Genomic DNA, 50,471 nt, shown 5'->3' on the forward strand with positions numbered 1-50,471 from the left:
GTTGTTATCAATATTTATGATACTTATTTTATTATTTCATATAAACATCTGGCAATACTTTTGTCTGTTGTTTATGGATTCCTAGCATTGTTATATTTTGGACTTTCGAAATTGAATTTTAAGTTATTCAACTGGATAACCATTTTTCATATCTCAGTAAGCATAATTGGTTTATTTGCGATTTTCATTTTGTCTAAATTAGTACGGGAAAATGTGCCAGGCGACATGACTACATTTTGGAATAATATAAATTTCAACGAAAAAATAGAATATGGAATAGGGCTTTCTATTATTTTAATAATAGGGGCTCAGATTTTATTTTTAATTAATGTAACTTATGCTTTGGTTAAGAAGATTATTTAAACCTGATTCATTTTTATTTAATTGAAATATTCACAAATATTTAGGACAAATTCAGAAACTTTGTACAGAGAAATTACGTAACTTTAAGTATATAATTAATTGGTTATGGAATATTTCACGGAGTACTGCCATTCTATTTTTAAGCCTTTATCTTAAGTTCTGATTTTTCTCTTCTTAAAATAAAAAAATCGAATGACATAATTGTTTAACTGTTAACGATTATGAAAAGAACTACTTTATTAATTTTACTTTTTACCACATTTTCAATACTTGCTCAAAATAAATTCAGAACCAATTCTGCGGTTGTAAATTTTGAGGCCTCAGTACCTTTTTTTGAAGAAGTAAAAGCGGTAAATAAGCTGGGAACTATTGTTCTTGAACCTTCAACAAGTACTTTGATTTGTACTGTTATTATCAAAGATTTTCGGTTTAAAATGGATTTAATGCAAGAACATTTTAATGATAATTATATCGAAAGTCATCGTTATCCAAAAGCGGTTTTTAAAGGTAAAATCGAAAAATTTGATTTAAAAAATATCGATGAAACTGAAAAAGAATTCGATATAAAGGGAAAACTATATCTACATGGAAAATCAAAGATTATCGAAGTAAAAGCATTAATAAAAAAAGTGCCCGAAGGAATTCAGATTGTGTCTACTTTTCCACTTTCCGTATCCGACTTTAATATTGAAATTCCATATGTTGTTGCCAATAAAATTTCAAAAACAGTGCAGACTGATTTGACAGGAATAATGAAATGAACTGCCAAAAACATAAACTACAAATTCTAAAGATTTTTTGGGAGATTTAAAAACTGGATAGCAACATTATAAACTCTTTTAAAATCTGGAGAATTTGTTGTTTTATGTTTAGTTCAAACAGCTTACAAGTGTGCGTTCTAAATCTGTAAACTGAAATTCGAAACCTTCTTTTTGTATTTTTTCAGATGAAACTCTTTGCCCTTTTAAGACGGCAACACTCATTTCACCCAAAATAATTTTTAATACAAATGCCGGAACTTTAGGCATCCAAATGGTATAGCCATATAAATGCGCCAGTGTTTTAGAAAATTTAGCATTCGTTATGTTATCTGTTACTGCTGCATTATAAGGCCCATGCATTTTCTTGTCTGAAACTGCTTTACAATAAATCTGGCATAAATCTTCAATATGAATCCAGGGTAGATATTGTTTTCCTGTTCCTAAAACAGCACCAAATCCGGCCTTAAAATTTGGAGCCACTTTTTTCATAAAACCTTGATCTTTACCCAAAACAATTCCGGTTCTTATTTTTACCGTACGAATTCCTAGTTGTTCTATTTTTTCTACTTCATTTTCCCAAACCTGACACGTTCTTCCTAAAAAATCGTTTACAGGAGGCGTTTCTTCGGTACATATTTTATGGCTCGTAATTGCGCCATAAATACCAACTGCCGATGCCGAAATAAAAGCATTAAGTTTTTTATTGTGTTTTTCTAAAACAGAAAATATTAAATCGATGGGTTTTGTGCGACTTTCAAGAATGGCTCTTTTTCGTCTGTTTGTCCATCTTTTTTCAACAATTCCTTCGCCGGCAAGATGAATAATATAATCGGCATTTAAAACCGCATTTTCATCTATAAAGCCTTTTTTTAAATCCCATTTGTAGTACGTAATGGTTGGTGTGTTTTCTTGTACAGACCGACTTAAAACAGACACAGAATACCCAGCTTCAATTAGAACATTTGTCAGGTGTTTTCCAATGAATCCATTTCCGCCCGTTAAAAGAACATTTTGAGTCATAATAGTTTATAATATATTTAACAGCCGATCTTGTTTAAGGATAAGTAAAGGTACTTAAACATTGCTTACCTTTAGGGCAAATTCTAAATTTAATAAAATGGCAACTAAAAAAAAGACTATAACCAGAGATGATATTGTTTCTAAATATATGAATGACGTTTTAGAAAAAGGCCAAAAACCAAAATCGGTTTATCATTTCGCTAAAGAAAATGATTTTGAAGAAACCGAATTTTATACTTTTTTTGGAACACTGGAAGGTTTAGAAAAAGAGATATTCAGATTGTTTTTTGCTAATACAATTGATCTTTTACATAAAAATGAAGAATATCTGCAATATGATATGAAGAATAAAATGCTGAGTTTTTATTTTACTTTCTTCGAAATTCTAACAGCAAACAGAAGTTACGTTTTACAATCTTTAAAACTCGACAGAAATCCCCTTAAAAATTTAGTACAACTGACTTCGCTTCGTGAGGTATTTAAAGAATATGTTGCTGAAATTCTTACGGACGATTACAGACTTGAGCAGGAAAAATTTCAAAAATTTCAGGAAAAAGCCCTTCAGGAAAGTGCTTGGCTTCAATTAATGATGACGATAAAATTCTGGATGGACGATGAATCTGCTGCTTTTGAGAAAACAGATATTTTTATCGAAAAATCGGTTAATGCTTCATTCGAATTAATGAATGTGGCACCAATGAATCATTTAATAGACTTTGGAAAATTTCTGTTTAAAGAAAAAATATACGCTAGACAATGAAAACGATCGATTATATACCAACTTCAAAAATAGAAAGAGCCGGTAAATTGGTTCAGACCGGAGCAAAAATTGGAGTTAACTATGTTAAACATTACGCCGAAAAAATTGTCAATCCGGATTTGACAAGGGATAAATTAAACGAGAACAATGCCGAGGATATTTATGACGGACTAAAAAGTTTAAAAGGAAGCGCCCTAAAAGTGGCTCAAATGCTAAGCATGGATAAGAACTTTCTTCCTCAGGCTTATGTAGAGAAATTTTCATTGTCGCAATTTTCAGTTCCGCCGCTTTCAGCTCCTTTGGTTCTAAAAACGTTCAAAAACAATTTTGGTAAAACGCCTTACGAGATTTTCGACGAATTCAATGCCAACTCGGTAAATGCTGCAAGTATTGGTCAGGTACATTTGGCAAAGAAAAATGACAAGAAACTAGCCGTAAAAATTCAGTATCCGGGTGTTGCTAATAGCATTTCATCAGATTTGGCTTTGGTAAAACCAATTGCAATCAGAATGTTTAATTTGCAGGGAAAAGACTCTGATAAATATTTTAAGGAAATTGAAGATAAGCTGATAGAAGAAACTAACTATTTGTTAGAATTAAAACAAAGTCAGGAAGTTGTAGAAGCTTGCAGTAAAATCGAAAACATTGCTTTCCCGAATTATTATCCGGAGTTTTCATCTGAGAAAATCATTACGATGGATTGGATGACAGGAATTCACCTTTCTGAGTTTACAGCAATAAATACAGATCAGGAAGTTGGTGATAAAATTGGTCAGGCGCTTTGGGATTTTTATATGTATCAGATTCATGTTTTAAGAAAAGTACACGCAGATCCGCATCCCGGAAACTTTTTAGTTGATGAGCACAATCAATTAATTGCTTTGGATTTTGGCTGTATGAAACAAATTCCCGACGACTTTTATACACCCTATTTCGAACTGATCAATAAAAATGTAATTACAGATAAGCAGCTTTTTAATCAAAAACTTTTTGAATTAGAAATACTTCGTGAAGACGATACGCCTGCTGAGATTGAATATTTCACCGAAATGTTTCATGATTTGTTGTCTCTGTTTACAAAACCGTTCCAAAATGAAACTTTTGATTTTGCCGATGAAAAATTCTTCAACGCAATAGCCGAATTAGGGAAACGTTTCTCAGAAGACACAAACCTGAAAAAAATGAACGGAAACAGAGGTTCTAAACACTTTATTTACATGAACCGTACTTTCTTTGGTTTGTACAATTTAATGTTTGATTTAAAAGCTAAAATTGTCGTTGATAATTATTTGAAATACTAGACTGGAAATTTCAAATTAAAAATTCCAAATTCCAATTTTAAAGCATCAACCTTTGTCAAAGTTTAAAACTTTGACAAAGGTTTTTTTGTCTAGTTTGCCGTTCCTCGGAATAACAATATTGTGTTTAATTGGAATTTGGAATTTCTAATTTGGAATTTTATTTAACAATTCCCGCCTTATAAGTCGCAATAGCACGATCTCTGGCAAAAGCATGATCGACCATTGGTTCATTGTAACCCAGATCAAATTCTGGAATCCATTTGCGGATGTATTCTCCCTTTTCGTCAAATTTCTTTTGTTGAATTTCCGGATTAAAAACCCTGAAGTAAGGTGCAGCATCGCAGCCTGTTCCTGCTGCCCATTGCCAGTTTCCAACGTTTGAAGCAAGTTCAAAATCCAGTAATTTTTCGGCAAAATATGCTTCGCCCCATTGCCAGTTGATTAATAAATGTTTGCATAAAAAACTGGCTACAACCATACGAACACGATTGTGCATATATCCGGTTTCATTAAGTTGGCGCATTCCGGCATCGACCATTGGATATCCGGTTGTTCCGGAACACCAGCGTTTAAAATCTTCTTCGTTATTACGCCACTGAATTCCGTCATAAGCCGATTTGAAATTGTGATTGACGCAATTCGGGAAACTAAACAGAATCTGAATAAAGAATTCTCTCCAGATTAATTCGCTCAGGAAAGTCTGATTTTTGCGATTTGCCCAGTTTACCAGTTTGCGAATACTTACAGTTCCAAAACGCAAATGAGGAGAAAGATAAGAGGTGCTGTCCAGAGCAGGAAAATCTCTTGTTTCTTTATAATGACCAATTTGTGTTAAGTTATGTGGCTGTACTTTAATTGTACTTTTTTCAAAACCAATTTGAGCTAAGTCCGGAAACTTAAACTGTTTTTTTGCAAAATTCGATTGTAATGAAACTGAATCATATTCGGGAGCTGCGCCTGAAATGTGATATTTCTCTAACCACTTATTTTTGTACGGCGTGTAAACCGTATACGGAAGTCCGTCGGCTTTTGTGATTTCTTTTTCTTCAAAGACTACGTGATCTTTAAAAGAGAAAGATTCGATATTATTTTCTTTTAATAAACCAGAAATTAAAAGATCACGTTTGATTGCGAAAGGTTCGTAATCTTTATTGAAGAAAACGTTTTGAATGTCAAATTCTTCAATTAGTGATTTCCAGACTTCTTTTGTTTTTCCCTTTTTGATTAAAACAGAAGATCCTAAAGCATTTAATTGAGTGTTTATTTTGTCAAGAGAATTATAGATAAAAGTGACACGCGCATCATTTTTGGGAAGATTATCCAGAATATCTTCATCAAAAATAAATAGCGGAATTACAGGAAAATCAGATTGCAAGGCATGAAATAATCCGGTATTATCTTCTAACCGTAAATCGCGTCTGAACCAGAAAAGGGTAACTTTTTGTCTTGTCATTATTGTATATGATTTTTTAAACACATAGAAACATAGATTTTATTTTCCTAAAAAGTGTTTGGAAAGAAACTAGTTTCTAACACATAGCTATGTGCATTGATGTAAGTGAAACGCTTTTTTTTCTCAATCTGAATTCTATGATTCTATGTGTTTAATTTTTTTGCCACAGATTAAAGGATTTGAAATGATTTTTTTTAAATCTTTGTTAATCTGTGAAGTTTGTGTTTACTTTTTAGAATTAAATAATTCTTCAATTTTACTGTATCGGTAATCGAAAATGCTTTTCAGTTTGTTTTTTACGATTAATCGGTTCATTATTTGGCCTAAAATTCCTAATGGCAAGGCATAATGAACGATGTCTGTCATCTTTGTTTTTCCATCTTCTGTCGGTTCAAAAAAATGCTTATGATGCCATAATTTGTAAGGACCAAATTGCTGAATGTCTACAAAATACTCATTTTCTTTACAAACTGTAATTTCTGTAACCCATGAAGTTTTGATTCCCAGAAGCGGTTTTAAAGTATAAGTTATAAGCTGACCCTGGTACATACGTTTATGATCAAAATCCTGAATTTCAAAACTCATATTATCAGGCGTTATGGTTTGAAGATTCTTTGGACTGGAGAAAAAATCCCAGCAATCTTCAACGCTTGAGTTTATATATTGTACGGTTTCTATTTTGTATAATTTCATTTTCTTGCTAATTCAATTGTTACAAATGCTTCTTGAAAACGTGAGCGTTAGGGATTGAAGTGGAGCTCTTTTTATGACTGGTTTTTTTGCCAGTTATAAAAAAGCGGGAACGAAAAGCCCGGTCCGCCGCTGCGGAAACGCCCAATATATTTTAAATTTTATAGTACTTAAATGGTACAAACAACATTCCGAAACATTCTCCTTTTTCTTTATTGAGGTGTTTGTGGTGAATTTTATGTGCTTTTCTGAGTCCGATGAGGTATTTGTTTTTAGTGTTTTTAAACCATTTAAAACGCTGATGAATTAAAACATCGTGAACTAAAAAGTAGCAAGCACCATACAAGGTAACTCCGCATGCAATAAAAAATAAATAGTTAAAGCCGCCTTCAACACCAAAATAAAATAAGAGAATGCTGGGAATCGCAAAAATGACAAAGAAAATGTCGTTGCGCTCAAATGGATGTTCATATTTTGGCTGATGATGATCTGAATGAAAGTACCACATAAAACCGTGCATGACATATTTATGTGTAAGCCAGGTTACACATTCCATGAACAGAAAAACGCTTAAAAAGATTAAAAAAGAAATCATTTTTATGAATTATTAAAAGTATTGTTTTAATTGTTTTGAGTTCTCCATCTTGTCATTTCGACGAAGGAGAAATCTTCGTTGCTATATCGTCAAAGATTGTCCCTTATGATTGCGGAGTTACTCGTGAAGATTTCTCCTTCGTCGAAATGACAAACTGTTGGCATAAAAGAATAACAGTGATTATACTAATTTTAGTTTATAAGTCACAAAAGATTGCGCTAAAAGACCTGCTTTTGTATAATTGGAAACCCTGATTCTGGAATTTCCAATTTCGTGATACGGAGTGTTTTTTAGTTTTTGAAGCAATTTTTTATAATAAACGTAGGCAGTGTAAACTCCAAATTTGGCTTCAATTGGTAATTTTACAATTCCCTGATAGGCGACTCTGAAATCTTCTTCAATTTCTTCGATTATTTGTGTTTTTGAATCTTCGGTAAAATTGTTGAGGTTAATACCTGGAAAATAAGTTCGGTTTAATATTAGATTATCGTCTTTTAAATCCCTTAGGAAATTTACTTTCTGAAAAGCAGATCCCAAACGCATAGCCTCATATTTGAGTTGTTCGTATTTATGTTCTTTTCCGGTCACAAAAACTTTAAGGCACATTAATCCCACAACATCTGCAGAACCATAAATATACTCTTCGTATTCTGTTTGTGTATTATAAGTTGATTTTATTAGATCGAGTTTCATGCTTTTTAAAAATGCCTGAATCAGATCATCAGTAATATTATACTTTTTGACCGTATGCTGAAAAGAATTTAAAATAGGATTTAAGCTAATTCCTAGTTCCATTGCTTTGTAATATTCTTTTTCGAAATCGGTGATGAGATATTCTCTTTCATAATCATGAAATGAATCTACAATTTCATCGGCAAAGCGCACAAAACCGTAAATACTATAAATAGCATCGCGAATACTTGGTGACAGCATTTTGACTGCCAGTGAGAATGAAGTACTGTACTTTTGAGTAACCAGTTTACTGCATTTGAAAGAGACGGTATCAAATAGTGATTTCATTTTTTAAGATCTAAAAGATTTTTGAATTAATTCAGCTACTAGTTTTCCCGAGATTAAAGCAGGCGGAACACCTGGACCAGGAACCGTTAATTGTCCTGTAAAATATAAGTTACGTACTTTTTTACTTTTTAGTTTTGGTCGTAAAAAGGCAGTTTGCAATAAAGTATTTGCCATTCCATAGGCATTTCCTTTGTAGGCATTATAATCTGCTACAAAGTCGTTTTTGCAGAATGACTTTTTAAATATAATGTTATTTTTAATTTTTTGCTGTGTAAGTTCTTCAAAGCGAGTAATTATCTTTTCGAAGTATTCTTCCCGTAATTCTTCATTATCTTTAATTCCTGGCGCAAGCGGAATAAGAAAGAAACCACTTTCCATTCCGTCCGGTGCTGCTGTCAAATCTGTTTTAGACGGAAAATTGGCATAGAATAATGGAGCATCAGGCCATTTTGGATTGTCATAAATATCTCTGGCATGTTGATTGAAATCGGTATCAAAAAATAGAGCGTGATGCGAAATGTTTTCAATTTTCTTGTTGAAGCCAATAAAAAACAGGAGGGAGGAAGGTGCGAAAACGCGACTTTCCCAGTATTTTTCAGAATATTGACGATGTTCTTTTTCCAGTAAAGTTTCAGAATGATGATAATCGGCACTGCTTAAAACGATATCGGATTTTACAATTTCTCCGTTTACCATAATTCCGGTTGCGGTTTTGTTTTCGACTATAATTTTATCAACGGAAGAATTGGTTTTAATAGTTACGCCAAGTTCTTTAGCTAAATTTTCAATTCCGAGAATCACATCAAACATACCTGTTTTTGGATGCCAGGTTCCTAAACCGAAATCGGCGTAATTCATAAAATTGTAAAATGAAGGTGTTTTAGATGGTTTTGCACCCAGAAACAAAACGGGAAATTCTAAGATTTGAACCAGTCTTTCGTTTTTAAATTTTAATCGAATATCGTTGCTTACATTACCCAAAAACTGATTTAGTTTTAATGCCGTTTTTGGTGTAATAAGCTCCAGAGGAGAAACTCCGGGACGATAGACTAAATCTTTAATTGCAATATCATAATTGCTTTTTGCCTGATTAATGAATTTTTGAAGTTCTTTTCCGCTTCCTTTTTCAATAGTTTCGAAAGTAGCTTTTATATCTTCTAAATTATCATAAATACTAATGAAATCATTAATACCAAAATAAACCCGATAAGCAGGATTTAGTTTTATTAGTTCATAATAATCAGAAGATTTTTTACTAAAATCATGAAAGAAACGCTCAAAAACGTCGGGCATCCAGTACCAGCTAGGCCCCATGTCAAAGGTAAAGCCGCTTTCTTTAAATTGTCGGGCACGCCCACCAATGGTTTTGTTTTTTTCATAAAGAGTTACGGTGTTTCCTTGTTTGGCAAGATAACACGCAGCGGCTAATGCAGAAAAGCCTGATCCTATTATGCTAATCGTTTTTCTCATTTGTTTAACAAATGTACAAAAACTTTAAACAAAATATTAAATATGATCGATAGTTTCGTCCATAGAATTGAAAATATGAATTCTATCTGGCAGGTTAGTCTGGTCAATATGTTCTACCATATTACCCATAAGCCATATTTCATTGTTTTTTTGTAACAATTTCTGTCCCATTGATTTAATATACTGATTAATCACATTTCTGTCCGGTTGAACTGTCATGAATGAAACGAAAGTGATATTCTCAAAATGGCGTGTAAGATCCTGCAAGTTTTCAATTGGCATGCTTTCGCCTAAATAAATGGTTTTGTAACCTTGAGATAAAATTTCATATTGCAAATAGAGAAGACCTATTTGATGAATTTCATTTAAAGGCAATGAAAGTACAAAAATTTTATCGGTTTTTATCGGTTTTAAGATTTGAAGGCTCTCCGTATAAATCAGAATCTTTTGTTTGATCAAATGACTCATGAAATGCTCATTTGCGGGAGTAATGGTTTCAGATTGCCATAACACTCCAAGTTCCTTCAATAACGGAAGAAAGTTATCTCTGAAAACTTCTTTGAAATTTTTTTCAGAAATAAGCCAGTCAAAAGTATTGAAGAATAATTCCTGATCAAAATTCATCATAGCCATTTTAAATGAAGTAATGGCGTAGTTTTGCGAATTTTTCTTAGAAGTAATTTCACGCACCAGTTGCGGAATCTTTTCCTCAGGATAGGTGGCTATTTTAGAGATCTTATAACCATATTCATGAAGTAATGTAATATTAAGAAGCTTCTGCAAATTTTGCAAATTATAAAGCCTGATATTAGTATCAGTTCGCATTGGTTCAAGAATATTGTATCTCTTTTCCCAAATTCTTATTGTATGTGCTTTTATTCCAGATAAGTTTTCAAGATCTTTAATGCTGAAAACAGTTTTAATATTGTTCATCATTTTTCATAAATTGGCAAACAAAAATAGAACAAAATCTGAGAAAACAGGTATAACTTGATCAAAATGATCGATTTTTGAAGCATTATAGTATCAAAATAGTATATTATTCGAACATGATAGTATCATAATGGTCTAGTTTGTCTAAATGCAAGATTGTTTTTGAGCCATCTTTACTGCGATTATACATGGTTTGAAATTTGGCACCGTAAATAATTTCATTAAATGTATAGGAAGTTCTGGCCGCAACCGTGTTACTAAACATATCATCAAATGTGGTGATGAAGACTAAAATTTCGCCATGTATTTTTTTGAAATCCTCTTCTGTAAAATTATATAAGGGACTGCTTTTGGTGATAGGGTGAACTAATGTCCAGCTTAACGAAAGTGCATTTATGCGATCTAACTCGAGTTCCAGACTGTAGAATTTGTTGGTTCGTTCTCCGTTTTCTTCAACACTCATTCCTAAAGTGATCTTTGCAGTTGCATCTGTAAAATTGGTGTTTTTAAAAGGAACAAGTCTAATCATCAGTCCTTTGTTTTCTCCGTAAGGAGAAATCAGGGCGTGATGTGAGAATTTTAAAAAGGCAGTTGGCTTACTGAATCTTCCAAAGAAAAGTCCGGTTGCAATAGCAAAGCTTAGTAAACCAATCAAAGCTTCGGCGGCAGACAAAGCACTCGTTAAAAAACCTGTTGGACTTATATGGCCGTATCCAACGGTTGTAAAGGTTTGAGCACTGAAAAAATAAGCTTGCCCAAATTGAGTGAGAACACTTTGCGATTGTGCAATTCCGTCGAGATGCTGAATTCCGATTGCGTAATAAGCAACAGCAAAAATAAAGTTGATTGCAATATAAAAAGTAAACAATATGAGCATGAATTTCCAATTGGGCATATCGATCATGGTATGATACCAGCTTATTCTGCGAAGTAAATTCATTCCTCGTTTTTCGATATTTGGAGTTCCGTTTTTATTTACAAATCTTCCACCGTAGCTATTGGCGTTAGATCCAAAACCGGAGTTTTTATCGGTTTCTGCAAAGTGGTTTAGTTTTTTTAAGAGCGCCATATTGGTTAATTTTCAAGCAAATGTATGAATATCTTTTATAGGATTACAACTTGTCTTTTAACAGAAAAAGCCATTTGTAAAATCAATTTACAAATGGCTTTTTTATGTTTTTTAACTGCACTTATTTACAAAAAGTTGCTTTGTTTTTAATAGCACTTTGGCTGCCAAGTTCAACTGCTTTAGAGAAGTCTTTGCAGGCGTTTTTTTTGTCTCCATTCTTATTGTAAGCTAAACCTCTCAGATTGTAAGCGATATAATCTTTTGGATTTAAACCAAGAGAGGAAGTACAGTCTTCTATAGTTTCTTTAAAATTCATTAATTTGTAATTGACATTTGCTCTTCCGGTAAAGGCATCGGCATTCATGCTGTCTAATTCGATAGTTTTGCTAAAATCTGCCAAAGCTCCTTTTAAATCGTTAAGCTTTAGTTTGGCTACGCCACGGTTTTGGTAAGCTTCAACAAATTTAGAATTCATGCTGATTGCTTTTGTATAATCGGCGATAGCGCCTTTGGTATTGCCTGCTTCGGCTTTTTTCATGGCTTTGTCAAAATAGGCCGTTGCAGATTGTGCCCATGTAGAGCAAGTAATCATAATAAATGATACTAATAGTAGGTTTTTCATAAACTAATTTGGGATTAGTGATTAATTATTTCCAAACGAATTTAGTAAAGTTTTGCTTTGTAGGAGAAGTTCTGTTGTAAAATTATTGTCATTATGGCCTAAATATTTTTAATGGAAAAATCACAAGAGAAAAAACAAATTGATATTGAGTGTTTTATACAAATATGTTGATTTTATAAATTTTAAACGCTTAAAGAACCTCGAAACCCTCTTGCTGCATAATAAGATTCTGCGCCATTATGATAAACAAATACCCTACCGTAACGATAATCGCAGAATACCGCTCCGCCAAGTTTTCTAACCTCTGCCGGAGTTGCAATCCAACTTGAGGTTTTAGTATCAAAATTACCAAGTTCCTGTAGCTTTTGATATTGCTCTTCTGTCAGGATTTCAATTCCCATTTCTTCCGCCATATCAACAGCGCTATTTTTAGGTTTGTGTTCTTTTCTTGCATCAAGCGCCTGGCGATCGTAACAAAGGCTTCTTCGTGATTTTGGGCTTTCTGCTACACAATCATAAAAAATATATTCATCTGTATTTTTGTCATAATCTACAACATTCGGTTCGCCTTCGGTTTTTTCCATTTGAAGAAGTGACCATAGTTTTTCCGGATTTGCATTCAATTTTGTTTCTACTTTTGACCATTCAATAGTTGCATGGCGATTCCTGTTTTTTTCAAAACGAGTTTTTAAAATACTAATGATTTGATCTTGTTCTTCTTGCGAAAGTTTATTGCTGTTTTTCATTTGATGATTTTTTTAGGTTTTATTCTTGTCTGCGAACCATTTCATTAATCCAGATTGGGGCAAAAGGAGAGGTGCAGCCTTTTGAAGTTGGGTAATCTCTGTAAATTCCAAGTTTTTCTCCTATAGATAAAGCTCTGTCTCTAAATTCAGGAAATTTAATTCCAATTTGTGCCAAAGTGCTATTCATTGTCCATTGTACTTCTGGTGCAGCGTTTGGCATTTCAGTTTCAATACGGTCTAGTAATGCGGGTAAATCTAAAACTTCCGGATTTCGGGCGACACATCCGCTGGTTAGACTCCACGCTGCGCGTCCGTGCATAATATCATTAGAATGCATCCATTCCTGTCGTAAACTTTCTTTAGCTGAATAATCCTTTATTACATAAGAATAAAACCAATCTGCAATGTTGACAAATTTTTCGGATGAAACCATTTTGGCAATCTGATCTTTTGAAAGTTTCTCGGGTTCTATAATTAATATAGCTAAAAAGCGAGCATCTACATTTTCAGTATCCCAAAGTTCTAAAGCTAATTCGTGGTTAGTTTTTATCTTTTTAGCCAATGTTCGAATATCGCCCATTTTAACCCCAAATTGATTGTCACTCGCACCGCGTTTTTTGTTTTGTGCGTGAACCTTTTCATTTCCAAGAGCTTCAAGTTGTTGTAATATGTCTTTTGCTTTAAGCATAATTTGAGTATTAATGTAATTTAGAATTAACCCGTTGGGTGAAATTGAACAAAATTTAATTTTAACACATAGTGACATAGTTTTTCTTGTGCATAAAAGGCGTTTCACTTTTTTAAATAAACATAGCTATGTGTGAAAACTGGTTTTTTCTTTTGCCTTTTTTTATTTGAAATTAAAATCTATTGTTTCTATGTGTTAAAAAATAATTTCACCCAACGGGTTTAGAATTAATCATTAAGGCCTTTTCCTTCAAGAATGAGCGGAACAAGTTTCTCAACTCTGGCTTCGCGTGTTTTTGCTTGTTTAGGTTGGGAAAAATGTAATAAATAAGCTCTTTGGCGACCAGGTGTTAAGGCCTTGAAAGCTTTTTCGACATGAGGATTTTCATTTAATTTCTTCTGAAATTCCTCAGAAACCGGAAAATCTGAAGTTTTTTTCAGGATCACTTTCAATCCGGCTTTTTCAATTTCAATCGCCTGATAAATGTATGTTTTTAAAATGGCGCTTAAATCAATAATCTCTTTAAGGTTTGTAAATCGAATTTGACGCGCTGCTTGTACATTATCACTTTGTTGAATTAAAATTCCGTCTGTGTCTTTAAGTAATGCGCCTTTAAAAAACAAAAAAGCGCAATAATCCTTAAAGGCATGAATTAAAACAATGTTGTTGCCTTGGTAGGTATAGCAGGGTGAACCCCATTTTAATTCCTCCGTTAGCTGGCAATCCAAAGCGATAGTTCGCAGTTGTTCCAGTTCTTTCTGCCATTTTTGGCTTTCATCAAAGAAAAAATCGACTTTTGGATTCATTGTTATAATATTTAAAGTTTAAACAGTGATAGCTTTTCTTTCAGCCGGTCTGAAATACCACGAAATTACAGTCAGAATTATTAAAAGCGCTGGTCCAAAATAATCTTTTGCTCCGTCTCCACTTATAAAATGTGAAAATACCGCCCCTGACATTGCAAAGAAAAATCCGGCATAAGCCCATTCTTTTAAAACAGGAAACTTAGGAATAAGAACGGCAATAACGCCTAATAATTTCCAAACGCCTAATAAAGTTAGCAAATAAATCGGATAACCCAAATGTGATATTCGGTCTGTTTCGTCTTTGGTTTGCATTAACTGAACAATTCCAGTTGCTACCATTCCTAATGAAAGCCATAGTGTAGCAACCCAATAAATAATTTTGTTTCTCTTTGTCATGATGGTTTATTTTAGATTAGTAAATATTTCCTGTAAGCGATTGTGCGCCATATTTAATCCTTGTTTAAACGGAAGCTGAAGCATCTGATCTCTAAGGGCGGTTGATTTGTATACAATATGCATTGTCAATTTGCTTGTTGTGTCACTTTGTTTTTCAAATTCCAGAAATTCTAACTGTACAGTAAAAGGAGAATTCTCCATTTCGAATGTTCTTGTGATTTTTTGGTTTGGAATAAATTCATGAATTACACCATTTGCCTGAAAAACCACATTTCCTTTTGTGTCACTGGTTTCAAATTGATAACCTCCATATTTTTTATTTTCAAGTTTTAAAACCTTTGTTCCCATCCATTGTTCAACGAGTTCCGGTTCTATATACGCTTTAAAAAGTAATTCTACAGGTAAATCAAAATCTCTGGTAATTACAAGTTCTTGTTTGCCGTCCTGAGCATTTATTTTTGTTTTCAGTTCCATGTTGGTTTAGTTTTCTGGTTTATAGTTTTTCATTATAGCTTCAAGTTTATTAAATCTGTCGTCCCACATTTGACGGAACGGTTCGATAAAATCGGCTACTTCCCGCATTCGTTCTGCATTGATTGTGTAGTGAACTTCACGACCATTTTGGGTTTGCTGGAGTAGTTCGCATTCTGTTAGTATCTTTAAATGTTTGGAAACTGTAGGACGCGCAGTGTCAAAATTGGACGCTATCGCTCCCGCTGTCATGGAGTGCGAAGTCACCAATAGTAATATAGCTCTTCTTGTTGGATCGGCTATTGCCTGAAATACATCTCTTCTTAAATTCATTGTGAAGTTATTTGACTACAAATATATATGTAGTTATTTAACTACGCAAATATTTTAACGCTTTTTTATTTCTGATTATGAAAAGGTTAGGTGTTGAAAGGGTTTAAAATTGATTTGGATTTTTTTTTGAGCTAGTGCTTAGTAATGCTTTTAGGCTGAAAATAAAGACTTCTTTTTGTAATAGAGTAGTTCTTTTTATCGCACTGTTGATGCTGTGAACAAAGTTCTTCAATACGCTTTAATTCTTTATTGCATTGTGAAGTATTGAAAGATTTACAATAGTTTTCTCCTGATTTTACTTAAAAATTCATGAGATATGCCAAGATAGGCTGCTATTTGATGTTGTGGGATTCTTTGTTCGAGTGTAGGGTATTTTGCTTTAAATTCCAGATAGCGCTTGTCTGCGGTTTTATTTAACATGCTTATCATGCATAATTGAATTGACTCCAAAGCTTTTTGATTCATTAAACGAAAAAGTCTTTCGGTTTTGGGTATTTCAGCGTACAGTTTTTCTTTCTGCTCTTTGGTTATTGTAATGATTTTTGAATCTTCTAAAGCTTGAATATTTAATTTTGAAGGGTTTCCGGATACAAAACTTCCAATGTCCAGGACCCACCAATCTTCAATGGCAAAGTATAAAATATGATCTTTTACATTGTCTTCTTTATAGAAAATTTTAAAACAGCCTTCTAAAATGTATCCTTCGAAATCGCAAATTTCACCTTCAGAAAGTAGCATTTGATTTTTTTGTATTTCTTCAACATGGTAAAACGAGCTAAGTTTTGCAAACTCACTTTCAGAAAGGTCGATATGTTTCTTTATGTTTTCGTAAAATCGGTTCTCTTTCATGATTTACTGTTTTAATTGTTGTTTAAAGTCTTCTTGATTCTTTCTGGTTTATTTCTTTTTGGTATTTGGTGAACTAGTTCAACGTGGGTTTTTTATGTGCCACTATACCTTTGTCAAAAAAAAATAAAAGATGCAATACGAAACAAAAAAGAATGAAGATTTAATTGTACAAATATTTAAAATTAACTCTTTTATGTTAAGTAATCATCACAAATTAATTTAAAAACTTATAAAATACGATTAAAATGAAAAAGACAGTTTCGTTATTATTACTAATTACCACTATGATAGCTTGTAATAAAAAGAATGACTCGCAGAAAGAAAATAATACTAAAAACACACAAGAAATGGAAAGTACTAAAACAGAAAAAACAGCATTAATTATCATTGATATTCAAAATGATTATTTCCCTGGTGGAGCTATGGAACTTGTAGAAGCAGAAAAAGCAGGGCAAAAGGCAAAAGAAGTATTGTCTTATTTTAGAGAAAATAAAATGGAGGTAATACATGTACAGCACATTGCGTTACAAGAAGGGGCTACATTTTTTCTCCCAAATACAAAAGGTGCCGAAATTAATAAGATTGTTGCTCCTCTTGCAAATGAAAAGATATTTACAAAAAATTATCCAAACAGTTTTAGAGATACAAAATTACTGGAGTATCTGAAGGAAAATAATATTACAAATCTGGTTTTTGCGGGTATGATGACAGATGTATGTGTAGATGCTACCGTTAGGGCTTCTATGGATAATGGTTTTAAAAATATTGTAATAAGCGATGCTGTAGCTACAAGAGACAGGGAATTAAATGGGGAAACAATTCCGGCGGCTCAGATTAATAAAGCTTTTCTGGCTGGATTGAATGCTTTGGGTGGTTTATATGCTAACGTATTGTCTAGCGATGAATTTCTGTCAAATAAAAAGTAAAGTATCGCAAAGTGATGCGGTAAGAATTATTTTTAAGTAATCACAGTATGATTTGAATCTGTTTAATTTTACAGGAAGTATATTTTTAAAATAACGATTTTGTTGTTTTAAATATGGTCTAAAACGAAAAAAGGTCGAGTAAATTAATACTTGACCTTTTTTGTGACCCGACTGGGGCTCGAACCCAGGACCCCATCATTAAAAGTGATGTGCTCTACCGACTGAGCTATCGAGTCATTGCTTCTCTGAATGAGGGTGCAAATATAAGTACTTTATTTAGTTTGTAAAGCCTTTTTTTAAAGGTTTTTTTGGAATAAATTTTAAATGTCTATTTTACAATAAAATAGGAGCTGTTTTTTTATTGATTATTATGAGGTTTGAACCGCATATTGGATGTTTTGAAGATTTGAAGTGAGAAATAATTGTTTTGTAGAAACTTTTATTCGCTGTATTTATTCTCTTGTCTAAATTTATCAGTCAGATTGTTTAAGGTTAAAAAATTATAGCCAATATCTATAATTTTATCTTTTAGCTTGTAATATCTACCGTCTGTATTGATTATTTCTTTTTTATTTTGATCATTCCAAAATTCAATTTGGTATTTGTTTTCAAAATTATAAGCTGTTTCTGTGCCTTTAAAAATTTCAGTTAAAAGATAAAAACTCTCAGATTTTGTCAGGTCGCAAATTTGATTTCCTTTAGTAAAACGTATTCCCCATATTGATAATAAAGGTTTGTCAGTTTTTAAGGGAGTCAGTTTTATTTGTTGATATAAAAATCTAACAGATGTATAGGCCCAAATTAATGCAATTGGAGATTCTCTTCCATAATCATGGATTGACTTTACGATTTTGTTGTTCTTGATAAATGTTACGGTGACGGTTTCATCATCGGACCGATCTGCTTCATATCTATCTTTAAGATTGGTTATGTTGGCTTTTTTAAAATTAGTTTGAATTTTTTGATATTGGTTTTGGGTAATCTTGGCTTTAAAAAATCCATTTTTAGTATTATAAGCCTGACCTTGATAAATGACATTGCCATTATTGTCAATACTTATATTTAATATGGGGCAATAGTCATCAGAGCTTGAAGAGGAAAAAATTATTTTGTCATAATTTTCATTTGGGTTGATCTTATATTTTGTTTTTGCATATTTTGCAAAGATACTATCACTTATTTTTGTTGTTAATGTGTCACCGGTGATCGAATGTATTTTCTGATTCTCCCAAGTTTTAGTTGTTAAATCTAATATTTGTAGGCTGTCGTTTAGAATCTTATACTTGGTTTTTGTTCCTAAGAAAAATGTTTTTCTATTTTTTCTTTCTTTTGCGTCAATACTGTTGAAGTAACCAGATTTGTTTTCGCATACATTATTTTCTAAAAATATATATCCGGGTATGTGATTGCCAAAAGGAGAAGGTGGTAGAAATTTGATGTTATCATTTTTATGTGGTTTTCTCTGGTCTTCTGTTTTGATATAAGTCCATTCGCCAATTATATCTTTACGTAATTTTGTGTCATTATTATTTTGACAAGAGTGTAAAATGAAAATAGTTAAAACGTATAATGAAATTTTTTGCTTCATAAATTTATTCTCTATTACAAATTGTATAATGTTTTTTAGATTACAGTTTTGTAAATATAAATTATTTTTAGGGCAATATCTGAAAATTAAAATGAGGTTGGTTTATTTTGAAATAAAAAAAGCGGAAACCTTATGAATAAAGATTTCCGCTTATTTGTGACCACGGTGGGATTTGAACCCACACGCCCTTACGAGCACCACCCCCTCAAGATGGCAAGTCTACCGTTTCTCCACGTGGCCTAAAATGAAAAAAGGTCGAGTAAAATAAATTACCCGACCTTTTGTGACCCGACTGGGGCTCGAACCCAGGACCCCATCATTAAAAGTGATGTGCTCTACCGACTGAGCTATCGAGTCATTGCTTTCAAGAAACTTATTTTGTTAATCACAAATTTTGTGACCCGACTGGGGCTCGAACCCAGGACCCCATCATTAAAAGTGATGTGCTCTACCGACTGAGCTATCGAGTCATATTCGTTTCTTGAATGCGGGTGCAAATATAAGGAGTTATTTTCGAAGTTTCCAAGCATTTTTATTATAAATTTGTCTTTTTTTACAAAAAAATCCCAACGTCTTAGTTTATAAGGTTTTATTATTATGAAAAAAATTGTGTTATTAGGTTATATGGGTTGCGGAAAGTCAACAATTGCCCAAAACTTGTCAAAAATTACAAATATTCCGTTTCTCGATCTGGATAGTTGCATCGAAAAAAGAGCAAATATGTCTATAAATGAAATTTTTTCTAAACATGGAGAGGTATATTTTCGAAAATTAGAGCATGAAATGTTTGTCGAATTACTTCATTCTCCAGAAAACAATATTATTGGTTTAGGAGGAGGAACACCATGTTATGCAAATAATCATTTGTTGCTCCAGAATGAAGATATTGTTTCTATATATCTAAAAGCATCCATTGATACTTTATATAGCAGATTAGTGCAAAACAAAAGCAAGCGCCCATTAATTGCAAATATGAATGAAGAGGAAATGAAAGAGTTTATTGCAAAGCATTTGTTCGACAGAAGCTTTTATTATAACCACGCACAATATAAATTGTCGGTTGATAATAAAGCTGTCGAAGAAACGGTTGAGGATATATTGGCGATCTTAGCTTAAAAAAGCGTAATCATCGCCGTTGTCATCAAAAACAACCTGAACATGCTCTAATAAAGATGTCGATAAAGAGATACCCTTAAAATCAGCTTTTACAGGGTATTTTTTATGATTTCTGTCTACGAGTACTGCTGTTTTGAATTTCTTTAGCGGAACATCGAGAAAATGACGAACAGCATAGATTAAAGTAGTGCCAGAGTTTAGTACGTCATCAACTAATACTAAACCTTTGTTTTGGTATTCTTCTTTAGTTAATGAAGTCTGGATTGCCAGCTGCGGATTTTGTTTGTCTACTTTAACATCGCAGGTAGTAACTTTTAGTGTTGAAATACTGCTTAAAGCTAAGGCAATTTTTTGAGCAAAAACAGAACCGTTTGAAGCGATTCCGGCAATCACAATTTCTTCTTCATCAACAAATGTTTCGTAGATTTGATAAGCGATACGTTTGATTTTGTGTTCGATTTCCTGATTGGTTAAGATGATATTCTTGCTCATGATTTTATTTTTTTTGCTAATGTACAAATTTATAAAATTTAAAATTCCAATCATTGAAATTCCAAATTCCAATTTTAGAAAATTAGCGTTTTGCTTTTTTTTGGAATTTGGACCCGAGCGATAGCGAACAGGCGAAGCAATTTTAAAAATTGGAATTTAGATATCATCGTCTTCGTCAAAAATTTCGTTTCCGTATTCATCAATATCTCTTCGGTCTTTTTTGGTAGGTCTTCCTGTACCGCTTTTACGATAATGTTCTTTAGAAAGTTTTAAAAGTTCTAAATGCGCATAAGCTTCAGGTGGAGTTTCATTTTTACGATATATATCAACAAGTTTTGCTCCCACACGATTCTCCGGAATATCTAGTACAGTAATGATTTGAGTAATCTGATCTTTTCTGAAGGTGATTTTGTCTGTAGGGAAAACTTCTTTTGAAGGTTTGGCAACCTGCCCATTTACTGTAATATGGTTTTTTTTGCATGCTTCAGTAACCATGTTTCTGGTTTTGTAATAACGCACGCACCATAAGTATTTATCTATTCTCATAATTTTTCTAAATTCGAAGTTAAATTCTTTACAAAAATAAATCAATATTGTATCTTGCGCACCTAAAAAATTAACAATAATGAATAAATTTAAATATTACTTTGTTTTATTACTGGCAGGTATTGCGATTGTTTCTTGCAACAAGAAAGATGATGATGAAGTAGTGGTAGTTCCTTTGCGTGATTATACAGAGCAATACAAGGCAGATAATGATTCTATTACTAAATATTTAAAGACTCACTATATAAAGGAAGTTACAGCCGATTTTGATATAACATTTGAAAAAATTCCTGCAGGTGGTGCTCAGGTTTCTGTTTGGGATCAACAAGATTATCCTTTGCAAAATAGAGATGTATATAATGATGATATTACTTATAAAGTATATTATTTAGTATTAAATGAAGGGGTGGGTCAAAACCCTATCAATACAGATCGAATTAATGCGTCTTATGTAGGAAGTCTTTTGAATGGAACTGTGTTTGATACTTCAAATGGAATTCCAATAACTTTCGATTTATTTGTTTATGATGAGAAATCTGTTATTGAAGGATGGGCAGAAATTTTTCCAAAGTTTAAAACTGGAAATTCTACGACCGATGCTTCAGGCGTGGTAACTTATAATAATTTTGGTGCAGGTGTTATGTTTCTACCTTCTGGATTGGGATATTATGCTTCAGGGCAAACGGATATTCCGGCATATTCTCCTTTAATGTTTAGTTTTAAATTAATGGGCTTAGCTCGTTGGGATCATGATAAAGATGGTGTTTTTGATTATAACGAAGATGTTAACGGTGACGGGTATACTTATAATTTAGCTGATAAAGTGAAGTATCCTAATCCTCCTGCTGCTTTAAAATTGGTTGATGATACAGATGGAGACGGAACGCCTGATTTCTTGGATATTGATGATGATGGTGATGGTTATACCACTTTGTTTGAAATTACAAAACCAACAGGAGCTCCTGTTACTGGTATTAGTAAATATTATCCATATGATCCAATTCCGGATAGTCCTGTAACGCCAAATGTTGATGAAACTGAGACTTGGGGAATTCCTGCAGTTTTACCTAATGGAACTATTGATTATACTACTCCTGGTCGAAATAGACTTCATGTTGACAAAGATCATCACGCGATAAAATAACTCATATCTTTATTTTGATATTTAAAGACCTGTTTGATTGTTTCAAACGGGTCTTTTTTTATGCGGTTTGCAGAATAGGCTTTTTTTTGCCTAGAGGTTATAATTCTGATGTATACGGGTAGTTTATTCTTACTGATAGTTTTATTCTCAGCTATAAGTTTTCTGTCGCAATATCATGATCTAAAAAAAAATATTATGAAAACAAAAAACCTCGAAATTCACATTTCGAGGTTTTTTTTATAAAGTAAGAAAGTAAAAAATTATTTTCTTTTGATTACTCTTTCTACAGCTTCAACAATCGCCTGATTGTTTAATTTGTATTTTTCCATTAATTGCTCTGGAGTTCCAGATTCGCCAAAACTATCGTTTACGGCTACAAATTCTTGTGGAGTCGGTTGATTTAATGCTAATACTCCGGAAATACTTTCACCAAGACCTCCAAGGTAGTTGTGTTCTTCTGCGGTAACGATGCACTTAGTTTTGCCAACTGATTTTAGAATTGCTTCTTCATCAAGAGGCTTAATAGTATGAATGTTGATTACTTCAGCAGAAATTCCTTTTGCTTCAAGAGCTTCAGCAGCAATAAGAGCTTCCCAAACTAAGTGACCTGTTGCTACAATTGTAACATCAGTTCCCTCGTTTAACATAATTGCTTTTCCAATTACGAAAGGTTCGTCAGCAGGAGTAAAGTTAGCTACAACCGGACGACCGAAACGTAAATAAGCAGGACCGTGGTGATCTGCTAATGCTAATGTAGCTGCTTTTGTTTGGTTGTAATCACAAGTGTTGATTACGGTCATTCCAGGCAACATTTTCATTAAACCAATATCTTCAAGGATTTGGTGGGTTGCTCCGTCTTCTCCTAAAGTTAAACCAGCGTGAGAAGCACAGATTTTTACGTTTTTATCAGAATAAGCAACAGATTGACGAATTTGGTCGTAAACTCTTCCTGTAGAGAAGTTAGCGAAAGTTCCTGTAAAAGGAATTTTTCCTCCAATAGTTAAACCAGCGGCAATTCCAATCATATTAGCTTCTGCAATACCAATTTGGAAAAAACGTTCCGGGTGATTTTTTTTGAAATCATCAAATTTTAATGATCCAATTAAATCAGCACATAATGCTACAACATTTTCATTTTTTTGACCTAGTTCAGTCATTCCTGCTCCAAAACCCGAACGAGTATCTTTGCTTCCTGTATTTATATATTTTTTCATTTTTATATGTATGCTTTATGCAATAGGCTACACGCAATAGGCTTAAAAGCTTACTGCTTATGGCTTAAAGCTTTTTTTAATAGTCTGCTAAAGTTGAAATGTTTTGAGCTAAAGCACTTGCCAATTGATCATTGTTTGGTGCTTTACCGTGCCAAGCATGTGTATGCATCATAAAATCAACACCGTTACCCATTTCAGTATGTAATAAAATACAAACTGGTTTTCCTTTTCCTGTTCTTGATTTAGCATCATTTAATCCGGCAAGAATAGCATCAATGCTGTTTCCTGCTTTGATTTCTAAAACATCCCAGTCAAAAGCTTCAAATTTAGCACGAATGCTTCCCATTGGTAAAACTTCGTCTGTTGTTCCGTCAATTTGTTTTCCGTTAAGGTCAATAGTAGCGATAATGTTGTCTACTTTTTTTGCAGAAGCATACATGATTGCTTCCCAGTTTTGACCTTCCTGTAACTCGCCATCTCCATGCAAAGAATAGATTAAATGATTGTCTCCATTTAATTTTTTTGCCTGAGCTGCACCAAGAGCAACAGATAAACCTTGTCCTAATGAACCAGAAGCAATACGAACTCCAGGCAAACCTTCGTGAGTTGTAGGGTGTCCTTGTAAACGAGAGTTTAATAATCTGAAAGTTGCTAGTTCTGAAACAGGAAAATAACCACTACGTGCTAAAACGCTATAAAAGACAGGAGAAATATGACCATTTGAAAGGAAAAATAAATCTTCTCCAATTCCATTCATATCAAAACCTTCTTTGCGCTCCATAATATTTTGGTATAAGGTTACCAAAAATTCAGTACAACCTAGAGAACCACCTGGGTGACCTGAGTTGACAGCATGTACCATTCGAAGAATATCTCTTCTAACTTGGATAGTTAAATCGCTTAATTGTTGTGTGTTAGGCTTCATTTTGTATGTAAAAGTTAAACTGGGGCAAAAGTAATCGTTATTTTGCGGGGAGACAAATGATTTTCTGCTTTAGTTTACTATAATTGTGAAATTTCGTATGTTTTCTGTTAATCGTATAAAAAGGGATTAAATGCACGAAATTTTTTAAGTATTATTCTTAATTGACCGTAGAAATTGGGATTTTAAAAAAGAATATGAAGGTTTGGATAGGCCGAGATATAATTTTGCCACAGATTATAATGAGTAAGTAAATTAAAAAATAAGCATTAGTTAATATAATCTGTGGCAAAATAGGATTAAAGCAAAATAAGTTTAGTTGGTGTCGCTTTCGCTGTAAAAATTGTTTTCTTCATCTTCAGATCCAATTTCTTCCTGTTCGTCATCAAGTTCTGAACCTGGAATATCTAAATCGTTTCCAAGTTTATCACTGTTTTGTTTCCATTGATGATCTTTGGGAATAATAGTTTCGTCGGTTGAAATTTCTTCCAGATCAATTTCATCAAGTTTGTCTTCCTGATTGTAAATATCTTCACTTGCCGGATAATCTAAATTTTCCAGATTTCTTTCGATTTCATTTTCGTTTGCTGCGTTTTTATCGTCTGAATTGATCATAATTTCTAATTTTTTAATGGATATTAAAGTTATGAAATTATTGGATTCAGAATGTTATATGTTTTAATTACAAAGTTTTAGTATTTACATTCTTTTAAAAAAAAGTGATTTTTTAAGTTTCAGTTTTCAGGTTTAGGAAATAATTATCTCATTTTCTAATTGGTATATTATCTAATTGAAGAAATCTCTTTCCATGTTACTAATTGAATATTGTTTTCCTGAAGTATTAATTTACATTCTTCACTTGTAAAGAAATCAAAATCGATCTGACGCCATTCGGAACCAAAATTTGGATGATCTACGGTAATTCCTTGCATTTCAAAATCATCAAAAGCAGGATGAAGCAAGAAGACATTGAATCCTGGTTTTGTGTTTTCTAAAGCTTTTGCATAAGAAGTTCTCAGTTCGCCTTTTGAGAAGTCACTGAAATGTCCAATTAAAAGATGGTCTGCTACAAGAGTATCCTCGAAATTATATTTTTCGTCAGATAAACGAATTGATTCTACAAATTGCTTGTTGATGAAAACAGGTAGATTGTAGATTCTTCCAAGTTCTTTGTAGATTTCTAAAATTTCGGGAGTAACGCCAATACTACACATGTGTGAGTCGAGATGTGTAGGTTTGATTCCGAATTTTAAAGCTTTTTCAATTTGTGCAGTAAGTTCCTTTTTAATTTCAGAAAGCTTTGCATTTTCTTTAAAATCTTTTCTGGTTTTATAAAAATAACCGTTTTGATCGGTTAAACTCGAAACTTCAGAAACAGGAAGAACCGGACCAAATTTATAATTTTCCCATTCACAAGTTAGGGTTAAGTGTATACCGCAATCGTAATTTGGGTTGTTTTTAGCAAAGACAGCCATTTCATAAAACCATGGACAAGGTACCATTATGCTATAGGAGTTTACAGATCCGTTTTGGAGTGCTTTTATGGTTGCTTGGTTTTCTGAATGTGATAATCCGGCATCATCGGCATGAATGATTAATAGTTTGGCGTTTTCAGGATATCCAAGTTTTTGAGATAAGTTCATTTTGTATGTGTTTTTTGCACGCAGATTTTCGCGAATTTAAACGGATTTTTTATTGTTATGTTTGTGCCTTGCGGGGCTTCGACTTCGCTAAGCTTGACAATGACTATTTATTCAAATTTAAAGATTTCTAATGGAACTGTCATTTTTTCTTGCGTTAGGGATAGAAACGGATAGCCCACAGCCTGACGAAGGAAGTGCGAGGACTTGCAGCGGATAGCCCGACCGGAGGGAACGCCCAGAATATTTAAATTCTAATTTTTGAAATTTCAAACTTCAAGTTTCAGGTTTTCTTTGTTTCATGTTTCAAGTTGATTATCTAATTTTCTAATTGCCAAATTATCTAATTTATTTTCTCTGAAATTAGCTTATCTTTGCGGACTGAAAAAAGAAACAGATGAAGTTTGATTTATTACAAAAAGATCCGCAATCGAAAGCGAGAGCAGGAAGTATAACTACAGATCACGGCGTAATTGAAACGCCTATTTTTATGCCTGTTGGAACGGTAGCTTCTGTAAAAGGAGTGCATCAGCGTGAATTAAAAGACGATATTAATCCGGATATTATCCTTGGAAATACCTATCATTTATATTTGCGTCCGCAGACAGAAATTCTTGAAAAAGCAGGAGGATTGCATAAATTCATGAACTGGGATCGTAATATTTTGACAGATTCTGGTGGATATCAGGTTTACTCTCTTTCTAATAATCGAAAAATTAAAGAAGAAGGAGTAAAGTTCAAATCGCATATTGATGGTTCTTATCACTTTTTTACTCCGGAAAATGTAATGGAAATTCAGCGTACCATTGGAGCCGATATTATTATGGCTTTTGATGAGTGTACACCATATCCTTGTGATTACAGATATGCGCAGCGTTCGATGCACATGACACACCGTTGGTTAGATCGTTGTATTAATCATTTAGATAAGGTTCCTTATAAATATGGTTACGAGCAAACGTTTTTCCCGATTGTTCAGGGAAGTACTTATAAAGATTTACGTCGTCAGTCTGCAGAATATATTGCAAATGCAGGTCAGCAAGGAAACGCTATTGGTGGATTATCAGTAGGAGAGCCAGCTGAAGAAATGTATGCTATGACCGAAGTAGTTTGTGAAATTCTTCCGGAAGATAAACCTCGTTATTTAATGGGTGTTGGAACACCAATTAATATTTTGGAAAATATTGCATTAGGAATTGATATGTTTGACTGTGTTATGCCAACGCGTAATGCAAGAAACGGTATGTTGTTTACGGCAAACGGAACAATCAACATCAAAAATAAAAAATGGGAAGCTGATTTTTCTCCAATTGACGAAATGGGACACACTTTTGTAGACACAGAATATACAAAAGCATATTTACGTCACTTATTTGCGGCCAACGAATATTTAGGAAAACAAATTGCAACGATTCATAATCTTGGTTTTTATATGTGGTTGGTTCGTGAAGCAAGAAAACATATCTTAGCCGGCGATTTTAGACCTTGGAAAGAGATGATGGTTAAAAATATGAGCCAAAGACTTTAAAATATAGTTTCAAGTTTGAGGTTTTAAGTTTCATGTTCTGCAGAGAACGTGAAACTTAAAACTTGAAACAAAAAAAACAAAAATTATATATGCTGACGATAATAGATAAGTATATTTTAAAAAGATATTTAGCCACTTTCTCGGTGATGATCTTATTATTTATTCCGATTGGAATTGTAATTGACGTTTCTGAAAAGGTGAATAAAATGCTGGAAAACAAGATTCCGTTTATGGATATTGCTTTCTATTATTACAATTTTACCGTTTACTTCGCAAATTCATTATTTCCAATATTTCTGTTTTTATCGGTAATTTGGTTTACATCAAAATTGGCAAATAATACAGAAATTATTGCGATTTTAAGTTCTGGAATCTCGTTTACACGTTTCTTAAGACCTTATATTATTGGAGCTTCAATCGTTTCGGTTTTTGTGCTTTTAATGGGGTTTTTTATTGTTCCAGCCGCGAGTGAGGGTTTTAATAATTTTAGATATACGTATTTAAAAGGAAATGGTAAAGAGCTTATGCGCGGTGAAAACACCAATGTTTACCGTCAGATTAATGATCACGATTTCATTTTTGTAAATAGTTTTAACGAAGAATCAAAAACGGCTTTTAATTTTACGTTAGAGCATTTTGATAAAGAGAAATTAACCTATAAAATCTCGGCTAGCCGTATTAAATGGGATCCAAAAAAGAAAACCTATATTTTATATGATTACACCAAGAGAACGCTTGGCGAATTGAATGATGTAATCGAAAAGGATCCTGAAAAAGAGGTTAAGTTTAAATTTGAATTGGCCGATTTAACGCCGGTTGTATATATAGCAGAGACACTTTCTTTAGGAAAACTGATAGACTTTATTGATAAGGAAAGAAAAAGAGGTTCCGGGAATATAAATACATATTTAGTAGTTCTGTATAAAAAATACAGCGTTCCGGTTTCTGCCTTTATTTTGACTATTATTGCCGTTGCAGTTTCGTCTATGAAACGTCGTGGTGGTATGGGAACCAATTTAGCTATCGGAATTGCAATTGCCTTTTCATTTGTGTTTTTTGATAAAATATTTGGTACTCTTGCCGAAAAATCTACATTCTCACCATTATTAGCTGTCTGGTTTCCGAATATTGTTTTCGGGATTTTAGCAGTTTACTTATTACGCAATGCGAAACGATAATTTAAAAAGTTATTTAAATCTTCACTTAATTGTTTTTATCTGGGGTTTTACAGCCATTTTAGGCGCCTTAATTACAATCGATGCCGAAAATTTAGTCTGGTTTAGAATGCTTCTTGCTATGATTTTTCTTGGAGGATTTATTATCTATAAAAAACAATCTTTTCAGGTACCAATAAAAGAACTTTTTAAGTTGATTTTTGTTGGTTTACTGATTGCTTTACACTGGATTTTCTTTTTTAAAGCAATTCATGTTTCAAACGTTTCAATTACACTATCCATATTTTCTTTGGGCGCATTTTTTGCCTCTTTATTAGAACCGCTTTTCTTCGGACGAAAAGTATTATGGTACGAGGTTTTCTTCGGATTGATTATTATAGCAGGTTTAGCCTTGATATTGCAGGTTGAGATTAAATATCTTACAGGTGTTTATTATGCGTTAGCCGCCATAATTCTTGGGGTTTTATTTACTTTGATGAATGGGAAATTAATATCAGATCATGAGCCATCTGTAATTACATTTTACGAGTTTGGTGCCGGCGTTTTCTTTATTACTATTTATTTTTTAGTACAAGGAAAATTCAATAGAGATTTCTTTACAATGTCATTAAACAATTGGGGCTTGCTCTTTATTTTGGCTTCAATATGTACTGCTTATGCCTTTACCGCATCGGTAAAAGTAATGCAACGATTAACGCCTTATACTGTAATGTTAACGACTAATTTAGAGCCTGTTTACGGAATTGTATTAGCGTATTTTATTCTGGGCGGAAAAGAAAAAATGAGTGTCGAATTTTACATAGGAGCAGTCATAATTATTATTACTGTGATTCTAAATGGGGTTTTCAAACATTACCAAAATAAGAAAGAAAACTTGTAATAGTTTCCTTATTTTTAAAATGCATTTTTATACTTTAAATAACAATTAACTTCGCCAATGATATAATATTTTTATATTTGCGGTTCGATTTAAAAACAAAATTCAAAACTCCATGGAATATTTAGATTTTGAGCTTCCAATAAAAGAACTTGAAGAACAATTAGAAAAGTGCGTTATAATTGGAAAAGAATCTGATGTTGATGTTACGCCAACGTGTAAAGAAATCAACAAGAAACTAGAACAGACTAAGAAAGAAATATATAAAAATCTTACTGCCTGGCAACGTGTACAATTGTCAAGACATCCAAACAGACCATATACTTTAGATTATATCAGAGCAATTTGCGGTGATACATTCTTAGAGCTTCATGGTGACCGTAACTTTAAAGATGATAAAGCGATGGTTGGTGGTCTTGGAAAAATAAACGGACAGTCGTTTATGATCGTAGGTCAGCAAAAAGGTTTTAATACAAAAACACGTCAGTACCGTAATTTTGGTATGGCAAACCCTGAAGGATACCGTAAAGCTTTGCGTTTGATGAAAATGGCAGAGAAATTCGGAATTCCGGTTCTTACTTTAGTAGATACTCCGGGTGCATACCCTGGGCTTGAAGCTGAAGAAAGAGGGCAAGGTGAAGCGATTGCAAGAAATATTTTTGAAATGGTTCGTTTGCAAGTGCCAATTATTACCATTATTGTTGGTGAAGGTGCTTCTGGTGGAGCATTAGGAATTGGTGTTGGAGATAAAGTTTATATGTTAGAGAATACTTGGTATTCTGTAATTTCTCCTGAATCATGTTCTTCAATTTTATGGAAAAGCTGGGAGTACAAAGAACGTGCTGCAGATGCTTTAAAATTGACTTCATCGGATATGAAAAAACAAAAATTAGTTGATGATGTTATTCCTGAGCCACTTGGCGGAGCGCACTATGATCGCGAAACTACTTTTAAAACAGTAGCAGAATATATCACCAAAGGATATAATGAATTGAAAGACTTATCAACAGCTGATTTAATTGCCCAAAGAATGGATAAATACAGCAATATGGGTGAGTACAAAGAATAAATTCATACAATATGATAAAAAATCCGAAGCCCTGCGGTTTCGGATTTTTTTTTGGTTATGAACACAAAAACTTATTTATAAACAATACAATAGTTATAACTCGCTAGCAATTTTTTTTTAAATTTTGTTACTTTCGCTATATGGAAAATTTCAAAAATGTAAACCCTGTAAAGGTAGATAAAACCACTATTATTAATCTCGAAAAAGGGAAACTCCCTCCGCAAGTACTTGAAATGGAGGAGGCTGTGCTAGGAGCGATGATGATTGATAAAAAGGGGGTAGATGATGTAATTGATATTTTGCAGCCCGATGCTTTTTATAAAGATGCACACAAGCATATTTTTGAGGCGATTTTGCAGCTTTTTACAGAAACACAGCCAATCGATTTATTGACTGTTTCGAGTCAGTTAAAGAAAAATGGAAAACTGGAGCTTGCTGGTGGAGATTTTTACCTGATTCAGCTTACGCAGAAAATTGCTTCGTCTGCACATATCGAATTTCACTCGCGTATTATTCTGCAAAAGTTTATTCAGAGAAGTTTAATTAGAATTTCCTCTGAAATTATTGAAGAATCGTATGATGAGACAACAGACGTATTCGATTTGCTTGATAGAGCGGAGTCTAAATTATACGAAGTAACTCAGGGAAATATCAAGCGTAGTTCTGAAACCGCACAGAGTTTAGTTTTACAAGCTAAAAAGAAAATTGAAGAGATTTCTAAAAAAGAGGGATTAAGTGGTGTAGAAACTGGCTTTACTAATTTAGATAAACTAACTTCAGGATGGCAGCCAAGTGATTTAATTATTATCGCGGCAAGACCTGCGATGGGAAAAACGGCATTTGTACTTTCTATGGCCAGAAATATTGCTATTCAATATGGGCATGGAGTAGCTTTGTTCTCTCTGGAGATGGCTTCAGTTCAGCTGATTACCAGGCTAATTTCTTCTGAAACAGGATTGTCATCAGAAAAATTGCGTACAGGTAAATTAGAGGCACATGAATGGACAATGTTAAGTACTAAAGTAAAAGATTTAGAAAAAGCACCTTTATTTATTGATGATACACCCTCACTTTCTATTTTCGATTTAAGAGCAAAATGCCGTCGTTTAGCATCGCAACATGGTATTAAAATTATCATTATAGATTATTTGCAGTTAATGACTGCGGGAGGAAATGCTAAAGGAGGAGGAAACCGTGAGCAGGAAATTTCGACAATTTCCCGAAACTTAAAAGCTTTGGCAAAAGAACTTAACGTTCCGGTTATTGCACTTTCCCAGTTATCGCGTGCTGTTGAGACACGTGGTTCTAGTAAAAGACCTTTACTTTCGGATCTTCGTGAATCTGGAGCGATTGAGCAGGATGCCGATATCGTTTCGTTTTTATACCGACCTGAATATTATAAAATTGAAGAATGGGATGATGATGAGGCTTCGCCAACTGCTGGTCAGGCAGAAATTATGATCGCAAAACACCGTAATGGTGGTATCGAAAACATTCGTTTGAAATTTTTAGGACACTTAGGAAAATTTGATAACCTTGATGAATTTTCGGGTGGTTATGATGATCTGCCATCAAAAATGAATCATGATGATAATCCTTTTATTACCAAAAATCTCCCATCTGCAAACGAAGCATTTGGCAGTAATCTGAATGACGACGATGATGATAGCGATGTGCCATTCTAAAAATATTTACCAAAAGCCTTTTTATAAGGCTTTTTTTATGTTAAAAGGTTAAATTTCTTAATAAAATTCAGTAGTTTAGCGTGCCGATTCTAAAAGAATTCGACTATTAAATAACAACCAAAAACAAATTTAATCATGAGTAAAGAAAAATTCCCTGGACCTATTCACGTTCCAGTGTCAACTGCAAAAGCGTGGGAAAAAAAGTATGATGATGATTCCTCTATAGAAGAAAGAGGAGGAAAGGATAAAGTTAAAGCTTTTTTAATTCCACGCGAAAGTTTAAAAAAAGTACTTAAACTTAAAACGGATGCTGTTTTTGCATACATTGGAATAAATGATGACAACGAAAAGACATTGCTTTTTGTTGGAGCAAAATTAAATCCCTTAACAGGTAAGTATGAAAACGTTTACGGACCTCCGGAAAATGGTGATAATGCTGAGGGTGGCGAAGAAGTTGCTTATGATGGAGCAAGACCATGTCCTCCTTATTGATTTTGACTTTAATGTTTAAAATGGATGATTTTTTAATATATTCAAGTTATTTAATCTTATTAATTAATCTTATTTTATATTCATATAGCTTTTTCCGAAAGGAAAAAGCTAATGTTTTTTTTGTTTCCTATCTCGCCTTTGCTTTTATTCTGCAGTTTTTAATGGAAGTTATGTACTATCTGCGCGAGGATAATTTATATTTTGTTAATTCCTTTTTTATAGGACAAATGATTTTATTAGGCTTGTTTTATAATTCATTATTAACTAATAAGAAACAAAAAATATTTGTAAAATCTACCTTAATAAGTGCGTTGTTAATTTTTGCTGTGCAATTTAGTATTGATCCGAATCAGTTTTTTAAATACAATTTATTTGGAATTACTTTAACATCGTTGCTTATTGTTGTTTTTGCATTATTGCATTTTTACAATATGCTGACAGAAAGCAAAAAATATTATTATACCAGTATTGGGGTTATATTTTATTTACTGGCAAGTACTGTACTATATGTCGTTGGTAATCTTTCTCTAGAATTTAGTACAGATTTAAAATATATCATTTGGTTGGTAAATGCATTTTTACTTTTAATATATTATTTGTTTATATTGTACGATTGGAAAGTAACATTTTTTGATAAAACGAAAATGGATTTAAGAAAGTAATTATGGGGCATTCAATTCCTGAAAAAGAACTTGTAGTAATAATTCTGTACACTTCTCTGTTCTTTATTATTGTGGCAATTGCGTTAATTATATTCTTTTATTTTTCCAGAAAGAAAATAATTCAAAAAGAACTTGAAAAAATAGACCTGATGCTGCAATATCAAAAAGAACAATTGCATGCTGTAATTTTTACTCAGGAAGAAGAACGTAAAAGAATTGCTCAGGATTTGCACGATGATATTAGTTCTAAACTTAATATTGTTTCTCTAAACACTCATTTGCTTTCGGCTCCTGATTTATCTGAAGACGAAACAAAAGAGATTACCGAAAATATTATAAACCTTACTACAAAAGCGCTTGAGAATTCCAGAAAAATAGCACATAATTTGTTACCGCCTGTTTTTGAGAAATTTGGACTCAATGCTGGTATTGAAGAATTATGTGGAGAGTTTGAAAGCAGTAAAGCGGTCAAAGTTCATTATACCAATACTATAGATTTTGATGAAAAAGAAATCGATCGGCATTTACACGTTTTTAGAATTTTACAGGAGTTAATGAATAATTCACTTCGACATGGAAAAGCAACAGAAATTTGGATTTCGTTTGAAAATATTGACGGAATAAATAGTTGTAGCTACAAAGACAATGGTGTTGGTTTTGAAGCCAAAAATTGTGAAAATCAGAAAGGTTTAGGAATGAAAAACATCGATAGCCGAATTTCTTTTTTGGATGGTACAATTAAAATAATGTCACAATTACATAAAGGAATTGTTGTAAATTTTACATTTTAAAGTCTAAATTTCTATATAAACGGTCTTTTTGTATATTATATAGGATTACTTCGCTATTTTATGGTACTTATTTCGTAATTTCGGCATACCAAAGACTAAAACTAAACTGAAAATGAATGCGGCTATTAAAATTGCTTTAGTTGATGATGAAATTTTATTTCGAAAAGGAATTGCTTTTTTATTACAGCGAGAATCAAATATCGAAATAATTTTTGAAGCATCAGACGGCGAAGAACTTATTTTGAATCTGGAAAAGATTGAAGATAAGCCAGATATTATTATTATGGATTTAAAAATGCCGATCTTAAACGGCGTTGAAGCCACTAAAATTATTCGAAAGTCCTATCCGGATATTAAAATAATAGCACTCACAAGTTATGACACTAAATCGTTTATTGCTAATATGATTCAGGTTGGTGCCGTTGCTTATCTTATAAAAAATACCACACCAAAAGATCTGATTCATACTATAAATGAGGTTGCCAGAAAAGGATTTTATTATAACGAAAATGTTCTGAGGATTATACAAGAGACTATTGTTTCATCAAAAAATTCAAAAGGACAATTAGAAACAAGCTTTCTTTCTCCCCGCGAAATAGAAATTCTTCAGCTTATTTGTCAACAAAAGACAACTACAGAAATTGCAGAACATCTTTTTTTAAGTCCAAGAACGGTAGAGGGGCATCGCAATAATTTATTACTTAAAACAGAATCCAGAAATATTGCAGGATTGGTGGTGTATGCAATTCAAAATGAAATTGCAGTACTGACAATCTAAATTAGTTACTTGTTAAAAATTGAATCGACAATATATAGTAAAAAATTATTGTCACTACAAGAACGCAGATTCCTATTTTCTGTATTATATTAAGCCCATTACGCTGGTTATTTCTCTCATTGAATTTCATCGTCTCCTTTTTTATTGATTTATCTTTCAATGATTTGGGTTATCAAATGTAAGTAGAAAAAACTTTTGTGAAATACGTGTTTTTACGTGTTTTTGCAAAATAGTTTTCACAGTTATATTTAACAATTCTAATAGCCATAAAACAAAGAGATGTATGATGTTTTTTGATGCTTCCTTTATATCTTTACTAAAATAATATTCGCATGAAGAAGAGTTTGGTTTGTGTTTTTTTGTTTCTACTATCCTTATCAGCACGTGCTTCGTTTATTTTACTTCCGATGGACGAAACAACGCAGCAAAATCATCTAAAAGCTTACGGAATTACATATTGGTGCTTAAGTAAAGATTATAAGGCCAGTTGGCTTCTTAATTATAGAGGAGGTTCTTTTTTACTGCCGGATGCTGAGGAAATTAGAAAAGAATGCAAAATTCGTGGAGTAAGTTTTGAAGTACTTTCAGATAGTGAAGAAGCTTCAATTTTGAACGAAATTTCGAGCCCCTCACAAAATATGGAATCTGTTATTTTAGAGAAAGCACCCAAAATTGCAGTTTATACGCCAAAAGGAAAGCAACCATGGGATGATGCCGTAACATTAGTATTAACGTATGCCGAAATTCCTTTTACTCCAATTTATGATGAAGAAGTTTTAAGTGATCAATTGTTACTTTACGATTGGTTGCACCTTCATCATGAAGATTTTACAGGGCAATATGGTAAATTTTATGCGGCTTATAAAAATACACCCTGGTATATCGATCAGAAAAGAGATGCAGAAGCCCTGGCGACAAAACTCGGATATGCCAAAGTTTCACAAGAAAAAGGAGCAGTAGCTAAAAAAATTCGTGATTTTGTAATAGGTGGTGGTTTTATGTTTGCCATGTGTTCTGCGACAGACAGTTTTGATATTGCACTTTCAGCCGATGGAGTTGATATCTGTGAAGCGATGTTTGACGGTGATGCCAGTGAATCAAATTACCAGTCAAAACTGGATTATGGAAATTCATTTGCCTTTAAAAATTTTACTTTAGAAAGAAGACCGGAAGTTTATGAGTTTTCAGATATTGATATGACCACTAAACGAAGAGTTCCTATGGACAAAGATTATTTCACTTTAATGGAGTTTTCGGCAAAATGGGACCCAATTCCGAGTATGTTGTGTCAAAACCATACACAGTTGGTAAAAGGTTTTATGGGACAAACTACTTCATTTGATACTTCATTAATAAAATCCAATGTACTAATAATGGGTACATGCGAAATTAATGGAGAATCAAGATACATTCATGGAGAAAAAGGAAAGGGAATGTTTACTTTTTTTGGAGGTCATGATCCGGAAGATTTTCAACATCAGGTGGGAGATCCGCCAACAGTTCTTGATTTGCATCCTAATTCACCTGGTTATCGATTGATTCTTAACAATGTTTTATTTCCTGCCGCAAGAAAGAAAAAGCTGAAAACATAATTTAGTTTATTGAAAATTCAAACCAAATCGGAATATGATCGGAAATTCTCTTTGCTTCTGACAATGAATCAAATTTCTTGTAAAACGGAATTATACCGGAATTAATGTAACGTAAAGTGTTTGATTTGTAAAACATATTATCAAATTCTGATGCGAGACAGATATTATTTCTGCATTTTTGTTTCAGCGTCGTTTTCTGATTTTGTAAAATAGGAGAGTAGCCCATCTTTTTCAACGGATTAAAAACGGTATGAGATTGTGGGCAATTGAAATCTCCCAAAAAAATTAAATTTAGATCTGGATATTCGGCCGGTAAAAATTTAAAATATTTAATTTCTGTTTCCGGTTGTTTGCTTTTGGTGATAGCATGAAAGTTTGTAAGCGTTATAAGCTTTTTATTCACCTTGAATGTTGCAAAGTAAGGTTCACGATCAATTTCAAGATTGTATTTTTTTTCCAGCCAGGGTTTTCCTTTTAGTTGTGCTTTACTAGTTTTCCAGATGTAAGCATAACGTTCGGTTTTGTAACTGCTGCTGCTTGTAGGATCGCTAATGGCATAGTCCCAGTGAGATCCTTTTTCGTTTAATACAGTTGCAAGTTTCGCTACTGCCTGAGCACCGCCATATCCTGCCACAACTTCCTGAAGAGCAATGATGTCGTAATCCTGAATAGTATTGGCAATAAAGTTTATTTCAGACTGAGATTTAGATTTTCCAAAATTTTCAATGTTCCAGGAAACAATTTTAATTTGTGAAAAAAGGAAAATGCTGTAAAAAAAGAAAATGAGGCTTAGAGTGTTTTTCATGCAGTATTTAAAGTATCAAATATAAGCATTTCAAAATTTCACTTTTACGACATTTTAATGCTTTTTATATCTGTTTTTTAAAGCAGTTCCAATAATGATAATCTGTAAAACCAAAAGCGCCGGTATAAAAACCATTTTCCATTCGATCTTAAGCCATCCGCTCTTTTCTGAGATAATGATAAAACTTAGTGACAAAAAAATACATAGCAACATTGTTTTCATAAGTATTTTGTTATTAGTTGTATATATTTTTGATATTAACTTTTGATGAAAACTTTCATCAAAAAAAAGGTTATTCTTGGTTTTCATCAGGTTAATTAATAGATTATTATACAAAATTAGATTTATATAAAATCATTTCCTTACGGAAAGCCGTAAATAGCATTAATTTTTATACTAAACCGAAATCTTTTGCAATAGCAATAAGATGAACATTATTGTTGGCTTTAAAATATATCTTTAATTTATTAATTCTTTTCTCTATACTACTCGTTCCATTTGGAGTAATTGAAGATGATTTAAATTCACTAGATATATTTTCCAAAATATAACCTTTGGCTAAAAGTTTTAAAATAGAAATGTCATAAGACTCGATTTCAATTAAGGCCTTATCTGTAAAATTAAAAGATAAATCTGATGAAAGGATTTTCTCTTCGTTTCTAAAAGTACCTTCAATAGCTTTTCTTAATTCACTGATACTATTTCTTCCTTTAGAAACATACGCGTTTACCCCCAAATCATTAAATAAAGATTTGATTCGATACGATTTATCTTCAATTGAAAATACAATTTTCTTTATTTTTGGCTGTACATCATTAATCGCTTCAATCATTTCTTCTCCACTACTAAGAAATGTTTTACGGTGATCAGATTTAAATGATAAATCACTTATTACTAAATCATATGGTTCATTGTCTGCCAATGCTTTTTTTACTTTTAAAAGTCCGTCATCACAGTATTTAACATGATCAATTACGGGTATTTTAAGATCTTCAAGAACTTGAATAACGGCTATACTTATACTATCTAAATCTTCGGCAACTAAAACTTTCTTGAACATAATATTGTTTTTATAAAGGAAAGGTGAAACTTATTTTTAAACCTTTTTCAGAATTATTGTCAAAAGTAATTGTTCCATTTATTGTTTTAATACGGTTTTCCACATTTTGGAAATCATTTTTTAAAATTTGCCCATAATTACTTGTTCTGCGTCTATTATCAATATAAATAACTGACATGTTTTTGGAAAGAATTTTGAAGCTAACACTCACTAAAGTTGAGTTGTTATACTTTTTCATGTTTATAAATAGTTCTTGTAAAACCCGATAGACTATAATTTTTTGATTTTTTTCAATTTCATTCCAATTAATGGTATCTAAACCATTTAGTAAAATGTTTAGATTAACAGTTTTGAAATCTGAAATCATTTCCTTTAGATCTTTTGGATAGTTTTTATCGGTTTTAATCAAACTGTTTTCTTTAGAAATGTTCCTGGTTTTTGAATAAATCTGATCCAAATTTAGGAGTAATTTTTCTTTATTTTCTTTTTGTTCCAAATCTGTGATTTTAGCGAAAGCTGTAGTTTGATAAACATTATCTGAAAGTTCAGCGCGTAATTTTTTAGCTATTCGTGTTTCACTTTCGTAGATTGCTTCAATCTTAGTTTTTTTTCTTTTTGATGTTAAATAAAAATAAAGAAAGAATAATGCAATAATACTGAAAGTGATAATGATATAAGAAATGGTACTTCTGTTTTTTTGTCGTTGTAATAGAAGTTCATTTTCTGCTTTTTCGACTTTTAAATCTAAATTTTCGACTTTGTCTTCTTCTGAATTATATTTAATTTGAGCAAATTGATTTCGGGCACTTCTTCTGTCTAATGTTGTGCTATCAATTATTTTAATATAATCTGAAGTATATTTTTTAAGTGTATTTCCTTCACTAGTTTTAATTAATTGAGCAAGGCCATTTGCTTTATCGCTGGGTGCTGCATTTGCATAAGCTATTTTTGCATATTTTTGAGCTAATTTTGGATTTTTGTTTTCATAATAAATAGAGAGATTAAGGTATGAGAGAAACAAACCTCCTACACCCTCATTCAGTTTTTGATATATGTTAATACTTGCATTATAGAGTTCAACAGCTTTTGGTTTTTGTAGATGATAATAGCAAAGGCCTAGATTGCTAATAATATTTGCATGTATAGAATTATTTGTGAGTGATCTTTTTTTACTGAATCTTTTTATTCTTGACAATGGTTCGAGAATACTTATTGCTTCTTTATATCTTTTTTCTTTCATATAAAGTACCGCAATGTCAATAAGAACTATTGTTTTTTTAAAAGAAGTTCCAGGTAAATCCAGTGCTTTTTTATGATATAAAAAAGAATCTTTATAATTATAAGTATTGAGGTAATTAATAGCAATGTAACCATAAACATTCCTTACATTCATTACCTTTTTTACTTTACTTAAATAAGGGAGTGTTTTGATTAAAGTTTGTTCACTTGTTGTGTAATCACCAATTATAGTTTGTATGTCAGCCATTGAAGACAAAGAATAAACATATTCATCACAATTTATTTCTGGATTACAAAGTAGCATGGCTTTGTTATAATAGTAAAACGAACTATCTAATTTGTTGTAATCATATAGACTATCTGCTATAGTAAGTGTTTTTTTTATTTCAACGGAATAGTTTTTTTTAATGACTTTCTTTTTAGTTTCTTTTTGACAGGACAGAATTAGGGTAAAAAAGACAATTCCTGAAATAAGAATGAGGCTTAAGATGAAGAAAATTAAGTTCTTTGATTTAAAAAAGGTAAATAATTTGTTCATTATTATGCTGGAAATTTAATGAATGCCTTAAAACCAATAATAGAAGTATCATCGATTTTAATTGTACCTTTTATATCAAGTAATCTTAATTTGATATTTTGAAAATCATTCTGTAAGTCTATTTTATTGATACCAGTCCTTTGACCATTATCAGTATAGTTGATCTCAATATTTTTATCTGTTCTTTTAAAATTTATTCCAACTAAAGTTGCATTACTGTTCTTTTTCATGTTTACAAGTAATTCCTGTAGTACACGATAAAGTATTATTCTTTCATTTTTGCCAACTTCACTCCATAAAATGGCATCAAAACCATTTAATAAGATGTTTAGATTAGAAGTTTTAAAACCTGAAATCATTTCTTTTAAAACCTTTGGATAATCATGATCTACTTTAATCAGACTGTTTTCTTTTGAAATGTTCCTGGTTTTTGAATAAATATCATCAAGACTGCGAAGTAATTTTTCCTTGTTTTCCTTCTGGTCTAATTCATGAATTTCTGCAAATGCTAAAGTTTGATAAACATCATTAGCAAGTTCGTCATGTAATTTTTTTGATATTCGGGATTCACTTTTATAAATAGCCTGGCTTTTTTCTTTTTTTCCTTTTGATTTCAGATAGTAAAAAAGGAAAAGAGCTAAAAAAGTACTAAACGATAAAATTACATACGCAATGTTGCTTCTGTTTTTTTGTCTTTCTAATTGAAGTTCATTTTCAATTTTTCTGGCTTTTAGTAATAAATTTTCATCTTTATCTTTTTGTGAATTATATTTAATTAGTACAAATTGATTTTTTTTATTCTGTCTGGACTTGACTATACTATCATTTAGTTTGAGATATTTTAATGCATAGTCTTTTGATTCAGTGCCTTCGGTACAATCTTGCAATACGATTAAAACACGTTCCCGTAATAATACAGCTTTGAGCTTTAAGGATGTATTATAAGCCAGTTTAGCGTATTTTTTGGCTAATTCGGGATTTGTTTTTTGATAGTACATGGCAAGATTTTGATGACTATACATTATTTTCTCTTCATCTTTTAATTCAGTTTTAATCTTTAAGCTTTTTTTATAACATTCTAATGCTTTAGGATTCTTGAGAATAGCATAACAATACCCCAAATTATCTAAGGTTCTGGCATACTCAATTTGATCAATAGGTCTGTCTTTTTTGAAAACATCTTCAGTTTCACATAAAAAAACAAGAAGAGATATTGCTTCTTTGTATTTTTTTTGATCGATATAAACAGAACAGATTTTGTTTAAAGTGGAAGCTTTTTTTCCACTGGAAAAAGTGTAATGCAGAGCTTGTATATGATACTTAATAGCATTATTATAATCAAATGTTGAATGATAATTTTGAGCCATTATAGTATAAGTAAACCAGGGATATCTTGGTCTGGTTGTTCTTTTTAAATAAGGCAGTGTTTTTGCAAGTATATTTTCACTAGTAATATAATCTCCTTCAAGCTGTATAATTTCAGCCATGCAGGATAAAGAATAAACATAATAATTAGTGTTTCTTTCGGGGTCGCAAAGGGAATTAGCTTTATTAAAGTAAAAATAAGCGCTGTCAAGTTTACTATTGTCAAAGAAGAAATCGGCACTGTCAAGAATTTTACGGATTTCTTCGCGATGATTTTTTTCTTTTGCTTTTGGTTGATTTTCCTGTTTACAAGATGCCAATAGTATAGAGATGGTTGCTGCTATTAACAAATATAACAGACCATTCTTTTTTCTATTTAATACTATACTTTTCATTATGTTAAAGGAAATTTTATAAAGACTTTAAAACCTTTATCCGGAGCCGAATCAATATCAATTCTACCTTTAATAGAAAGGATTCTGGTTTCGACATTATGTAAACCGTTTTTAAGAGTCATTTCATTAATATCAGCGCCTTTGCCATTATCAGTGTAATTTATTTCGATATTTTTTTCTGATTTTTTAAAAGTGATTTCAACTAGAGTTGCGTTACTATGTTTTTTCATGTTCACCAGTAATTCCTGAAGCACTCTGTAAATGGTAATTTTTTTATTTCTTTCAATATCATTCCAATTAATAGAGTCAAGTCCGTTTAAAATAATACTAATATCAAAAGTATTAAATCCGGAAAGCATTTCTTTTAAGTATAAAATATAATTCTCATTACTTACAATAGGGTTGTTTTCTTTTGAGATATCGCGTGTTCTTGAATATATAGCATCAAGACTATTTAACAATTGCTCTTTGTTTTCTGTTATAGACAGATTTTTGTTCTCAGCAAAAGCCATTGTGTGATAGATATCATTTGCAAGTTCGTCATGTAGTTTTTTGGCAATCCTTGTTTCGCTTTTATAAGTAGCCTCTATTTTTTCTTTATTTCCTTTAGAGATAAGATAAAAATACAGTGTTAAAAGGAGACTTAAGCTTAGTATTATTATAATATACGAAATTATATTTTTGTTTTTTTGTTTTTCTAGCTGAAGCTCATTTTGTACTTTATGAGTTCTAAGTTTTAGATTTTCATCCTTTTCCTTTTTTGAATCATACTTAATTTTTGCAAATTCATTTTTTGCTTTCTGTCTTATTTCAAAAAGACTATCCACAAGTTGTACATAAGTAGTTGAGTATTTTTTTAATTCCTGATTAGAACTGTTTCTAATCATTAACTTTAATAGTGTTAGTCGCGCTTCCAAATCCTTTACAGAGTTAAAGCTTTTATAACTTAGAAGCATGTATTTTTTTGCAAGATAAGGATTGCTCTTCTCATAAAATTCTGCAAAATTGGCATATGTTTTTCCTAAACCTTTGATGTCATTAGATTTTTGTCTGACTTCAAGACCTTTGTTTAAGTATTGAAACGCCATTTGTGTTTCGTTTAGTTTGGTATAGCACAAGCCAATATTGTCAAGAAGCGAACCATATAAGGAAGAATTTTTTATCACTTCTTTTTCAGTAGCTAAGGGTAAGAAAATTTCAAGAGCCTCATTGTATCTTTCTTCATGTGTGAGAACGACTGCTATATTATTTTTTGCGTTTAATTTTTTCCAGTTTGATGTGTTTAATTGTAATGCTTTCTGATGATAAAGAATTGCATTTTTGTAATCGTAAATGTTTAAATAGTTCGTGCCCAAAGTTGTATACGTATTCCATACATGTAAATTGTTTTTTACATATTTCAAATAAGGCAAAGCTTCTGTAATTGTAGATTCGCTCCCGGCAAAATCTCCACGTGACTGCTGAATAGTTGCCATACGATTTAACGTACTGACATAATGATCAGAATCTGTTATGGGATTGCAAATGAATTTTGCTTTATTATAGTAGTAAAAAGAGCTGTCGAGTTTTTTATTTTGAAAAAAAGTATTTGCAATGGTAATTAGTTTTTCAACTTCAGCTTCATTATTTTTTGAGTTATTTAAGTCATTATCTTTTTTCTGACAGGATAAGAAAAACAGAAAAGTAACAATATATAGGGATGCTCTTAATTTTGGTGGTATCATGTGCCAAAAATAAAGAATTTTATTTCTTTAAAAATATAGAAATGAGGTAATTTATGTCTTTTGAGATTTATAAGTGTTATTTATACTTGTAAAAAATAAGTCCCTCAAATAGAGAGACTTATTTTTTATGTTGAAGTGCAGTTTATAGTTGCAGATTAAACAGCTCGCATACCTGTTGTGATGGCTAATCTGTTCCATGAATTAATAGTAATGATAGCCAATATTGTCTCAGCAAGATATTTTTCATCAAATAGTTTTGCAGCATTTTGATATACCTCTTCAGATACATGATTGCTTATCAAAGTAACTTCTTCGGTTAAAGCTAAAATGGCTTTTTCTTCTTCAGTGTAATAATCAGCTTCTCGCCATGCACTTATCAAATAAATGCGTTGTTCAGATATGCCATGTTTTCTTGCATCTGCGGTATGCATATTAATACAGTATGCACAGCCATTTATTTGAGAAGCACGAATTTTAATTAGTTCTTTATGTATTGACGTCAATGAAGTAGTAGAGATGTACTTTTCTAAATTCATTAAAGCTTGATAGGCTTCTGGGGCAACATTTGGGATAACGATTCTTGATTCCATTTTTAAGTGTTTTAAAAGTTCATTACAAAGGTCAATAATGTATACCTGTAAAAACTTGAACTACTTCAAGAAATGCGATTAGATTTTGCCAGCCCTAATTTTACTCATAAATTCTGCTGAAAAATCAAGATAAGATGCAATCATATATTGTGGAACACGTTGAACAAACTCAGGAAAGTGATCATTGAAATGATGATATCGTTCTTCTGCCGACATTGTAAATAAGTATTTAATGCGCATTTGCATTGCACCAAATGCTTTTTGAGAGACAATTCGGAAGTATCTCTCCAGACTTGGAATTTCAATAAGAAGAGCTTCCAGAACAATTTTATCAATTGCAATAACTTCTGTGTTTTCTATAGCCTGTAAATAAAAGCTTGATGGAATATGATTGTGATAACTTAGATAATCTGTAATCCACCAGTTTTCAATGCCAAATTGCAATGTCTGTTCTGCGCCCTTAGAATTAATAATATATTGTCTCATGCAGCCTTTAACTACAAAGTAAATAGAATTGCAAATTTGACCTTCTTTCAATACGTGTTCTTTCTTTTTTATTTTCGAAAGAGTAAGAGCCGATTCTAATTTGTCTATTTCTGAAGGTTTCAGAGTAATGAATTTTTCAATATGATCAAAAAGAGATTGGTACATAAGTGTAATTTGTATCATACAAATGTACTTCTAAAAATTGTTCGAAGATGACTGAATATTGAATACTATTGTACTAAATAATTAAGTTTAAATGAGTCTGTATATTGATTGTTCTCTCAAGAATGGTTTTTACTTGTCATTTAAGAATGAAAGAATATTAATTATAGAAATTAATATTAAACAGACAATCTACCTTGACTCCACTAGAAACAGCCGCTTGCCAGTTTGCATTTTCGATAAACATTTTTATTTGAGTAAAAATATTTTCTTTGAATTTTTGATTTTCAGGATTTGTAAATTTAATTTCAATATTAAGAGCAGAAATTTTTGAGTTTCTTTTAATGATGAAATTTGTTTTTGCAAAAAAATCTTGACTAGAGGTCTGTATAAAACCTTTAGGGAATTTAAAGTTTTTTAAAAAATCGTATAGAATTTCTTTTTTTTGATCTAGAAAATCTTCAGCTTTTGGATATATCTTACAGTAATTATCTACACCGTTTGGATATTCAAAAGGAGTATCTATTCTACTTATCACATACAAACTGTCAGCGGTTCTTTCTATTTTTTGTGTAAAGTTGCTGCCATATTTTGAGTTTAGTAATTCATTAAACGCTTTGTAATAACAATTGGTTGTTAAGTGATAAAAAACAGTATCGTTACTATACCAGTAAGATGAATTATCTGTTTCTGGAGAGATAGCAAAATGAATTCCCTTTTTTCTAAGTAAGTCTATTAAAATTGGATGGTGACGATTAGAATTCATATCAATATAGCCTTCGGGTTCAATATAGTAAAAGGTTTCTTTTGATTTAAAATCATGTTTGGCTTTTTCAATTTCAGAAAGACAATTAGAATCTCGTTTGTCGATTACTCTAATTATTGTATTGATAGAGTTCTTATCTAATATCTTGTCTTGTGATTGGGCAAAATGAATTTGAAATAAGAATAAAATTATGAAAAACCGTTTCATTTAAAAAGCTATTATTGAATTAACATTTTAATTGGAAAAATACAAAACAAAAAACCATTCGCGTTAACGAATGGTTTTTCTATGATAAGTAAGTAAATCTAAATTGAGTTTATAAAACGTTTTATTTTACTTTATTAAGAATAGCTTTGAAAGCTTCAGGGTGGTTCATAGCTAAATCTGCAAGAACTTTACGGTTCAATTCGATTCCGTTAGCTTTTACTTTCCCCATGAATTGAGAATAAGACATTCCTTCCAATCTAGCTCCAGCGTTGATACGTTGAATCCATAAAGCACGGAAATTTCTTTTGTTTTGTTTTCTATCGCGGTAAGCGTAGCACATTGCTTTCTCTACTGCATTCTTAGCAACTGTCCAAACGTTTTTACGTCTTCCAAAGAAACCTTTGGCTTGCTTCATTATTTTTTTTCTTCTTGCTCTTTTAGCAACTGAATTTACCGATCTTGGCATAATTTTAATGTGTTTTTGTAGCAGGCGTCCTGAATTGAATCAAAGGAACTTCAAAGCCATACTCCAAGGTTATATAAATAATTTTTTAACCTAAAGAATTATTAGATAATTCTTAATTGTTGTTTGATGCTTTTCATATCTGTTTGGTGAACTAGCGCTGAGTGAGTCAAAGCTAATTTACGTTTTTTAGATTTTTTAGTCAAGATGTGACTTTTAAAAGCATGCTTTCTTTTAATCTTTCCAGAACCAGTAACTTTAAAACGTTTCTTAGCGCTAGATTTAGTTTTCATTTTAGGCATTTTTCCTAGTGTTTTAATTTATTCTTACTTACTTATGTTTTTTATAAGCTTTAGGCTTTAGGCTTTAGGCTCTAGGCAATGTTTGAATTTTGCTTGAGGCTTAAGGCTTACTGCTTAAAGCAAATAATTATTTTTTCTTTTTCGGAGCAATGAACATAATCATTCTCTTTCCTTCCAAAACAGGCATAGCTTCAACTTTACCATGTTCTTCTAAATCTGTAGCCAAACGCAATAATAAAATTTGCCCTTGATCTTTATAGATGATTGAACGTCCTTTAAAGAACACGAAAGCTTTTAACTTAGCACCTTCTTTAAGGAACTTTTCAGCATTCTTTCTTTTAAATTCATAATCATGCTCATCTGTTTGAGGACCAAAACGAATTTCTTTTACTACAACCTGCGTAGACTTAGCTTTTAATGCCTTGTCACGTTTCTTTTGCTCGTAAACAAATTTCTTGTAGTCCATGATTTTACAAACCGGCGGCTCAGCATTTGGCGAAATTTCAACCAAATCCAATTCGAACTGATCTGCTAATCGTAAAGCATCTGCCAGCTTAAAAACACCTGGCTCGATGTTTTCACCTACTAGTCTTACTTCTTGTACACCACGAATATTGTTATTTATTCTGTGTGCATCTTTTTTTTCTACTCGAGGTTGAAAACCTCTGTTGCTTCTTATTGCTATGACTTTCTAATTTAAGTTAAACTGTAAAAACTTTTAATGTCTTTTTTATTTCTTCGTTTACAATCGCAGCAAATTCTTCGATTGAAACTGTGATATTGCCTTTTCCTTCTTGACCGTGGCGACGAATAGAAATAGTACCGTTTTTCTCTTCTTCTTCGCCTACAATCAGCATAAATGGGATTTTCTGCATTTCTGCATCTCTAATTTTCTTGCCAATTGTTTCGTTTCGGTTGTCAATTAGGGCGCGAATTTCGTGATTTTCTAGCAATTCTAAAACTTTTTTAGCATAATTTTCGTATTTCTCGCTCAAAGACAAGATTATAGCCTGTTCTGGCATTAGCCAAAGTGGGAAATTTCCTGCAGTGTGCTCTAGTAAAATTGCTATAAAACGTTCCATAGATCCAAAAGGAGCTCTGTGAATCATAACTGGTCGATGTAATTCATTATCAGCGCCTTTGTATGTCAAATCAAAACGTTCTGGCAAGTTGTAATCTACCTGAATAGTTCCTAATTGCCATTGTCTTCCCAAAGCATCTTTAACCATGAAATCTAGTTTTGGACCATAGAATGCAGCTTCGCCATATTCAACAACAGTATTTAAACCTTTGTCTGCAGCAGCGTTGATAATAGCATTCTCGGCTTTCTCCCAATTTTCATCTGTACCGATGTATTTTTCTCTATTCTCCTGATCTCTTAATGAAATTTGAGCTGTAAAGTTTTCAAATCCTAATGAACCAAATACATATAATACAAGGTCAATTACTTTTTTGAACTCTTCATCCAATTGTTCCGGAGTACAGAAAATGTGTGCGTCATCCTGAGTAAAACCTCTAACACGAGTTAAACCGTGTAATTCACCAGATTGTTCATATCTGTATACAGTACCAAATTCAGCATAACGCTTTGGTAAATCCTTGTACGACCATGGTCTTACATTATAAATTTCACAGTGGTGAGGACAGTTCATAGGTTTCAATAAAAACTCTTCACCTTCCGCTGGAGTATGAATTGGCTGAAAACTATCGGCACCATACTTAGCATAATGACCAGAAGTAACATAAAGTTCTTTCTGACCAATATGTGGACTAACAACTTGTTCATAACCAGCTTTCTTTTGAGCTTTCTTTAAAAATTGCTCTAAACGCTCTCTAAGTGCGGCTCCTTTTGGTAACCATAAAGGTAAACCTTGACCTACCTTTTGAGAGAAAGCGAATAATTCAAGTTCTTTTCCTAGTTTACGGTGATCACGACGTTTTGCTTCTTCAAGAAGTTCAAGATATTCAGTCAAATCTTTTTGTTTAGGGAACGATGTTCCGTAAACACGAGTTAATTGTTTGTTTTTCTCGTCACCTCTCCAGTAAGCACCAGCAACACTCATGATTTTAAAAGCCTTGATGATTCCAGTATTCGGAATATGTCCGCCACGGCATAAATCTGTAAAAGTGGCGTGATCACAAAAAGTAATTGTTCCGTCTTCAAGATTCGAAATCAACTCAGTTTTGTAAACATTGTCTTTATATATTTCTAATGCATCTGCTTTACTAACCGGACGCATTTTGAACTCATGTTTCTCTCTTGAAATCTCAAGAACGCGGTCTTCAATCTTTTTAAAATCAGCTTCAACAATTTTCTGATCTTCAAAATCAACATCGTAATAAAAACCATTAGCAATTGCAGGTCCAAGAGTTAATTTAATTCCTGGATATAATTCTTCAAGAGCTTGAGCCATTACGTGCGAAGTCGAATGCCAGAAAGCTTTCTTGCCTTCCGCATCATTCCAAGTATATAATATAAGATTACCATCGGTCGTCAATGGAGTTTCGGTTTCAATAGTTGTACCATTAAAAGATGCTGAAATCACGTTTCTGGCAAAACCTTCGCTAATGTTTTTAGCGACCTCCATTGGAGTTACGCCTGAAGCGAACTCTCTAATTGACCCATCGGGTAAAGTAATCTTGATCATTGTTTATAATTTTGTGAATGCAAATATAAGTGATTAGAAAAACACATACAATATATATGTATAAGTTTACTCTATTATATATAGAGTAGTTTTTCTCTACTACCAAATATATAATAGTAAAAACACATTTCCAACCCGACAGGTTTTCAAAACCTGTCGGGTTTGTTGTTTGTATACATATATAATATATAAGTATCGTTTTGTCTGGCTGAGCGAAGCCGAAGCCTTTATGGATTTAAAGATCTATAATAATATTGATGATAATAATAAGGAGCTAGATCCCGCTATCCGCTTCAATCTTTTTGTTTTGAACACCAAAACAAAAAGGATTTCCGCTTCTATCGGGGCTAGGGAGTGAGTTTTCAGAAGAAAGAAAAGGGAAAACTTAGCGACTTAGCGCCTTTGCGAGATTAAAACGAGAGAAGAGAAGAACCGAAAACACTAAAAAAAGCGAAGCAAAGCGAGAAAAAGCATAAAACACCACCCGGAAAACGGGCAAAAATCAGCAAAACCACACCTAGAACAAGAAAAATCGTACACAGAATCAAAAAAAGGCGATCTGTAAAGTATGTGTTATCAGAGTATTAAGAAAAAGGGCAAAAAAACATTAAAAAAAGGGGATTAAAAAGCTTGCGCAACTGGAATTGTTGTGTACTTTTGCACCCGCAACAACGCAGACGTTCACAGAAATACTGACAAGAAGACTAATTAAGAGAAAAGAAATTTTCAAAAAAAAAGATTAGAAAAAGCTTGTGAGATTTAAAAACGCTCGTTACCTTTGCACCCCGCAAAACACGGGAAGTTTCTTGAGAGAATGGTAAGAAAGATTAGAAAAGAGATGATGAAAAAAGTTTCAAATTTTTTTAAATTTTTCTTGCAAGAAACAAAAAGAATTTTTAGTTTTGCACCCGCTTTGAGAGACAAGCGACAGAAAAAGAAATACACGTTCGTAGACATATTGAATTGACAGCCGTTCCGATGAAAATCGGAACAAATAAAATAAGAGTAATAGAATCGTAAGATTTGAAAAGAACCACTAGAGAACACATCGCAATATAATATAAAAAATATACGATGAAGAGTTTGATCCTGGCTCAGGATGAACGCTAGCGGCAGGCTTAACACATGCAAGTCGAGG

The 50,471-nt window shown here is 32.3% G+C and carries 53 protein-coding genes, 4 tRNA genes and 1 rRNA gene (1 of these 58 cut by a window edge); 18 read left to right on the top strand and 40 right to left on the bottom strand.

The genetic code is table 11. The features are described 5' to 3' along the window. Together KHA98_RS17130 and KHA98_RS17135 are read left to right on the top strand one after the other, a co-directional pair. Nucleotides 1–363, top strand: partial view of a hypothetical protein gene (locus tag KHA98_RS17130; RefSeq protein WP_213259114.1) — the 3' portion only. The gene continues 90 nt to the left of window position 1, outside the view; the window shows 363 of its 453 coding nt (coding positions 91–453); its start codon lies beyond the left edge, outside the window; the stop codon is at nt 361–363. A 221-nt stretch (nt 364–584) separates the two neighbouring features. Next, nucleotides 585–1,124, top strand: a complete 540-nt coding sequence (locus KHA98_RS17135) for a YceI family protein (RefSeq protein WP_213259115.1) — start codon at nt 585–587, stop codon at nt 1,122–1,124. A gap of 108 nt (nt 1,125–1,232) precedes the next feature. Here KHA98_RS17135 and KHA98_RS17140 read toward each other — a convergent pair whose 3' ends face one another. Next, nucleotides 1,233–2,144 carry a TIGR01777 family oxidoreductase gene (locus KHA98_RS17140; protein WP_213259116.1) on the bottom strand — a complete coding sequence of 304 codons (912 nt, stop codon included), beginning with the start codon at nt 2,142–2,144 and terminating at the stop codon, nt 1,233–1,235. 97 nt (nt 2,145–2,241) lie between these two features. Between KHA98_RS17140 and KHA98_RS17145 the strand changes: the two genes are divergently transcribed. Together KHA98_RS17145 and KHA98_RS17150 are read left to right on the top strand one after the other, a co-directional pair. Then, nucleotides 2,242–2,904, top strand: coding sequence for a TetR family transcriptional regulator C-terminal domain-containing protein (locus tag KHA98_RS17145; RefSeq protein WP_213259117.1), 663 nt, complete (start codon nt 2,242–2,244; stop codon nt 2,902–2,904). Next, nucleotides 2,901–4,205 (top strand): ABC1 kinase family protein, encoded by a 1,305-nt coding sequence (locus KHA98_RS17150; protein ID WP_213259118.1) that lies wholly within the window; start codon nt 2,901–2,903, stop codon nt 4,203–4,205. The genes KHA98_RS17145 and KHA98_RS17150 overlap by 4 nt, the downstream gene beginning before the upstream one ends. A 157-nt stretch (nt 4,206–4,362) precedes the next feature. Here KHA98_RS17150 and KHA98_RS17155 read toward each other — a convergent pair whose 3' ends face one another. From KHA98_RS17155 to KHA98_RS17225, 15 genes are all read right to left on the bottom strand, one after another. Next, nucleotides 4,363–5,658 (bottom strand): cryptochrome/photolyase family protein, encoded by a 1,296-nt coding sequence (locus tag KHA98_RS17155; protein ID WP_213259119.1) that lies wholly within the window; start codon nt 5,656–5,658, stop codon nt 4,363–4,365. A gap of 225 nt (nt 5,659–5,883) precedes the next feature. Beyond that, nucleotides 5,884–6,351, bottom strand: a complete 468-nt coding sequence (locus tag KHA98_RS17160; RefSeq protein ID WP_213259120.1) for an SRPBCC family protein — start codon at nt 6,349–6,351, stop codon at nt 5,884–5,886. A 151-nt stretch (nt 6,352–6,502) separates the two neighbouring features. After that, nucleotides 6,503–6,943 carry a sterol desaturase family protein gene (locus KHA98_RS17165; protein WP_213259121.1) on the bottom strand — a complete coding sequence of 147 codons (441 nt, stop codon included), beginning with the start codon at nt 6,941–6,943 and terminating at the stop codon, nt 6,503–6,505. A gap of 180 nt (nt 6,944–7,123) precedes the next feature. Further along, nucleotides 7,124–7,963: a phytoene/squalene synthase family protein gene (locus KHA98_RS17170; RefSeq protein ID WP_213259122.1), complete on the bottom strand. Its 840-nt coding sequence runs from the start codon at nt 7,961–7,963 to the stop codon at nt 7,124–7,126. A gap of 3 nt (nt 7,964–7,966) precedes the next feature. Continuing rightward, entirely contained in the window at nt 7,967–9,433 is a 1,467-nt protein-coding gene (locus tag KHA98_RS17175) for a phytoene desaturase family protein (RefSeq protein WP_213259123.1), read from the bottom strand. Nucleotides 9,434–9,469: 36 nt separating this feature from the next. Then, entirely contained in the window at nt 9,470–10,369 is a 900-nt protein-coding gene (locus tag KHA98_RS17180; RefSeq protein WP_213259124.1) for a MerR family transcriptional regulator, read from the bottom strand. Between the two features lie 103 nt (nt 10,370–10,472). Beyond that, nucleotides 10,473–11,435 carry an ion channel gene (locus KHA98_RS17185; protein WP_213259125.1) on the bottom strand — a complete coding sequence of 321 codons (963 nt, stop codon included), beginning with the start codon at nt 11,433–11,435 and terminating at the stop codon, nt 10,473–10,475. Between the two features lie 121 nt (nt 11,436–11,556). Next, nucleotides 11,557–12,057, bottom strand: a complete 501-nt coding sequence (locus KHA98_RS17190) for a tetratricopeptide repeat protein (RefSeq protein ID WP_246522381.1) — start codon at nt 12,055–12,057, stop codon at nt 11,557–11,559. 182 nt (nt 12,058–12,239) lie between these two features. Continuing rightward, nucleotides 12,240–12,803 (bottom strand): DUF4256 domain-containing protein, encoded by a 564-nt coding sequence (locus KHA98_RS17195; RefSeq protein ID WP_213259126.1) that lies wholly within the window; start codon nt 12,801–12,803, stop codon nt 12,240–12,242. A 19-nt stretch (nt 12,804–12,822) separates the two neighbouring features. Continuing rightward, nucleotides 12,823–13,491, bottom strand: a complete 669-nt coding sequence (locus tag KHA98_RS17200) for a DNA alkylation repair protein (protein WP_213259127.1) — start codon at nt 13,489–13,491, stop codon at nt 12,823–12,825. Nucleotides 13,492–13,718: 227 nt separating this feature from the next. Beyond that, entirely contained in the window at nt 13,719–14,297 is a 579-nt protein-coding gene (locus KHA98_RS17205; protein WP_213259128.1) for a YdeI/OmpD-associated family protein, read from the bottom strand. Between the two features lie 18 nt (nt 14,298–14,315). Next, the gene (locus KHA98_RS17210; protein WP_213259129.1) at nt 14,316–14,693 is read right to left on the bottom strand and encodes a DoxX family protein; all 378 of its coding nucleotides are present in this window, start codon (nt 14,691–14,693) and stop codon (nt 14,316–14,318) included. Between the two features lie 6 nt (nt 14,694–14,699). Then, a complete protein-coding gene (locus tag KHA98_RS17215) occupies nt 14,700–15,167 on the bottom strand; it encodes an SRPBCC domain-containing protein (protein WP_213259130.1) in 468 nt (155 codons plus the stop codon). 6 nt (nt 15,168–15,173) lie between these two features. Further along, on the bottom strand, nt 15,174–15,497 hold the full coding sequence (locus KHA98_RS17220) for an ArsR/SmtB family transcription factor (protein ID WP_213259131.1): 324 nt from the start codon (nt 15,495–15,497) through the stop codon (nt 15,174–15,176). 273 nt (nt 15,498–15,770) lie between these two features. Then, the gene (locus KHA98_RS17225) at nt 15,771–16,346 is read right to left on the bottom strand and encodes a Crp/Fnr family transcriptional regulator (RefSeq protein WP_213259132.1); all 576 of its coding nucleotides are present in this window, start codon (nt 16,344–16,346) and stop codon (nt 15,771–15,773) included. A gap of 245 nt (nt 16,347–16,591) precedes the next feature. Here KHA98_RS17225 and KHA98_RS17230 point away from each other — a divergent pair, with 245 nt between their 5' ends. Continuing rightward, the gene (locus KHA98_RS17230) at nt 16,592–17,272 is read left to right on the top strand and encodes a cysteine hydrolase family protein (protein ID WP_246522383.1); all 681 of its coding nucleotides are present in this window, start codon (nt 16,592–16,594) and stop codon (nt 17,270–17,272) included. Nucleotides 17,273–17,435: 163 nt separating this feature from the next. Here the strand turns inward: KHA98_RS17230 and KHA98_RS17235 are convergent. The 5 genes from KHA98_RS17235 to KHA98_RS17255 all read right to left on the bottom strand — a co-directional run bounded on the left by KHA98_RS17235 (nt 17,436) and on the right by KHA98_RS17255 (nt 19,330). Then, a tRNA-Lys gene (locus KHA98_RS17235) sits at nt 17,436–17,508 on the bottom strand. Nucleotides 17,509–17,711: 203 nt separating this feature from the next. After that, the gene (locus KHA98_RS17240) at nt 17,712–18,860 is read right to left on the bottom strand and encodes a DUF6438 domain-containing protein (protein WP_213259133.1); all 1,149 of its coding nucleotides are present in this window, start codon (nt 18,858–18,860) and stop codon (nt 17,712–17,714) included. Nucleotides 18,861–19,017: 157 nt separating this feature from the next. Beyond that, nucleotides 19,018–19,100 (bottom strand) — tRNA-Leu (locus tag KHA98_RS17245). A gap of 44 nt (nt 19,101–19,144) precedes the next feature. Beyond that, nucleotides 19,145–19,217, bottom strand: a tRNA-Lys gene (locus KHA98_RS17250). Between the two features lie 40 nt (nt 19,218–19,257). Beyond that, nucleotides 19,258–19,330, bottom strand: a tRNA-Lys gene (locus tag KHA98_RS17255). A 127-nt stretch (nt 19,331–19,457) separates the two neighbouring features. Between KHA98_RS17255 and KHA98_RS17260 the strand changes: the two genes are divergently transcribed. Then, on the top strand, nt 19,458–19,976 hold the full coding sequence (locus KHA98_RS17260; RefSeq protein ID WP_213259134.1) for a shikimate kinase: 519 nt from the start codon (nt 19,458–19,460) through the stop codon (nt 19,974–19,976). Here KHA98_RS17260 and KHA98_RS17265 read toward each other — a convergent pair. Further along, nucleotides 19,968–20,468 (bottom strand): phosphoribosyltransferase domain-containing protein, encoded by a 501-nt coding sequence (locus tag KHA98_RS17265; RefSeq protein ID WP_213259135.1) that lies wholly within the window; start codon nt 20,466–20,468, stop codon nt 19,968–19,970. The genes KHA98_RS17260 and KHA98_RS17265 overlap by 9 nt on opposite strands. 156 nt (nt 20,469–20,624) lie before the next feature. Continuing rightward, nucleotides 20,625–21,014 (bottom strand): RNA-binding S4 domain-containing protein, encoded by a 390-nt coding sequence (locus tag KHA98_RS17270; RefSeq protein WP_213259136.1) that lies wholly within the window; start codon nt 21,012–21,014, stop codon nt 20,625–20,627. Nucleotides 21,015–21,093: 79 nt separating this feature from the next. Between KHA98_RS17270 and KHA98_RS17275 the strand changes: the two genes are divergently transcribed. Next, entirely contained in the window at nt 21,094–22,158 is a 1,065-nt protein-coding gene (locus KHA98_RS17275; protein ID WP_213259137.1) for an FKBP-type peptidyl-prolyl cis-trans isomerase, read from the top strand. Nucleotides 22,159–22,418: 260 nt separating this feature from the next. On the opposite strand, the gene KHA98_RS17280 is transcribed toward KHA98_RS17275, so the two are convergent. From KHA98_RS17280 to KHA98_RS17295, 4 genes are all read right to left on the bottom strand, one after another. Further along, on the bottom strand, nt 22,419–23,372 hold the full coding sequence (locus KHA98_RS17280) for a transketolase family protein (RefSeq protein ID WP_213259138.1): 954 nt from the start codon (nt 23,370–23,372) through the stop codon (nt 22,419–22,421). Between the two features lie 76 nt (nt 23,373–23,448). Continuing rightward, nucleotides 23,449–24,297: a transketolase gene (locus KHA98_RS17285; RefSeq protein WP_213259139.1), complete on the bottom strand. Its 849-nt coding sequence runs from the start codon at nt 24,295–24,297 to the stop codon at nt 23,449–23,451. Between the two features lie 312 nt (nt 24,298–24,609). Next, a complete protein-coding gene (locus KHA98_RS17290; protein WP_213259140.1) occupies nt 24,610–24,909 on the bottom strand; it encodes a hypothetical protein in 300 nt (99 codons plus the stop codon). 167 nt (nt 24,910–25,076) lie between these two features. Then, nucleotides 25,077–25,937, bottom strand: coding sequence for a polysaccharide deacetylase family protein (locus KHA98_RS17295; RefSeq protein WP_213259141.1), 861 nt, complete (start codon nt 25,935–25,937; stop codon nt 25,077–25,079). A gap of 394 nt (nt 25,938–26,331) precedes the next feature. On the opposite strand from KHA98_RS17295, the gene tgt reads away from it, so the two are divergent. The 10 genes from tgt (at nt 26,332) to KHA98_RS17345 (ending at nt 36,583) form a co-directional block, all read left to right on the top strand. Beyond that, nucleotides 26,332–27,462, top strand: coding sequence for a tRNA guanosine(34) transglycosylase Tgt (tgt, locus tag KHA98_RS17300; RefSeq protein WP_213259142.1), 1,131 nt, complete (start codon nt 26,332–26,334; stop codon nt 27,460–27,462). 89 nt (nt 27,463–27,551) lie between these two features. Continuing rightward, nucleotides 27,552–28,640 carry an LptF/LptG family permease gene (locus tag KHA98_RS17305; RefSeq protein WP_213259143.1) on the top strand — a complete coding sequence of 363 codons (1,089 nt, stop codon included), beginning with the start codon at nt 27,552–27,554 and terminating at the stop codon, nt 28,638–28,640. After that, entirely contained in the window at nt 28,627–29,517 is an 891-nt protein-coding gene (locus tag KHA98_RS17310; RefSeq protein ID WP_213259144.1) for a DMT family transporter, read from the top strand. The genes KHA98_RS17305 and KHA98_RS17310 overlap by 14 nt, the downstream gene beginning before the upstream one ends. 112 nt (nt 29,518–29,629) lie before the next feature. Continuing rightward, nucleotides 29,630–30,583, top strand: a complete 954-nt coding sequence (locus tag KHA98_RS17315; protein ID WP_194620272.1) for an acetyl-CoA carboxylase carboxyltransferase subunit alpha — start codon at nt 29,630–29,632, stop codon at nt 30,581–30,583. A 140-nt stretch (nt 30,584–30,723) separates the two neighbouring features. After that, nucleotides 30,724–32,268 (top strand): replicative DNA helicase, encoded by a 1,545-nt coding sequence (gene dnaB / locus KHA98_RS17320; protein WP_213259145.1) that lies wholly within the window; start codon nt 30,724–30,726, stop codon nt 32,266–32,268. 135 nt (nt 32,269–32,403) lie between these two features. After that, a complete protein-coding gene (locus tag KHA98_RS17325; protein ID WP_213259146.1) occupies nt 32,404–32,760 on the top strand; it encodes a hypothetical protein in 357 nt (118 codons plus the stop codon). Between the two features lie 170 nt (nt 32,761–32,930). After that, nucleotides 32,931–33,422, top strand: a complete 492-nt coding sequence (locus KHA98_RS17330) for a hypothetical protein (RefSeq protein WP_246522385.1) — start codon at nt 32,931–32,933, stop codon at nt 33,420–33,422. Between the two features lie 2 nt (nt 33,423–33,424). Continuing rightward, entirely contained in the window at nt 33,425–34,213 is a 789-nt protein-coding gene (locus KHA98_RS17335) for a sensor histidine kinase (protein WP_246522387.1), read from the top strand. A gap of 112 nt (nt 34,214–34,325) precedes the next feature. After that, entirely contained in the window at nt 34,326–34,991 is a 666-nt protein-coding gene (locus KHA98_RS17340) for a response regulator transcription factor (protein WP_213259148.1), read from the top strand. 332 nt (nt 34,992–35,323) lie between these two features. After that, nucleotides 35,324–36,583 (top strand): asparagine synthetase B, encoded by a 1,260-nt coding sequence (locus KHA98_RS17345; RefSeq protein ID WP_213259149.1) that lies wholly within the window; start codon nt 35,324–35,326, stop codon nt 36,581–36,583. A gap of 1 nt (nt 36,584) precedes the next feature. Here the strand turns inward: KHA98_RS17345 and KHA98_RS17350 are convergent, their stop codons facing one another. The 13 genes from KHA98_RS17350 to thrS all read right to left on the bottom strand — a co-directional run bounded on the left by KHA98_RS17350 (nt 36,585) and on the right by thrS (nt 49,333). Beyond that, on the bottom strand, nt 36,585–37,388 hold the full coding sequence (locus tag KHA98_RS17350; RefSeq protein WP_213259150.1) for an endonuclease/exonuclease/phosphatase family protein: 804 nt from the start codon (nt 37,386–37,388) through the stop codon (nt 36,585–36,587). 54 nt (nt 37,389–37,442) lie between these two features. Continuing rightward, nucleotides 37,443–37,610, bottom strand: a complete 168-nt coding sequence (locus KHA98_RS17355; protein ID WP_213259151.1) for a hypothetical protein — start codon at nt 37,608–37,610, stop codon at nt 37,443–37,445. 169 nt (nt 37,611–37,779) lie between these two features. After that, on the bottom strand, nt 37,780–38,448 hold the full coding sequence (locus KHA98_RS17360) for a response regulator (protein ID WP_213259152.1): 669 nt from the start codon (nt 38,446–38,448) through the stop codon (nt 37,780–37,782). Nucleotides 38,449–38,458: 10 nt separating this feature from the next. Continuing rightward, entirely contained in the window at nt 38,459–40,225 is a 1,767-nt protein-coding gene (locus tag KHA98_RS17365; protein WP_213259153.1) for a tetratricopeptide repeat-containing sensor histidine kinase, read from the bottom strand. A gap of 2 nt (nt 40,226–40,227) precedes the next feature. Beyond that, entirely contained in the window at nt 40,228–41,985 is a 1,758-nt protein-coding gene (locus tag KHA98_RS17370; RefSeq protein ID WP_213259154.1) for a tetratricopeptide repeat-containing sensor histidine kinase, read from the bottom strand. Then, complete coding sequence (locus KHA98_RS17375; RefSeq protein ID WP_213259155.1) at nt 41,985–43,709, bottom strand: tetratricopeptide repeat-containing sensor histidine kinase; 1,725 nt, start codon at nt 43,707–43,709, stop codon at nt 41,985–41,987. The genes KHA98_RS17370 and KHA98_RS17375 overlap by 1 nt, the downstream gene beginning before the upstream one ends. Before the next feature lie 155 nt (nt 43,710–43,864). After that, entirely contained in the window at nt 43,865–44,299 is a 435-nt protein-coding gene (locus KHA98_RS17380) for a carboxymuconolactone decarboxylase family protein (protein WP_213259156.1), read from the bottom strand. Between the two features lie 78 nt (nt 44,300–44,377). Continuing rightward, nucleotides 44,378–44,968: a Crp/Fnr family transcriptional regulator gene (locus KHA98_RS17385; RefSeq protein ID WP_246522390.1), complete on the bottom strand. Its 591-nt coding sequence runs from the start codon at nt 44,966–44,968 to the stop codon at nt 44,378–44,380. Between the two features lie 139 nt (nt 44,969–45,107). After that, nucleotides 45,108–45,713 (bottom strand): hypothetical protein, encoded by a 606-nt coding sequence (locus KHA98_RS17390; protein WP_213259157.1) that lies wholly within the window; start codon nt 45,711–45,713, stop codon nt 45,108–45,110. 328 nt (nt 45,714–46,041) lie between these two features. Then, nucleotides 46,042–46,386, bottom strand: coding sequence for a 50S ribosomal protein L20 (rplT, locus tag KHA98_RS17395; protein ID WP_007810721.1), 345 nt, complete (start codon nt 46,384–46,386; stop codon nt 46,042–46,044). Nucleotides 46,387–46,487: 101 nt separating this feature from the next. After that, the gene (rpmI, locus tag KHA98_RS17400; protein WP_026727505.1) at nt 46,488–46,685 is read right to left on the bottom strand and encodes a 50S ribosomal protein L35; all 198 of its coding nucleotides are present in this window, start codon (nt 46,683–46,685) and stop codon (nt 46,488–46,490) included. Between the two features lie 127 nt (nt 46,686–46,812). Further along, nucleotides 46,813–47,364 carry a translation initiation factor IF-3 gene (infC, locus tag KHA98_RS17405; protein ID WP_081909355.1) on the bottom strand — a complete coding sequence of 184 codons (552 nt, stop codon included), beginning with the start codon at nt 47,362–47,364 and terminating at the stop codon, nt 46,813–46,815. Between the two features lie 22 nt (nt 47,365–47,386). After that, nucleotides 47,387–49,333: a threonine--tRNA ligase gene (gene thrS / locus KHA98_RS17410; RefSeq protein WP_213259158.1), complete on the bottom strand. Its 1,947-nt coding sequence runs from the start codon at nt 49,331–49,333 to the stop codon at nt 47,387–47,389. Nucleotides 49,334–50,404: 1,071 nt separating this feature from the next. Between thrS and KHA98_RS17415 the strand changes: the two genes are divergently transcribed. Next, nucleotides 50,405–50,471: ribosomal RNA gene (locus KHA98_RS17415) — 16S ribosomal RNA — on the top strand; the annotation flags it as partial.

This window comes from Flavobacterium branchiicola (assembly GCF_018383905.1).
GTDB classification, from domain to species: Bacteria; Bacteroidota; Bacteroidia; order Flavobacteriales; family Flavobacteriaceae; genus Flavobacterium; species Flavobacterium branchiicola.

Coding starts and splice junctions, on each gene's coding strand:
- KHA98_RS17190 (WP_246522381.1), bottom strand. CDS start 12,057: ATGAAAAACCTACTATTAGTATCATTTATTATGATTACTTGCTCTACA.
- KHA98_RS17310 (WP_213259144.1), top strand. CDS start 28,627: ATGCGAAACGATAATTTAAAAAGTTATTTAAATCTTCACTTAATTGTT.
- rpmI (WP_026727505.1), bottom strand. CDS start 46,685: ATGCCTAAAATGAAAACTAAATCTAGCGCTAAGAAACGTTTTAAAGTT.
- KHA98_RS17385 (WP_246522390.1), bottom strand. CDS start 44,968: ATGATACAAATTACACTTATGTACCAATCTCTTTTTGATCATATTGAA.
- rplT (WP_007810721.1), bottom strand. CDS start 46,386: ATGCCAAGATCGGTAAATTCAGTTGCTAAAAGAGCAAGAAGAAAAAAA.
- KHA98_RS17370 (WP_213259154.1), bottom strand. CDS start 41,985: ATGAAAAGTATAGTATTAAATAGAAAAAAGAATGGTCTGTTATATTTG.
- KHA98_RS17220 (WP_213259131.1), bottom strand. CDS start 15,497: ATGAATTTAAGAAGAGATGTATTTCAGGCAATAGCCGATCCAACAAGA.
- KHA98_RS17280 (WP_213259138.1), bottom strand. CDS start 23,372: ATGAAAAAATATATAAATACAGGAAGCAAAGATACTCGTTCGGGTTTT.
- KHA98_RS17210 (WP_213259129.1), bottom strand. CDS start 14,693: ATGACAAAGAGAAACAAAATTATTTATTGGGTTGCTACACTATGGCTT.
- dnaB (WP_213259145.1), top strand. CDS start 30,724: ATGGAAAATTTCAAAAATGTAAACCCTGTAAAGGTAGATAAAACCACT.
- KHA98_RS17175 (WP_213259123.1), bottom strand. CDS start 9,433: ATGAGAAAAACGATTAGCATAATAGGATCAGGCTTTTCTGCATTAGCC.
- KHA98_RS17270 (WP_213259136.1), bottom strand. CDS start 21,014: ATGAGAATAGATAAATACTTATGGTGCGTGCGTTATTACAAAACCAGA.
- KHA98_RS17195 (WP_213259126.1), bottom strand. CDS start 12,803: ATGAAAAACAGCAATAAACTTTCGCAAGAAGAACAAGATCAAATCATT.
- KHA98_RS17200 (WP_213259127.1), bottom strand. CDS start 13,491: ATGCTTAAAGCAAAAGACATATTACAACAACTTGAAGCTCTTGGAAAT.
- KHA98_RS17290 (WP_213259140.1), bottom strand. CDS start 24,909: ATGATCAATTCAGACGATAAAAACGCAGCAAACGAAAATGAAATCGAA.
- KHA98_RS17135 (WP_213259115.1), top strand. CDS start 585: ATGAAAAGAACTACTTTATTAATTTTACTTTTTACCACATTTTCAATA.
- KHA98_RS17230 (WP_246522383.1), top strand. CDS start 16,592: ATGAAAAAGACAGTTTCGTTATTATTACTAATTACCACTATGATAGCT.
- KHA98_RS17335 (WP_246522387.1), top strand. CDS start 33,425: ATGGGGCATTCAATTCCTGAAAAAGAACTTGTAGTAATAATTCTGTAC.
- KHA98_RS17390 (WP_213259157.1), bottom strand. CDS start 45,713: ATGAATTCTAATCGTCACCATCCAATTTTAATAGACTTACTTAGAAAA.
- KHA98_RS17325 (WP_213259146.1), top strand. CDS start 32,404: ATGAGTAAAGAAAAATTCCCTGGACCTATTCACGTTCCAGTGTCAACT.
- KHA98_RS17315 (WP_194620272.1), top strand. CDS start 29,630: ATGGAATATTTAGATTTTGAGCTTCCAATAAAAGAACTTGAAGAACAA.
- KHA98_RS17330 (WP_246522385.1), top strand. CDS start 32,931: ATGTACTATCTGCGCGAGGATAATTTATATTTTGTTAATTCCTTTTTT.
- KHA98_RS17340 (WP_213259148.1), top strand. CDS start 34,326: ATGAATGCGGCTATTAAAATTGCTTTAGTTGATGATGAAATTTTATTT.
- KHA98_RS17355 (WP_213259151.1), bottom strand. CDS start 37,610: ATGAAAACAATGTTGCTATGTATTTTTTTGTCACTAAGTTTTATCATT.
- KHA98_RS17375 (WP_213259155.1), bottom strand. CDS start 43,709: ATGATACCACCAAAATTAAGAGCATCCCTATATATTGTTACTTTTCTG.
- KHA98_RS17285 (WP_213259139.1), bottom strand. CDS start 24,297: ATGAAGCCTAACACACAACAATTAAGCGATTTAACTATCCAAGTTAGA.
- KHA98_RS17155 (WP_213259119.1), bottom strand. CDS start 5,658: ATGACAAGACAAAAAGTTACCCTTTTCTGGTTCAGACGCGATTTACGG.
- KHA98_RS17275 (WP_213259137.1), top strand. CDS start 21,094: ATGAATAAATTTAAATATTACTTTGTTTTATTACTGGCAGGTATTGCG.
- tgt (WP_213259142.1), top strand. CDS start 26,332: ATGAAGTTTGATTTATTACAAAAAGATCCGCAATCGAAAGCGAGAGCA.
- KHA98_RS17380 (WP_213259156.1), bottom strand. CDS start 44,299: ATGGAATCAAGAATCGTTATCCCAAATGTTGCCCCAGAAGCCTATCAA.
- KHA98_RS17225 (WP_213259132.1), bottom strand. CDS start 16,346: ATGAAAGAGAACCGATTTTACGAAAACATAAAGAAACATATCGACCTT.
- KHA98_RS17215 (WP_213259130.1), bottom strand. CDS start 15,167: ATGGAACTGAAAACAAAAATAAATGCTCAGGACGGCAAACAAGAACTT.
- KHA98_RS17350 (WP_213259150.1), bottom strand. CDS start 37,388: ATGAAAAACACTCTAAGCCTCATTTTCTTTTTTTACAGCATTTTCCTT.
- thrS (WP_213259158.1), bottom strand. CDS start 49,333: ATGATCAAGATTACTTTACCCGATGGGTCAATTAGAGAGTTCGCTTCA.
- KHA98_RS17260 (WP_213259134.1), top strand. CDS start 19,458: ATGAAAAAAATTGTGTTATTAGGTTATATGGGTTGCGGAAAGTCAACA.
- KHA98_RS17295 (WP_213259141.1), bottom strand. CDS start 25,937: ATGAACTTATCTCAAAAACTTGGATATCCTGAAAACGCCAAACTATTA.
- KHA98_RS17265 (WP_213259135.1), bottom strand. CDS start 20,468: ATGAGCAAGAATATCATCTTAACCAATCAGGAAATCGAACACAAAATC.
- KHA98_RS17165 (WP_213259121.1), bottom strand. CDS start 6,943: ATGATTTCTTTTTTAATCTTTTTAAGCGTTTTTCTGTTCATGGAATGT.
- KHA98_RS17345 (WP_213259149.1), top strand. CDS start 35,324: ATGAAGAAGAGTTTGGTTTGTGTTTTTTTGTTTCTACTATCCTTATCA.
- KHA98_RS17205 (WP_213259128.1), bottom strand. CDS start 14,297: ATGAATCCAAAAGTCGATTTTTTCTTTGATGAAAGCCAAAAATGGCAG.
- KHA98_RS17170 (WP_213259122.1), bottom strand. CDS start 7,963: ATGAAATCACTATTTGATACCGTCTCTTTCAAATGCAGTAAACTGGTT.
- KHA98_RS17365 (WP_213259153.1), bottom strand. CDS start 40,225: ATGAACAAATTATTTACCTTTTTTAAATCAAAGAACTTAATTTTCTTC.
- KHA98_RS17160 (WP_213259120.1), bottom strand. CDS start 6,351: ATGAAATTATACAAAATAGAAACCGTACAATATATAAACTCAAGCGTT.
- KHA98_RS17140 (WP_213259116.1), bottom strand. CDS start 2,144: ATGACTCAAAATGTTCTTTTAACGGGCGGAAATGGATTCATTGGAAAA.
- KHA98_RS17360 (WP_213259152.1), bottom strand. CDS start 38,448: ATGTTCAAGAAAGTTTTAGTTGCCGAAGATTTAGATAGTATAAGTATA.
- KHA98_RS17150 (WP_213259118.1), top strand. CDS start 2,901: ATGAAAACGATCGATTATATACCAACTTCAAAAATAGAAAGAGCCGGT.
- KHA98_RS17145 (WP_213259117.1), top strand. CDS start 2,242: ATGGCAACTAAAAAAAAGACTATAACCAGAGATGATATTGTTTCTAAA.
- KHA98_RS17305 (WP_213259143.1), top strand. CDS start 27,552: ATGCTGACGATAATAGATAAGTATATTTTAAAAAGATATTTAGCCACT.
- KHA98_RS17185 (WP_213259125.1), bottom strand. CDS start 11,435: ATGGCGCTCTTAAAAAAACTAAACCACTTTGCAGAAACCGATAAAAAC.
- KHA98_RS17180 (WP_213259124.1), bottom strand. CDS start 10,369: ATGATGAACAATATTAAAACTGTTTTCAGCATTAAAGATCTTGAAAAC.
- KHA98_RS17240 (WP_213259133.1), bottom strand. CDS start 18,860: ATGAAGCAAAAAATTTCATTATACGTTTTAACTATTTTCATTTTACAC.